This is a genomic window from Desulfonispora thiosulfatigenes DSM 11270, from assembly GCF_900176035.1.
Lineage (GTDB): Bacteria > Bacillota > Peptococcia > Peptococcales > Desulfonisporaceae > Desulfonispora > Desulfonispora thiosulfatigenes.
In genome coordinates this window covers 1-57,671 of the sequence record NZ_FWWT01000006.1, presented here as the reverse complement: position 1 = coordinate 57,671, position 57,671 = coordinate 1, and the positions used below count along the sequence as shown (strand labels likewise).

Genomic DNA, 57,671 nt, shown 5'->3' with positions numbered 1-57,671 from the left:
GTAGTAATTGCTTTACTGCCCGCTCTTATTTTATCTCTTTATTATTTTAAATGGGCAGCTGCAAGTGTCATTATAGTTTCTGTGGCTACAGCAGTTTTTAGTGAGTATCTTTGTCAAAAGGTTATGAAAATAGAAATAACTTTATATGATTACAGTGCAGTTATCACAGGTTTATTATTAGCCTTTACGTTACCACCAGGATTACCTTTATGGATAGTGGCTATAGGATCGGCTTCAGCTATTATTATAGCTAAACAAATCTTTGGGGGGCTAGGAAATAATATTTTTAATCCTGCTTTAGTAGGAAGAGCTATACTTTTAGCTTCTTGGCCAGTAGCAATGACTACTTGGAAAAGTCCTATTGATGGAGTTACCACTGCTACTCCATTAGCAATCATGAAAGAAGCAAGTTTCTTAACTACCTTTGGGGATACGGTGGGAGCAGAAAATTTATTAGTACAGTTGCCTACATTATTAAATTCCTTTATCGGTAATATTGCTGGGAGTATCGGAGAAACAAGTGCTCTTGCACTCATTTTAGGTGGTTTATATCTTATCTATAAAGGTCATGTTGATTGGAGAATTCCTGGATCTTATATTGGAACTGTATTTGTTCTTACAACGATTATTGCTTTTACTACTGGTAGAGGAATAGAGTATCCAATTTTCCATCTAGTGTCAGGTAGTTTATTACTAGGAGCTTTTTTTATGGCAACAGATTGGGTATCAACTCCTATTACAAAAAAAGGGAGAATTATTTTTGGTCTAGGTTGTGGTCTTTTAACCGTTTTAATTAGACTAAAAGGTGGTTATCCTGAAGGAGTTTGTTATTCTATACTTCTTATGAACTGTGTTACTCCATTAATTGATCGTTATACTAAGTCTAGAATATTTGGGAGGTAAAAAACATGCGTGAAGTCATAAAATTAGGCTTATTTCTTTTATCTGTTTGTGTTTTAGTAGGTTTTAGTACTTCTTACGTTAATGAGTTAACAAAACCAATTATTCTAGAAAAGGAAAGAGTAACCCAAGAAGAAGGTTTAAAAGAAGTATTTGTAAATGCTGATGAGATTAAAGATGAAACGGAAAAATATTTAGAATCTACTGAAAATTCTGTAATAAAACAGGTTAATGTGGCCTTAAAAGAAGGAAAGCAATTAGGTGCAATTTACCTAGTGGAACCTCGGGGATATAGCAGTAATTTAAAAATATTAGTAGGATTTGATATCGCAAATAGAGAAATAACAAATATTAAAGTATTAAGTCAAGCAGAAACACCAGGACTGGGAGCTCAAGTAGAAGAAGCTTGGTTTGCGGAGAGATTTAAAGGTAAAAGTGCAAAAGAAGATTTAGAAATAGTTAAAAACCCTGCAAAAGAAGATAATGAAATAGAGGCTATCACAGCATCAACCATTACTTCTAAAGCTGTAGCTCACGGAGTAAACGAGGCAAGAAAGCATTTTGAAGAAAATTTTAAATAATGAGCAAAATAAGAAAGGAGGTTTTTTAGATGAATTATTTAGAGACCTTTACCAAAGGTTTACTAAAAGAAAATCCTGTATTTGTAGCCCTCCTAGGGATGTGTTCGGTACTTGCGATAACAACCTCAATGTCCAATGCAATCGGCATGGGAGCGGCAGTTACAGTTGTTTTAGTGATGTCAAATATCGTAATTTCTTTAATTAGAAAAATAGTTCCTAATGATATTAGGATTCCAGTATTCATTGTTATCATGGCTGCATTTGTTACCATGATTGAACTTACTATGAAAGCATATGTTCCAGCTATTTATGAAAGCCTAGGAATATTCATACCTTTAATCGTTGTTAACTGTGTGATTTTAGCTAGAGCTGAAGCTTTTGCAAGTAGGAATGGGATTATTCCATCTATTTTAGATGGCCTAGGAATGGGGCTAGGTTATACTATTGCTGTGTGTGTAATATCTTTTTTTAGAGAAATAATCGGGACAGGGAAGTTTTTAGGATTTACTCTTTTTGGTCCTGAATTCGAACCAGCTTTAATTATGATTTTACCTCCAGGTGCTTTTATAACATTAGGATTTATTTTAGCTTTTTTAAATAAAATGCAAGATAGAAAAACTTCTTAAGGAGGTAAGATAGATAATGGAGTATTTTATAATTATAGTCAATGCTATTTTGGTAAAAAATATAGTATTTGCTCAGTTTTTAGGGGTATGCCCTTTTCTAGGGGTTTCTAGAAAGATTGAGTCAGCAATAGGAATGAGTATGGCTGTACTCTTTGTTTTAGGTTTAGCATCTGTTATGAGCTGGCTTGCACAAGTGTTTATTTTAGAGGCACTGCATATTGAATATTTGCAGACAATAACTTTTATTTTAATCATTGCTACACTTGTACAATTTGTTGAAATGGTTGTTCGTAAATTTAGCCCAAGTTTATATAAATCATTAGGCGTATATTTACCTTTAATAACTACTAACTGTGCCGTATTAGGTGTTGCAATCCTTAATATTAATCATGATTTTAACTTACCACAATCTATAACTAACGGGGTTGCAAATGCTCTTGGATTTACCTTAGCTTTAGTCCTATTTGCTGGGATAAGAGAAAGATTAGATTATGCTAATGTACCAAAAGCATTTAAAGGAGTACCTATATCTCTTGTGGTTGCAGGAATTTTATCAATATCCTTTTTAGGATTTTCAGGGCTTTTATAAATAATTGTTAAGAATAAATAATCTTATATTAAATATTTAGGAATTGGAGGTGCGAGTATATGCCTGCTGTATTAAGCTTAGCCGCTTTAGGTTTAGTTTTAGGAGTACTTTTAGCAGTAGCTAGCCAAAAATTAAGAGTTGAAGTAAATCAAAAAATAGGTTCAATCACAGAAGTATTACCAGGAGCTAACTGTGGTGCTTGTGGTTTTCCAGGTTGTAGTGGTTTGGCAGAAGCTATTGTGAATGGAGAAGCTAGCGTAGATGCTTGTGTCCCAGGCAAAGAAGCAGTTGCTAAAAAGGTTGCAGAACTTATGGGCGTAGAAGTAACAAATCTAGGCAATGATAGAAAAGTTGCTCAGCTGAGATGTAACGGTGGTTTAGATAATTGTACAGATAGATTTATCTATGAAGGAATTCAAGATTGTAAAGCAGCAGCTAATATTTTTAATGGTCAAAAATCTTGTGAGTTTGCTTGTTTAGGATTTGGTACTTGTGCTAATGTTTGTCCTTTTAATGCAATTACCATGGGTGAGAATAATCTACCGATAGTGGATTATGATAAATGTACCGGTTGTAAAAAGTGTGTGGATAATTGCCCAAAACATGTATTAGAACTTGTAGGAATTAGTCATAAAGTTCATGTAAGATGTAGCAGTACTGAAAAAGCTAAAGATGCAAGATCTAAATGTAAAGTTGCTTGTATTAAGTGTAAAATTTGTGAAAGAAATTGTCCGACAGAGGCTATTAAAGTTCTTCCTATGGAAAAGGGTGGAAGCCTAGCTGTAATTGATTATGATAAATGCACTAACTGTGGTATTTGCGTAGAAAAATGTCCTAATAAAACAATTCATCTTCTTGATTGTCCAATTGCCTTAGAACCAAGCATGAAAGATAAACCTGTAGAAGAAAAAAGCTGTGCTACTTGTCCTGCGGCAGTGGCTTGTGGAAAAACAAAATGAAATTAAAAATCTTACTTTTAAGCTTGTTGATAGTTTTTACTACAACAAGCTGTTCTTTACCCTTGAGGGAATATGAATATACAAGTGAAGAATTTATTATGGACACTTTTATTAAAATTAAAGTATATGCTGATAATGAAAACAAGGCAAAAGAGTCTACTAAAAAGGCATTTCAGGAGTTTAAAAAAATTGAGCTTTTAACTAATCGATTTGCAAAAGAAGAGACACCAGAATATGAAAAAAGCGAAATAATTAAAATAAATAAAGAAGCAGCTTTAAGACCAGTAAAGGTAAGTCAAGATGTTTTTGAAATGATTAGTTTAGCAAAAGAATATAGTACTGAAACTAAAGGAGCCTTTGAGATAACAATTGCTCCTGTTATGGATTTATGGGGTTTTGGCACAGAAAAAAATAATATTCCAGAAGATATGGAGTTAAGAAATAAGCTAGATATAGTAGGTTCGGATAAAATTATTTTAGATAGAGAAAATAATACGGTAGCATTAGCAAAAAATAATATGTCCTTAGATTTAGGTGCAATAGCTAAAGGTTATGCTACCCAAAAGAGTGTAGAAGCATTAAGAAATTCTGGAATAGAAAAAGCAATCGTTAATGCAGGAGGAAATATCTACGTTTTAGGAGAAAAAGAAAAGGGTAACCCCTGGAAAATAGGAATTCAAGACCCACGTAAAGAAGAAAGCATAATTGCTGTTTTAAATTTAAAAGATCAAGTAACCGTAACCTCAGGTGATTACCAACGCTATTTTGAGGTTAACGGAAAGAGATATCATCATATCTTAGATCCACGAACGGCAAAACCGGCTACTGGCCTTTTAAGTGTAACGGTTATTACCGATAATTCTACAAAGGCTGATATATTATCTACCTCATTTTTTGTCTTAGGTCTTGATGAGAGCTTAGTTTATTTAGAAAAGCATCCTGATATATTAGCCTTTTTTGTGACCAAGGACAACAAAATTATCTTTTCACCAGGTTTAAAAGAGATAGTAGAATTAAAAGAAAGTGAGGACTATAGTTATGAAGAGAGGCGATAAAATACTTATTGGGATTCTCTTATTGATAGTCCTTGCTTTTTTTATGCTAGCAGAAGCAAGAAAAGCTAATGAACCAGCAAATAAAATAGCTGTGGTAAGAGTAAAAGGAGAAATAGAGCAAAAGATAGAATTAGTAGAGGACAGAAATAATGAATTTAACTTTATTGGACCAATGGGAATTTCAAGGGCAAGGCTGGAAAATGGTAAAATTAAAATGATTTCTTCGCCTTGTAAAGATAAAATTTGTATCAAACAAGGGCACATTAGCACGGGCGGTCAAAGTATAGTATGCGTGCCTAATCAAGTGAGTATCAGCATTGAAAAAGAGGATGAACTAGATGAAATTACAAGGTAAAATTAAAAAACAAATATTTTTAGCAATTTTAGTTTCTATAGCATTAGTACTACATCTAGTCGAAGCCATGTTACCTAATCCTTTTCCTATTCCAGGTGCAAAGCTCGGGCTTGCTAATATAATTACCCTAATTACCTTGATGTTATATGGACTTAAAGAAGGTTTAATCGTGGCTATTTTACGAGTAATCTTGGGATCCTTAATGAGTGGCACCTTTACAGGTCCTGCTTTTTTGATTAGTTTATCAGCTGCTCTTAGTAGTACTTTTTTAATGAGTATATTTTTGAAATTCAAAAATGTCTTTTCGCCAATTAGTGTGAGCATCATAGGCGCCATTACCCATAATATTACACAATTATTTGTGGTAGCACTTTTAATTAGTACTTTTAATATTTACTTGTATTTACCCTTTTTGCTTTTAGTAGCTATACCCGTAGGGATTTCAACAGGATACATAGCGGGATTAGTTAAAAGTCATTTAGATAAACTTGGCTATAAATAATAAATAATAAATAATAAATAATAAATAATAAATAATAAATAGTTCAGCTTGTTTGTCTGAAAAAGCAAACTATGATAGTATATAAGCCGTGTGAAACATTACCAATAAGGGATGGAGGAAAAATTATGTTTACTTTACCAAATTGCCCAAAATGCAATTCAGAATATACTTACGATAATGGAACTCTTTTAGTTTGTCCAGAATGTGCCCACGAGTGGACAGCAGAATCAGAAATAGAAAATACTAGTGATAAAAAGGTTGTCAAAGATGCAAATGGAAATATCTTAAATGATGGTGATACGATAACAGTAATTAAAGACCTGAAAGTAAAGGGAAGTTCATCATCTGTCAAAATAGGAACAAAAGTAAAAAATATTAAATTAGTTGATGGAGACCATGATATTGATTGTAAAATTGATGGTTTTGGAGCTATGAAATTAAAATCTGAATTTGTCAAAAAAGCATAATTAAGTTTAAAGAAAAAATGAGCACCTCAAAAGTTCGCAAGAATAAAATTGAGGTGCTTTTTTTTAAGCATAATTTTTAGTGATATAATAAACTTAACATATAATAAAGGGGGATATTATGAAAATTAAAGCAGTTATTTTAGATTTAGATGGTACATTATTTGACTCAGTTGGTGGAATCGCCTATTCACTTAATAAAGTATTAAAAGAAAATTCTCTACCTACCCATGAAGTAGATACAGTAAAAACTTTTGTTGGTAATGGAATTAAAAAGTTAGTTTTTCGAGCGTTACCAAGTACTTATAGAGATTATACAACCTTAGAATATTTCTATAGGCAAATGTTAGATACATATAAAACACACTGGGATTATGATTTTAAATTTTATGAAGGTATGGAAGATTTATTAAAAGAGTTAAATGAGAGAAATATTAAAATAGCTGTCAATACTAATAAAGATCATAATATTACTGAAGAAATAGCAAAAAAATACTTATCGAAATGGGATATTAAATATATTATTGGGGATAGAAAAGATATCGCTAAAAAACCAGACCCAAAGGGAGCACAAATTATAATGGAAAAACTTGAAGTTAGTCCTTCTGAATGTCTATTTGTCGGTGATAGTGAAGTAGATGTAGAGACGGCACATAATGCAAATATTAAAGCTATAGCAGTTACCTGGGGCTTTAGAGATAGAGAAATGCTACAAAAAGCAGATGCCCTCATTGAGCATCCAATGGAACTTTTACAATATTTATAAAGGATGATTTTAGTGCTTAATATAACTTTGCTTGGAAGCGGAGGAGGAATGCCCATGCCAAATAGGTATTTATCTTCCCTTCTAATGAATTATAAGGGAAGAAAAATTTTAATAGATTGTGGAGAAGGTACCCAAGTTGCGATGAAAATTATGAAAACAGGCTTTAAAGCTTTAGATATAATATGTATAACGCATGCTCATGGGGATCATCTTTTTGGCCTACCGGGACTTCTTTCAACCCTTGGAAATAGTGGAAGAATAGAACCAATTACGATAATAGGCCCTTCTGGTATAGAAGAAATTATAAACGGACTCATGGTAGCTGTTTCAGGACTTCCGTATGAAATAAATATAATAGAAAATCCTAAAAATTATTTAAGTCTTGATCTATTAGCAAATAGTAAACAATTAAGACAAGTAAATGAGAAGGACTTTTCGACGGAAAACATTATGATTGAGGCCTTAGAACTTGACCATTCCTTGCCATGTTTAGGTTATAATTTTTATGTCTTTAGAAGACCTAAATTTTCTCCTGAAAAGGCTACAAGTAATCAGGTACCTAAAAAAATATGGCAAAAACTACAAACAGGTGAAGCTGTAAATTATCAAAACAAAATGTATGAACCCTACATGGTTTTAGGAGAAAAAAGAAAAGGGATAAAATTAAGCTATATTACAGATACCAGACCCTTAGATACTATTGCTGAATTTATCAAAGATAGTGATTTATTCATTTGCGAAGGAACCTATGGGGATAATAATGACCTACATAAAGCTATTAAAAATAAACATATGACCTTTTCTGAAGCAGCTGAATTAGCGGATAAAGGAAAAGTAGCAGAACTATTACTGACCCATTTTAGCCCAGCTATCAATGAGCCTGAAGAATATAAAGTAAATGCTGAAAGCATTTTTAAAAACACAATTATTGGATACGATGGATTTTTTAAGTCCTTAACCTTTGAAGAAGAGTAGTATAAAATAATTAATTAGTCATAGAGATTATGGAGGTTATTGGAGTTGATGAACGAATTCCAATAGTTAATGATTAAAATAATATTATTTATAATTAAGGATAAAATAGATGTGAGTTTTACTATCTATTTTATTCTTTTTTTATTAAAACATAATTTAATATTTTCCCTAATAAATGGAGGACGAAACTATGAATTTAGTATCAGGTAATATGCTGTGGACGAGTATAGATAAAATACCAAATAAATATTCCTATTTGAGTGAGGACATAGAATGTGATGTATTAGTAATCGGAGCAGGCATAACTGGGGCAATTGCTGCGCATTATCTTAATCAAGCTGGAGTTAAAACGGTTATGGTAGATAAAAATATAATAGGGTATGGAAGTACTAGGGCTTCAACTTCTATTTTACAATATGAAATAGATATAGATTTATATGGACTTAAAAGCATGATAGGGGAAGATAAGGCCGCAAAATGCTTTAAACTTTGTGAAAATGCTGTTTATGAAATTGAAAAAATAATAAATAATTTAGAAGAAGATTGTGATTTTTCCCTAGAAGAAAGTTTGTATTATACCAATAATGCTTCACAAGTTTCATACCTAAAAAAAGAATTTGATTTACGAAAAAAACATGGATTAGATGTAAAATTTTTAGATAAAGAACAAGCAAAAGAAAAATTTTCTTTTCCTATTGAAGCTGGAATTTACTCAAATTCAGGAGCTGCTAGCATTAATCCGTATAGATTTACTCATGCTTTGATTTCTAAAGAGGTTAAAAATGGACTAAAAGTATTTGAAAATACGGAGATAATTAAAATCTCCCCGCAAGATAAGTACGTAAACTTAGAAACTAATAATAATTATAAAATAAAAGCAAAAAAGGTGATTATTGCAGCGGGTTATGAAGGTAAAGATTATATACATGGAAAAATAGCAGATATGTCTCGAACCTTTACAATTGTAACTAAACCTATTAAAAATTTTGCCGGTTGGAATAACAAATGCATAATTAGAGACGATAATGACCCATATATATATTTACGGACTACAGGCGACAATAGAATTATCATAGGTGGTGAAGATGAGGAATTAGGTAAAGATACTAGCAAAATTGCTAATTTATCTAATGATGATATAGCAGCTACCTTAAAATATGATAGTTTACTTAAAAAATTAAAATCTTATTTTCCTCTAATTGATGATATAGAAGTTGAATATAAATTTAGTGGAATATTTGCTGTGACTAAAGATGGATTACCTTATATTGGTGAATATCAGCACATGCCTAATTGTTATTTTTCTTTAGGATATGGCTCTAATGGAATTCTATATGCAATTATTGCAGGGCAATTAATAAGGGATTTATATTCTAATAAAGAGAGATCAGAATATGAATTATTTAGCTTTACGAGGTAGGATAATATAAAGGTGATTAACATTAAGTGGAAACATAAAATTTGTTTAAATGGTTATTCTAATAACGTCGGGCATATAATGATCGAGCCAATTATATATACCAGCATATGGTATATATTTGCCAAAATCCCTATATTAGCTAGCTATGGCTAGTATAGAGATAGAGGGAGATTTTATGTGGTAAAGAAAGGTTTTATTATAGTCGAATTTATTTGATTATAATGAGATCCCAATTTATTATGTAGGGTCGAGCTAAGATTATGCCTAGTTTCGCAGGTTATTATCTTTTAGATAATAATTAATGGTTGTATCTAGCTAAGTGGTTTTATACAGCTGTAAAGAAATTATGTATAGTTGAACGAATCATTATTAGGGGTAATTAACTGCTTTTTCATAGTCTTATGATTATGATCAGGTAATAACTTATCTTTATTAGTGTAAGTTAGATTATTATATGCTCGATATTAGTGGTAGTAAAGAAAAAAATCGTAGTAAAGAAAAAAATCATGGGAGGTAGAGCAAATGAATATGAACATGAATATGGGTGGACAACCTCAAAACAGTGGACAACCTCAAATTAAAGACAAGAATTTAAAAGTAATTAATGACCAATTAAACTATGAATCATTAATGAATAAAAAGTGTAGTCAATATAGTAACTACTGTACAGATCCTCAATTAAAATCATTATGTAGTGAAGCTGCTAATGCTCATAAACAAAACTTTAATCAATTAAAAAGCTATTTAGAATCACATCAATAATATTGCATTAAGTTTTTGTCTATAATTTATTTCAAGGAGGTTTAATAATGAACTTTAATAATAGAAATATGCAATCTATGGGTAACCAACAAAGTAGTCAACAAAACGCTTCTGGCTCTACAGGAAGTTTTTCAGAACAAGAATTAATGAATGATATTTTAGCTACGGAAAAACAAGTAATTTCTGCATATAGTACAGGTATTACGGAAAGCTCTTGCCCAAATTTAAGAAATACCTTAATAAATAATTTTAAGTCTGCCCAAGACATTCAATATAAAGTATTTAATGCTATGGAACAAAAAGGTTGGTACCAGACGGAAGATGCTGCCTCTAACCAAGTTCAACAAGCTAAACAAAAAGCTAATGAAATGTCTAGTAAGTTACAATAACTAGTATAATGTAATTAAATATTTATCTTCTTTAACAACCCTAGATAACTGAATTTTTATCTAGGGTTGTAGTTATTTAATTTATGATTTAGTACATCGAATAAAAACGTCTAAAGCAGGAAAGATAAATTTAAAAGGGAATACTTACATATACTACGAAAAAAGTTTCAAATTTTCGTAGGACGTAAATAAATATTTATTATTAATACAATTTCAAAGAAAATTGAGTGGTACAAGGGGATGAAAAAGTGGATTATAGTAAACTTACTAAGGATCAACTTATTCAAATAATAGAAGAAGTAAAGCTTTTAAATGAAGTTTTACTTAAAGAAAAGGAACAAGAAGTAAAATTAAAATTTCCATGGACAGGTAATTTAGGTCATTGGTACTGGAATGTAAAAGCAAATATTGTAACATGTAATGCTTTGAAAATAACTACTTTAAATTATAGTAAAGATGAAATTCCAGAGAGAATGGGCTATGAATTTTTTACAGATAAAATTCATCCAGATGATTATCAAAACGTAATGAATTGTATGATTTCTCATTTATCAGGTGAAACTGATGTTTATGAAGTAGAATACCGTATAAAAACTAAGCAAGGCTGTTATAAATGGTACTATGATCGAGGAAAGATTACGCGCTATGATGAATTAGGTAAACCTATTTTTCTTTCAGGAATTGTATTTGATGTAACTGAAAAAAAGGAAGCAGAATTCAAATTAATGGAAATAAACAGAATGCTATATACTAAAGTTAATAATGATGGATTAACAAATTTAAATAGGCGTGAAGTTTTGATGGAACATTTAAAGGCAGAAATAGATAAAGTCTTAAAGTGCCCAAAGCCTTTAGCGATAGCTATTTTAGATATTGATAATTTTAAGAAAATTAACGATACCAAAGGACATGTTTTTGGAGATCGGGTTTTAAAAGAAATAGGGAATATTATAAAACAAGAAGTAAGAGATACTGACTTTGTCGGCAGATACGGTGGAGAGGAATTTATTATTGTTTATTCTAATACTTATCTAAAAGATGCTATTACTGTATCAGAGAGAATAAGAAAAAGTATTGAAAATCATTATTTTGAAGATGGTTACAATGTAACTACTAGTGGAGGAGTATATCAGTATCAAGGAGAATCTTTAGAGGAATTTATTAAAAGAGCAGATGAGAATTTATATAAAGCAAAGGTAAATGGGAAAAATAGGATAATATAGCTTAAGAGAAAGTAATATTTTAAAACATAATATAAGAGGAGTTATCAATGATTATTAAAAAAATGACTGTAGGAATCCATGAAGCAAATGCTTATATAATCCATGAGGAAGGTATAAACGAAGCCCTAATAATAGATCCGGGGGATGGAAAAAAAACAATTGTTAAATATCTTGATAAGAATAAATTGCAACTAAAGGGAATAGTCTTAACCCACTATCATTATGATCATACAAGTGTAGCCAATGGGTTAAAAAAGAAATACAATTGTCCCATTTATGCACATAAAAAAGAATTGGAGGGCCTAGGTGACCCTGAAATAAACCAATCAACGACTATGCATAGCAATCTTATTTCTATTACTCCGGATATAGTTTTATCCGATGGAGATATAATTAATTTAGGTAACCTAAAATTATCTGTAATACATACTCCGGGGCATACTCCTGGGGGGATTTGTCTTAAAGTTAATGATACAAATGTAATTTTTACAGGTGATACTATCTTTAGTGATGATTTAGGGAGAACTGATTTAGCGGGAGGTAGTGAAATCTTATTAAAAAAAACAATTTCTAATAAAGTATCTCAATGGACAGATGAAACTATAATCTATCCAGGACATGGAGAAACGGCTACCATGCAAGAAGTGAGAAAAAAGGATGTACCTTTTTTAAACAAGAAAAAATAATTAACAACTTAAATGCACAAACTTAGATAAGTTTGTGCATTTTTTGATGAATTAAATATTAGTATTTAGTATTCGTGATGGTCTGTGACCATAATTATATCTATCATAGCAGCATTATAAAAATTAAAGGAAGTGGCAAGTTTGCTTTTTAGGTCATAAGATATTATATGATAGCTTATAATGAAAGGAGCCAATATGAATAATCATTATTTTATGGCTAATATGATGAATCCTAGCATTGTCGCTTTTGCTAGAGGGGATGTAAATGGTGATAGAATCCCTGATAATGTGTATTTAACCGGTGTAAAGACCCCAAGTAGTCCTTTTATTCAGAATATAATACTTTTAATTCAGGATGGAAGGACAGGAAGATTTGTGAGTGTACCACTTGCAGATAATACAGGATATAATCCAACATTATTTTTGGGGGATTTTACTGGAAATGGTGTAGATGATATTTTGATAAGTATTGCAACAGGTGGTAGCGGGGGAATAATGAACTACTACATTTATTCCTTTATGAACAATATAGCAAAATTATTGTTTGATTTTAATGTATATAACGAGCAATATAAATATGATGTTAATTACAAGAACAACTACAAGGTTGAAGTTATTAGCAAGAACAATAATGAAAAATACATTATAGATATATCCAATAAGGGAGCAGATTATCTAAATGAAATATATAACGAGGACGGTAAACTTAAGAATCCAATTACAGGATTTGTAAATCCATTAAGCGGCTTGTATCCTGTAGATTTTGATTCAAATAAAGCATATGAGCTGTTAGCATATCAAAAAATAGCTGGAAGATACAATGCAGATTCTTTGGGGTATGTTTTGAATACATTAAGCTGGCAAGATAATAGGTTTGTTCTGGTTAATCAGTATGTAGCTATTTTGGGATCTCCAACAAAAAGATAATTATTAAAAGTTAAGAGGTTAAAGAAATTTACTTTAACCTCTTAACTTTTTTAGATGAGTATAAGATAAAGTATCTAACAAAAAAGGGAGATGAAATAAAAGAAATTGAAATTAGTCATGCAGAAATAAATCAAAGAGTTAATGGAGGCTGGCAAGAGTTTTATCTAGTCGTTAACTAAATAGACAAGCAATAGAATCAGTTAATAGAAAAGTTATTGATAATGGCAGTAATGTTCCAGGGACAGATTTAAAGTTATGTTCTTAAGAATTAAGGAATGAATATGAAAATGTCGATTTAATTATTTCTAAAGGGCAAGGTAATTATGAAACTTTAAGTGATGAGAAAAATAAAGATATTTTCTTTTTATTAAAGGCTAAATGTCTCGTAGTAGCAGAGGATTTAGGGTGTGATATTGGGGATATAGTTTTAAAAAGAAACTTATATATATAGGAAAGTAATTTTCTTTAAGAAGAAGCTATATTAATGAAGGTAGACAAAATCATCGATTTTTAGAGACAGAGACCATAATTTGAAGTTAGATTTAAGTGATTTTACACCTTTTAAGCAAACTGTTTTTAATGCTGTTAATAACATTAAGGTAGGTAGTATTTGCACCTATAAAGGTAACAGTTGAGGATATTCTTGCTTCTAACCCGTAAATCGTAAACCCGGACATTTTATTTGTAGGTCATGTTATATGTATATCCAAGGATCGCCTAAACCTATCTGTAATACGTACTCCAGGTCATACCCCTGGGGGGATTTGTCTTAAATTTAATGATGTAAATGTAATTTTTTAGGATATAGATAAACGTCTACCATGCGAGAAGTTAGGAAAAATGATTTACCATATTTAAGTAAGAAAAAATAAAAGATGCACAAACTTAGCTAAGTTTGTGCATCTTTTAAGGAAATAGGAAAGTGAAAACAAACTAGTATGAAATAATTTGCGAAGCAGAATTTTAGTGTTTAGTATTCGTGGTCTTCCATTGCATCCTCTTTAGTTCTATGAACTGTACCGCATGGATGCTCAGGGGGTGCATAGATAGAGTATAATTTAAGTGGCTTAGAACCTGTATTAATTAAGTTATGCCATTTACCAGCAGGAATAATTATTATATAGTCATCATAGACATTCCTCACGTAATCTAAATTATCTTCATTATCTCCTATTTTTACTAGTCCTTGACCTTCTTCAATACGTATGAATTGATCGAGTTCGGGATGAACTTCTAAACCTACAGATTCCCCAACTTTGATACTCATTAAAGTAACTTGTAAATGGGTTCCAGTCCATAAAGCAAGACGAAAATATTCATTTTGCTTAGTAGCTTTATCAATATTAATTACAAAGGGATCTGGTCCATAATCCTTTAATTTAAGAGGTTGCTCAGGTTGAACTGGCTGATATGGAGTGTTATACCAACCTGGGTATGGATACATTGGATATAATCCACAATTATTATTTGGATTACACATTGGTTTGTTAGGACAATAAGGGTTTGGATACATTGGATAATTATTATGCATATTATTCAATCCTTTCTTGGGCTTTTTATTATTCTATTCACTATGTTTAGTAATGACATCAATATTTGCCTTTTCAAAAGAAATAATGGGTGTTATCCTAAGATAGAATTACATTTAAGGAGAACATACTATGCTATCTTTGGTCATACCTTCATATAATGAAGAACTAAATATTTGCGCTGTTGCAAAAGTAATTACCCAGCTTTTAGATCAGCATAAGATCACCTATGAAATTATTTTTGTAGATGATGGTTCTGTAGATCAAACCTTTAAAATGATTGAAACTTTAGCGAAGGAAAACCCTAAAATTAGAGGGATTAAATTTAGTCGTAATTATGGTAAAGAAGCTGCTATCATTGCTGGCTTAAAATCCTCTAAAGGTAAATGCTGCGCTGTAATGGATGGAGACCTACAACATCCACCTGAACATCTTATTACCATGTATGATTTATGGAAACAAGGCTACGTGATTGTGGAAGGTGTTAAAACAAGTAGGGGTAAGGAAAGCTGGATTTACAGTAAATTTTCCAAGTTGTATTATAAAATTATCAATAATTTCATTGATATGGATTTAAGTGGAGCTTCAGACTATAAATTGTTGGATAGAAAAATTGTAGATATCTTGATTAAATTACCAGAAAAGGACACCTTTTTTAGGGGATTGTCCTTATATTTTGGCTTTCCTAGAACAACAGTTGAATTTGAAGTAGCAGAAAGAGCTAGTGGTGAAACTAAATGGACTTTATTTGGTTTATTTCGTTATGCAGTTAATAGTCTATCCTCTTTTACAGCTTTTCCTTTATATTTAATTACAATGGTAGGTTCGTTCCTACTATTAATATTTTTCATATTAGGTATTCAGACTTTATATAATTATTTGGTTAGAGGTGCAGTAGAAGGATTTACAACCGTTATTCTTTTGCTACTCTTGATTGGTAGCACTACATTAATTAGTATGGGAATAATTGGACACTATATTGCTAAAATTTATGAAGAAGTAAAAGGCAGACCACGCTATATTGTTGAAAAAATGTTACCTAATCAAGATTTAAGCCTGGAAGGTGAAATAGAAAATGAATAATGAACTTTTTCGGTTTATCTTAGTAGGTATTTTTAATACAATTTTAGGGGTATCTACGATGTTTTGTTTTTATAATTTCTTTGGTTTAGGTTATTGGGGATCTAGTGCTCTATCTTATACTTTTGGTAGCATTATTTCATTTTTCTTAAATAAAAGTTTTACTTTTAAAAATAATGATAGTTATGTTTCTACTAGCATAAAGTTTGCTGTTAATATAGGTGTTTGCTATTTTGTAGCCTATCTTATTGCTAAGCCTTTTGTTCGCTTTCTTTTATCTTCAATTGGATACAGTTTTAGTAGCAAGATGATTGAACAAATAGCGATGCTTGTGGGAATGGTGATATTTACAGGACTTAATTTCATAGGACAAAAGGTATTTGTGTTTAATAAGGAGGATCATATCTATGAGGAGTAGTTTGGATCAAGAGTCTTGGCAGCAAATGCTACCAGATACTTACATAAAAAATAAGTTTCAAAATATTAGCCATCGCTTTAGGTTGGCATTTTTTTCTGCACTTATTTTTGGTTTTATAACTCATATTTTTATGTTTGTTAATAAACTCCCTAATGGGGATGATTTAGAGAGTATGTATCGAAATTATAGTATGATTACTAGTGGTCGATGGTTTGATAAAGTAGCCATGGCTCTGAGTTCTTATTATAGTATGCCTTGGGTTACAGGGGTAGTGGCTCTTTTCTTTTTGGCCCTTTCGATAGCTATGATTGTTTCTATTTTGGATATAAAAAAACCTAGTAATGTGGTAATGACGGGAGCGCTATTAACTACCTTTCCTATTTTAGCAGCGATGTTTTCTTATATGTTTTATGCAGATCTTTATATGATTTCTATGTTTTTATCTGTTAGTGCGATTTGGTTGACTAAACGGTATTGGTATGGTTTGTTTTTAGGAGCCTTAGGTATTGCTTGTTCGATGGGGTGTTACCAGGCTTATATTGGGTTTGCGATAGTTCTTTGTATTTTATCAATATTACAGATGATTCTTAACAATGAAAAGTCAACTAAAGAGGTAATATTTATTACATTTAGATACCTCTGTGTAGGAATATTAGGTGTAATCTTATATTTTGTAGTTTCAAAGTTTTGTTTATCTTACTTTAATTTAACCTTAACTGATTATCAAGGAATTGACCAAATGGGAAATACAAGCGTTATTCACTTCTTAAATATTATCCCAGAAGCCTATGTGGATTTTTTTGCTTTCTTCTTTAGTGACTTATATCTTAAAAATCCAGTCTATGTTAAATTTTTATATGCTGTGATATTTTTATTGATATCGGTATTTAGCATAATAGCAATAGTGCGTAATCAAGTTTACAAGAAGATCACCATTGTACTAGTACCTGTTCTATTAGGGATTTTGCCACTTGCTTTTCAAGTTATTTTATTTATGGCGCCAAAGGCATTCCTGCATTTTCTCATGTATCCACAGTATGCACTTTTCTTTGTGATGCCACTATTTTTAGGAGAAGCAGCTTTTGTACGAAAAAAGAAAACTTTAATCCAGTGGAGAGCAGACATTTTTTGTAGCTGGATTATATTAATCGTATCATGTGTTATTTCTTATAATTTTTATTTGACTAGTAATATTAGTTATTTAAATCTACATCTAAAATATGAAATAACCTATGCAACAGAACTACGAATATTGGATAGAATTGAGCAACATCCAGAGTATACTAAGGATACGCCAATTCTCTTTGTCGGAGCTTTTCCTAATAATAATCACTCGATATATCCTCAGGCAACAAATAATTTTGTAAGTGGGTTAGTTGGCATTAATGGAAACCTTGTACATCATGATTTGAATTATGAAGGGTTTTATAGCAATTACTTAGGGGTGCAAGTAAATCTTGCTACAGAAGATCAGAGGGATAGTGTTCTAAATAAGTTAAAAGAACTTGATATGCCAATCTGGCCAGAAATTGGATCAGTGGATATGGTTGATGGCATAATGGTAGTAAATATTAACCCTAGTTAAGATAAAAGCAAGCAAAGGAGCTTAATTAAATATACTAAGTGAGTGGAATAAATAAAAAAGCTAAGTAGTTAGAGTAAAAGACTTTAACTTCTTAGCTTTTTTGAGTTTTAAACAAAATATGTAACAAAAAACGGGGTAATAAAAGAAGTAAATATTGCTGATAGGGCCATCGCAATTCCCGACATAGCTCCTTGAACTTCTCCTTCTTGAATGGCAATAGCTGTACCTTGTCCATGAGCAGTAGTTCCGATAGCTAATCCTCTACATATAGGATTGGTTATTTTAAATTTATCAAGTAGCCAAAAAGCAATCATAGAACCACCTGTACCTGTAGCTACCACAAAGGCCGCTGTTAAGGCAGGATCACCACCAATAATTTTAGTGATTTCAACGGCAATAGGCACAGTTACTGATTTAGTTAAGAGGGAAAGTTTAATAATTTCACTAAAATTAAGCAAATTACTTAAAAATGCCATAGAAGTAACAGTTGATAAGACACCAACACCAATACCTGTTAAAATAGGAAAAAAATATTTTTTTAAAGTAGTGATATTTTTATATAAAGGGACAGCTAAGGCAACCGTTGCAGGACCCAATAAAAAGGTCATAATATTTTTACCTGGTGTATAATCTTCAAAAGATAATCCTGAAAGTAAGAGGGTAATAATTATAATTGCAGTACTTAAAAAGACAATATTAGTAAATGGTGAGGGGTATTTTTGATTTAATTTACGGCTAAACCAATAACTAAGTATTGTAATTACAATAGAATAAAGTATTATTAATATTTTCATATCTATTTATAACCTTTCTTGTCTAAAGATTTTGATAAAAATAATGTTGTAAAAGCAGTGGATAGAATAGTAATCACAGCTCCAATCATAATTATAGAGATTAACTGGATTCCTTGACTTAAAAATAGTTCGCCCCAAGCCATTAAGCCAACTGCTATCGGAATAAAAAAGAAAGCCATATGTTTAAGTAAAAAACTTGCTCCATCTTCAATCCAACTAATAGGTACTATTTTAAGTGTTAAAAGTAGTAATAATAGTAACATACCAAAAACATTACCTGGAATAGGTATATGTAAATAGGAAACAGCTATATCTCCAATTTTATAAATTCCCCACAAGATACTAAAATGGAATAGAACCTTTAGCCAATGTAACATAGAAAAACACCTCCTTTAACGATTTTAACCTTACTTTTTAAAATCAAGCCATTAATAATATTAAACTAAATTTGAGATAAAATATATATATAGGTCGAAAATACAGTAAATATGAGAAATTATGAAGCAAAGTAAAGGAGTAATCTAAATTGTGAAGAATATTTAGAATACGAGATAATAGGCTATTAAAGATGGCTAAGTTATCACTATTATAGATTAATATAAAGTTTGATGTAAGGAGAATTTATGTATGACTCAAAATATAAATCAGCAAGCAAAAATTAAGATACTAAAGGGAAAAATCTTAGCTTTCTATGAATATCTATTAGCACAGGGTGATCAAGATAATGCGCAAAAGGTTAAACAATTAGCCGGTAAGCTAGTGAAAGAAGAATTTGCGATTGCTTTTTGTGGTCATTTTTCAGCCGGAAAATCCAGTATGATTAATCGTTTAGTGGGAGAAAATATCTTGCCGTCTAGCCCCATACCAACTAGTGCAAATCTGGTCAAGGTAAAAGAGGGAGATGAATACGCAAAGGTCTTTTTTAAAAATGAAAAACCACGCTTATATCGTGCTCCCTATGATTATAAAATGGTAAAAAATTATTGTAAAGATGGAGATCTAATCAAAGAAATTGAAATAAGTTATACAGATATAAATTTGCCAAGCAAAACTGTGATTATGGATACTCCTGGTATAGATTCAGTAGATGATGCGCATCGTATTGCCACAGAGTCTGCGCTTTATCTTGCTGATTTAGTTTTTTATGTGATGGATTATAATCATGTGCAATCAGAGGTAAACTTTATGTTTATCAAAGAGTTAACTGAGGCTGGTAAAGAAGTTTATCTTGTCATTAATCAAGTAGACAAGCATTCTGATAAGGAACTTTCTTTTACTGACTTTAAAATAAGCGTAGCTGAATCTTTTGCCTCATGGGGCGTAAATCCTGCGGATATTTTTTATACTTCTTTAAAAGAAGAGAAGCATGAACATAATCAATTTCAGAGGTTGCAGGATTTTTTAGCAGAACGGCTAGAAGAAAAAGATACTTTACTCGTTAAGTCTATCTTTCATTCTCTGCAAAAATTGCTTAAAGACCATTTTGATTTAATAAATAAAAAGAATGAGCTAATGCTGAAGCCTTTTAGGGATATTTTAAATAAATTGTCGTCCAAGGAGTATGAAGATTTAGAAAATAGTTATAATGGCTTATGGCAGGAAAAAAACGATTTAATTGGTGCTGTAGAAAAGGCAGAACAGGAATTTAATTCTGAAGTGAAAAGACTCTTAGATAGTGCCTATTTAATGTCATTTCAAACTAGAGAATTAGCCCAGTCTTATCTTGAGTCGTGCCAACCAGGATTTAAGGCTGGATTTTTATTTAGAAAACAAAAAACAGAGGAAGAGCGGCAAAAAAGGTTGGATATTTTTTATCAAGATACCCTTATTAAAACTAAATCACAAGTAGAGTGGCATCTGCGGAACTTTCTCGTAAACTTTTTAAAAGATAAGCGGATTGAAAATAAAGAATTATTAGCTAAGATTCAAGATTTCCATGTAAATTTTTCAAGCCAATTATTAACCTCATTGGTAAAAGGAGGAGCCGTTTTATCAAATACCACTGTTATGAATTATACAACTGATGTAGTAAGTGAGATTAAAAGCTTTGCGAAAAATAGTTTAGAAGAGCTAAAAGATGAAATATTGACCTCTTTACAAGAGAAAAATGAGGCTGTTGAAGCTAGGATATCTGAAAAGTTAGCTGGATTTAAGCAGTATATTACTGCCTTTGAACAGGTAAAAAAGCAGGAGTCAACTGAGCAAGCTCATAGAAAAAAGATCGAAATGTTAATTAGTAATGCAGAGGCTCTGGAGGATGAGAGATGTCATTTATTTAATATAGTGGAAGAAGAATATGAAGTAGTCGATGGAAAAACTATGATAGTGCAAAAGATTCTGGAAAAAAGTAACCTGCCATTAAAAAATTCAAAGAATAAAGAGTTAACTAGCAAAGTTGTAAGCACCCCAAATAAATTAGCCCTAGATGAATCATCTGACAGGATGAAGCAGACATCAGAAAAATTAAACAAAACGGCCCAAATAATAAAAGATTTACCTGGTTTTAAAAAGCTGGCAAGTGAGTTAGAGGAAAAAGGGAATAGATTAGAAAATAAGGGCTTTACGGTTGCATTGTTTGGGGCTTTTAGTGCAGGTAAATCCTCCTTTGCAAATGCATTAATTGGTGAGAGGGTTTTACCTGTATCGCCAAATCCGATGACAGCAGCTATTAATAAAATTAAACCAGTAAATAATAAATATCAGCATGGTACTGTTATTATTAAAGTAAAAGAAGAAGTGGCAATGCTGGAGGATATAAATCATGCGTTAAAATTATTTGAATTTCATGCAGAAAGCTTAAATAATGCATTAGAAATTGTAGAAAACATTGATAGTAAATCTGGTCAACAAGGAGCATCTGAAAAAGCTAATTTTACCTTTTTACAAGCCTTTAAACGTGGGTTTAAAACGTTTAAAGGACAGTTTGGAAGTGTAATAGAAACAACAATGGATGAGTTTGGTGATTACGTTGCTAAGGAAGAAAAGTCTTGTTTTGTGGAATGGATTGATCTTTATTATGATTGTTCGCTAACACAGAGGGGTATTACACTCGTTGATACACCAGGAGCAGATTCTATTAATGCTCGTCACACCAGCGTAGCTTTTGATTATATCAAAAATTCAGACGCTATATTATTTGTGACGTATTATAATCATGCGTTTTCAAAACCTGATCGAGAATTCTTGATTCAACTAGGCCGTGTAAAGGATTCATTTCAGTTAGATAAGATGTTTTTCATAATAAATGCTATTGATTTAGCAAATAATGAGGAAGAAAAAGAAGAAGTAATCGAATATGTTCACGAGCATTTAATAAAATATGGTGTTAGAAAACCTAATTTATATTCATTATCAAGCTTACATGCACTAAAAGAAAAAAGGAAAAAGTAGATCCTCCTATTTCGGGGATGCCAGTTTTTGAGGAATCTTTTTATTATTTTATTACACATGATTTAGCAAATATGGCGGCAAGGGCATCTGAAAATGAACTAAGACGAGTATATAGTTTAGTAGAAAAACTAATTGAGAGTACGAATGAAGATGCTGTAGTTAAACAAAAGAAAAGAGAAAATATTAAAGCTGAAAAAATAAATATAACCGAAATTATTACACAGCAAACAGCAAAAAAATTAAAAAATCAAATAGATCAAGAAACAGAAGAGTTAATTTATTACATAAAGCAAAGAGTATTTTTGCGATTTAGTGATTTATTTAAAGAATCATTTAATCCGATGGTCTTACGCGATGATGGTCATAATTTAAAGCAAGTTTTGCGAAATTGTCTTAATGAACTACTCGAGCAAATTGGGTTTGATTTTGCCCAAGAAATGAGAGCAACAACGGTAAGATTGGATCGCTTTGCAGAAAAAATAACAGCAGAATATCAGATAATGCTGGGGGAAAAAATTCGTGATGTCAATCAAGATGTATCTTTTTCTACTTTTGAATTTAAAAATGAAAGAGAAATTGATTTTGAAGTGGCTTTTAAAGATATATCATCTGGATTATTTGCAAAGGCTATGGATTATTTTAAAAATCCCAAAGCATTTTTTGAAAAAGGTGAAAACAAATTAATGAGCGAAGAAATTAGTCGCGTGCTCACAGTTGAGGCAGATGAATATTTACAAAATGAACAAAAAAGGATTCAAACATTATATGAAAGTGTCCTGGAAGATGAATTTGAAAAGCTCATTAAGCAAATAAAAGAGCAGGTAGAAGACTTCTATTTAAGTTTACTGTCAGCTTTAGATGGTGGAGTATCAGCAAAACAGCTAAATGAAATCAAGGAAAGCTTAACAGAATTTATCTAGAAAATTTTTTTAAAGGATAGAGGTTAAACATAGGTGAAGAATATTGAAAATATCTTTAAAATTGATTTATTAAATGAATCTAATTTACAAGAAGTCATGTTTCTCCAAAATGAAATTATAAATAGTTTAAATAATCCTGATATTTATGCCTTTACATCAGAAGGAGAATTTTTAGAAATTTTAACAGGTCAAGGGATTATGGTAGGAACATTTTTTGAGGGAAATTTATGCGGTTATTTTGCTACTATGGTTCCGGGAGACAAAGAAGATAACTTAGGTCTAGATCTTAATTTAGACAAAAAAGAATTAAAAAAGGTAATTCATTATGAGGTAGCAGCTGTCCATCCAGATTTTAGAGGTAATAATTTGCAGAAACAAATGGCTAATAAATTACAAGAAATAGTTATGGAAAGAGACCAGTGGCATTATACCATGGCTACAGTTTCCCCTTTCAATTATCCAAGCTTAAATGTGTTTTTGACTGGACTTAATATGGTAGCTAAAAAAATATCTAAAAAATATGGAAATAAACTAAGATATATATTATATCAAGATTTACAAAATCCCCTTTCTTTAAAGAAAGAAGAGACAATTATTGTTTTAAATACTGACTATGAAAAACAAAAAGAACTATTTAACTCAGGATATTGTGCGTATAATATTAAAAAAGTAGGCAATTTTAATAAAGTTTATTTTGCGAAAGAAGTAGGCCTTTAAGCTGTTCTATAAACGGAAAAATAAAAATAGAATATACTTTGTTTTGGTATTATGGATAAGCCTATGGCAAATTAGGTTGATATTACTTATTAGAAGAAGTATACTTAATTAAAAGAAAAATCAATATATTTTATATCGGGAGCTTGAAAAGGCTGAGAGTATGATGTTTTCGTAGACCGATTGAACCTGTTGGGTAATGCCAGCGTAGGGAATGTGATTAAATTATTACACTTTGCTTACGCAAAGTGTTTATTTTTTTTAGGGGGAAATATATATATGAGTGAACAAGAAGTAATTAATTATGTCAGTAAATTTATTGTTCAAGGACATGCTTCAGATGAGCAATTTAATGAGCTTGCTTTGTATCTATATGCTTATCATTATAAGCATAATCTACCTTATCAAAAATATTGTCGTCTAAAGGGAATTACCCCAAGAACAGTGAAAACATGGAGACAGATTCCTCCGGTGCCAGTTGATGCTTTTAAAGATTTTTCCTTAAGTTGTATCAATCCTGATAAAGCTGAAAGGATTTTTATGACTAGTGGCACAACGCAAGGGATTCGTGGAAAACATTATCATCCTAACTTGTATTTATATGATTTGTCCATGAAATATAATTTTAGAGAACGCTTTATGGGAAAAAATGAAAAAATTCACATGGGAATTCTTTTTCCGACAGAAGAAGAGATGCCAAATTCATCTCTAGCTCATTATCTGGCTTTTGCTCTACAGGAATTTGGAACAGAGCATAGTTCCTATTTTATTGATGATAATGGTTTAAAGATAGAATATCTTATAGAAAAATTAGAACATTTTGAAAAGTCAGGAGAGCCTTGTGCGTTATTAGGTGCAAGCTATAGTTTCGTACATATATTAGATGAATTAGAAAAGATGGGAAAAGTATTTAATCTGCCTAAAGAGAGTAGAATTCTCGATACAGGAGGATTTAAAAATCAATCAAGAGAGATGAATTTGGATAACTTTTATAACCGTCTTTCGAGTTGCTTTGGAGTTGATAGGAAAAATTGTATCAACATGTATGGTATGACGGAGCTGAGTACCCAGTTTTATGATAATGGAAACATGGTAATTCCTTCAATAAAGTCTGGACCTCATTGGATAAAAACTAGGGTCATTAACCCTATAACAGGACAAGATGTACCTAAAGGGGAAAAAGGTTTACTTGTTCATTGTGATTTAGCTAATTTTAACTCGGTGACCACCATTCTTACTGAAGATATAGGGGTAGAAGTAGAAAATGGTTTTCTTCTGTTGGGCAGGTCAGAAGGTGCAGAAGCCAAAGGTTGCTCTATTGCAGTTGAGGAATTTATTCAGGCAAAGAAAGGAGTATCTCTATGATAGAAAAGGCCGGCTATTTACCCCTTAGCTTCCAAGAAAAGCTGGAATGGCAGACTTTGACTTTTAAAAGGGAAAGGGAAATATTGGAAATAGAAATACCTATACTTTCAGAGGAGCAGCTTTCTGCCGTGGCAGAGATGATTAAAAAGAATAGCAGAACTGTACTTAAATCATTTACTGTAAACCAAATTATCAACATTTTAGATCAAACTATAGCAAAGTTTCTCGATAAAAGTTCATATTATAGGCAGAAGGCAGAAAAACTGCTGCCTATTATTACTGGGTATAATGAGGAAATTATTCGTTTAGGTCTTACGTCATATTTAAAAACCTTTCGCAAACCGCAGCTCTATCGATTCTTGACGGAAGATTTTGAAAATCCTATGCTTTTAGATGATTTTCAACCTAGGCCAAAAGGTGGTTTTTCAAAGGCAGTAGGACAAGATCTTGTAGTTCATATCTGGGCGGGAAATGTACCGGCTCTTCCTATATGGAGTCTTATATCTAGTCTTATGGTGAAATCAGGAAATATCGGTAAGGTTTCAAGTAATGAACCTTTATTTGCGGGGTTATTTGTTCAAGCATTGGTAGAAATAGAACCTAGATTAGCTGATTGTGTCGCAATTGTTTGGTGGAAAGGGGGAGACAAAGTTCGTGAGAGTAGGATTTTCAGTAAGGCTGACCTAGTAGTTGGTTATGGGAGTAATCAATCATTAGCTTCACTTAGAGAACAAATTCCTATTACAACTAGGTTTCTCCCATTTGGTCATAAAATTAGTTTTGGGATGGTCTCAAATGCGGCTTTAGATGCACGAAAAGCCGTTCAAGCTGCTCATGATGCGGCAAATGATATTATTCGATATGATCAACAAGGATGCTATTCACCTCATTTTTTCTTTGTTGAAAAGGGTGGAAGCGTTTCTCCGAAGGAATTTGCCAGATATGTTGCTTACGAACTGGCATGTTTTGAGGAAAGGTATCCTAAAAGAGAATTATCCATAGAAGAGATGACAGCTAATGCTGCTTGGCAAAACAGAGAAGAGCTCAGCATTCTTCACGAACCAATGAAAGAAATAATTAGTAATTCATCAAATGACTGGACTGTTGTCTATGAAGAAGATTGTAGTCAACTAATACCTAGTTGTTTAAATAGAGTTATTAAAATTATTGCTGTAGATCAACTTGATGAAATTATTGAATATATTGAACCGTTTCGTTCTCTTTTACAAACAGTAGGTATTGCAGCAACGCCAGAAGAACTTTTCTCCATTTCAGACTTATTAGCTAAAGCAGGGGTTACTCGTATAACCGCGCTTGGAAACATGACTTCTCCTGAATCAGGTTGGCATCATGATGGACGGTTTAATTTAAGTGATTTAGTCAACATAGTAGACATCGAACATAGTGCAGAGGATTATTCTGAGAAATTTGCTCTATACGTTGATTAGGAGGTAAGCCCTTGAGTTTTTTGACACTGAGTAATATTCATTATTGTTACAAAGAGTTTGATTTTGCAATTAAAGATGTTAGCTGGCAAGTTAATGAAGGGGAATTTCACTCTCTATTGGGTAAAAGCGGATGCGGAAAAACTACTTTACTAAAGCTGGCAGCAGGTCTTTTGAAACCTGACGAGGGTAAAATATATCTTAAGAGGGAAGAAGTTTTTAAGCCTTCATCTCAGATTGGTTATGTTTTTCAATCACCGACCCTTTTAGAATGGAAAACCGTTATTGATAATGTACTGTTGCCAATTTCACTTCAAAGAAAGCCAAGCAAGGAAGAATTAAACTATGCAGAGGAGCTGCTCCAGTTAGTAGGTATTATTTCCCATAAGGATAAATATCCCACAGAGTTATCTGGTGGACAGCAAAGTAGAGTAGCCATTGCAAGGGCTCTCATTCAAAAACCTATCATGTTATTTTTAGATGAGCCCTTTGCTGCCCTAGATGCAATTACAAGAGAAGAAATACAGGATGATTTATTAAAGCTTTGTAAAATGGAGAAAACGACTGTACTTTTTATCACTCATGATATTACTGAAGCTGTTTACTTATCTGACCATATAGCAATAATATCAGAAGGTGAGATTATCCGTAGCCTAAGAGTGAATCTTCCAAAAGAACGCAGTTTTCAGATGAGATATGAGCCGTATTTCAATGATTTATGCTTGGATATTCGCAAGTCCCTAGGTGGAGGTTGAAAATGAAAAAGGTTGAATACTATTCTTTTTTACTTTTTGTAATTTTATTAATTAGCTGGGAAATTATAGCCAGACCTATGTCGGATCTTGTTCTTCCGACTCCAACAGTTATACTTTCAGTTTTATGGGATGGTTTAAAAAGTGGCTATTTTATGTCTCATTTTCTACATACAAGTATTGAAGTAATATTAGGATTATTGATTGGTTGTACTACGGGGTTTGTTTTTGGGGTATTAATGGGAGAAATTGATTTTTTAAGAAGGCTTTTATATCCTTATGTTATTGCGAGCCAAGCAGTGCCTAAATTAGCCTTAGCTCCACTATTTATTGTATGGTTTGGTTTTGGAATGACTTCTAAGGTAGTTATCACTGCTTTAATATGTTTCTTTCCGCTTTTAGAAAATACAGTAACTGCAATCCAGTATACTGATTCGAATAAGAAAGATTTGTTTTACATCTTGGGAGCCACACGGCTACAAACTCTTATTCGTTTAAAGATACCTGCTGGATTGCCTGCAATTATGTCAGGGCTTAGGGTGGCAGTTGTATTAGCGGTAGTTGGAGCCGTTATTGGTGAGTTTATAGGGGGAAATGTAGGGCTAGGCGCAATGATTATAGCTTCTCAAAGTATGATGGATACTCCTCTTATGTTTTCCATTCTAATACTACTTACAATTATGGGGATGTTTCTCTATCAAGGAGTAAGCCTCATTGAGCGATTATTATTAAAACCATATTTGAAAGGGAGAAGGAAATGAAAATTATAAAAATTAAATCTTTAATAGCAATTTTATTATTCACGATGATCATTTTTTTGTGTGGCTGTTCAGCAAATGATGGGGAAAATAACTCACAACAAGAATCACAAAAGATTGAAGAGGTAAGGGTTGCAAGTTGGAGTAAATCTATCACTGAACAAATAAATCTTTTAGTTGATGAAGAAAAAGGTTTTTACAAAGATAAAGGAATAAATGTCACCTTAATCCCAGGTGCAGGCGGTGGAGATGCAATCAAAAACATTCTTACCAATCAAGCAGATATTGCTTTTACAGATCCAGGTTCTTTGTATGCGGCCTTGGATAAAGGAGAAAAATTAGTAGCTATATATAATATTTATCCTCAGAATGTTTTTAATGTTATATCTTTAAAAGAAAAAATATTACTAGACCAGAAGATCTAAAAGGAAAAAAGATAGGTGTATATAGTCTCTCAAGTGGAACTAGACAGAATTTACTTATTCTCTTACATCAGGTGGGTCTAACAGAAAAGGATGTAACCATTGTTGAAACCGGGCTTTTAAATTTTGCTCCTCTAATTCAAGGACAAGTAGATGCAACTGCAGCCACAGATACTGGCTTAGAGCTGGGTAGACAAAAAGGGTTAGGAGAAGTAAATGTTATGGAAGTAAAAGAATATTTAAATCTTCCAAGTGACCTTTATGTTATGACAGAAAAAACATATCAAGAAAAAAAAGAAGTTATTAATAGGTTTTTGGAAGGATATCAGAATAGTACACAATGGATGATTGATAACCCTGAGGAAGCAGCTTCTTTAGCAGTAAAATATGCAATTGATGGAAAGGATGAAAATATTAATTTAAAAGTTATTAACTTAAGAAATGTTTCCAGTCTTTCTTCTAATCCAAAGGAAGAGATGCTAGGTGAGCTTAACTTAGAGATCTTGCAAAAGGGAGCAGATGTTTATCAAAGACTAGGGTTAATTAACAATAAACTAGATATGTCTAAAGTAGTAGTTGATGACTTTATTCTTAAAAAGTAAAGGAGAAAAAAATGAAATTAAAGGATAAGATTGTTCTTATTACTGGATCAAGTAGAGGCATAGGGGCTGAAATTGCTCAGTCTTTCGCAAAAGAAGGCGCGATTGTGGTAGTTAATTATCTTAAAAATAAAGAAGCAGCAGAAAAGGTTGTTAAAGCATGTAAGGACTTTGGGGGTGATGCATGGTCTATTCAAGCAGATGTAACCTGTGAAAGTTCTGTTAGGGAAATGGTCGATGAGATTATTTTAGAGGTAGGAAAAATTGATGTTTTAGTAAACAACGCTTTTAAATCATATGTATTTAGTCCTGAAAATCGCAAACTTGCTTGGGAACTAAGCTGGGAGGATTATCAATCTCAAATAGACGGTTCTTTGCGCTCAACCCACAATGTCTGTCAGGCTGTTTTTAGAAATATGAAAATGAAAAATCAGGGTAGTATTATAAATATTGTTTCAGACTTAGTAGCACGACCTACTATTCCTTATCATGAATATACAACAGCAAAAGCAGCCCTTGTTGGGTACAGTCGTAATCTGGCGGCAGAGTTAGGTCAATTTGGTATTCGTGTTAATTGTGTTGCACCAGGGTTAGTATATCCGACAGATGCTAGTCGAGACACTAAAGAAGAAGTAAAAGAAATGCTGATTGCCCAAACACCTCTTAAAAGAATTGCATCACCTAAGGATATAGCAGGACCTGTCCTATTTTTAGCTTCTGACTGGAGCCGTTTTATGACGGGGCAAACATTATATGTTGATGGTGGATTGGTCATGTCATAGTTCAAGATCTTTTTTGAGCAATTTAAAAAATAAATAACAAAGTGAAATGATCTCCTTTAATAGCAAGATTAAAAATATAAATCTTGCTATTAAAAGGAGATTTTTTTTCTAAAAGAGTGTAAGATTATAAGTAAAGAAACAAACTTGAGTATTTTACTAGGAGTGAAGACAATGAATTGGTTAAGAAAGTTTATGATTGGAAGATATGGAGGGGATCAGCTTTCTATCTTTTTAGTTATATTATCAGTAGTTTTGACATTTATACCTCGGATTACAGAAATTTCAGCATTAATTATTATAAGTTATATTCCTTCATTTATTGCGATATACAGAGTATTTTCAAAAGATATTCAAAAGCGAAGTATGGAGAATTATAAGTTTGCCATAATTGTCAGTCCCATTTACTCTAAGTTGAAAAAGACTCAAAATCGTATTAAAGATTCAAAGACACATAAATATTATACATGCACCAAGTGTAAGACGACATTACGGGTTCCAAAAGGCAAAGGAAAAATCATGGTTACATGTCCTAAGTGTAAAGAAAATTTTACTAGAAAGACATAACAAGAGAGGTTGTACAAAACTTAAAGGCAGAAATAAGGAGAGGTCAACTATAAATGAGTTTAATCAAGAAAATAATAGGTAAAGCTATATATGTAATAGCTAAGGCACTAGATGTTTTAATGGATAGTTTAATACAAATAATAGAGACCATGGTTTCATTTATAATAAGTCTTACTAAAAGTATAACTAAAGGCTGTTTTGCTTTATTGAGTATGGGTGGCTGTTTAATAGTTTTACTATTTGCTAGTTCATTGACGATTAGAGTATTAATGGATCCTTTTGCGCTATTTATTGTAGTTTTCTTACTAGCATTTCCCGTGCTAGGCACAAGATTAGTATCTTATTTGAAGTATTTGAAATATATTACAACAGAGTTTTTATTTAATCTTGCTAATTACTTGATGGATCAGAAAAAATATCAGTATAAAGCTTTTAATGAATATAAAGTTGCATATAAAAAGGCAGAAGAGGAACGAAGAAGAGAGGAACAACGCCATTTTTATGAGCAACAAAGAAAAAGAGAAGAACAATTTAAACAACAATGGTATCAACAAAATTCTCAAAGATGGCAGGGTAGCTATGGTAATTATAGCGGTTATGGAGATAGTTATATAAATCCTTCAGTCGATTTGAAGACAAAATATAAAAAAAGCTGTGATATTTTAGGTGTACCTTATGATGCAGATAAAGAACAATTTAAAATGGCATATAGAAAAAAGGCAAAAGAGTATCATCCAGATTTGAATAAAGATCCAGATGCAGCCAAGAAGTTTCAAGAAATCAAAGATGCATATGAGTTTTTAAATGATAATATGAAGGAAGTATGAGGAGGAAAAGAATGAAAATATATTATGACTGTTTACCTTGTTTATTAAGACAGGCAATAGACACGGTTAAATTAGTTACTAATAATAAAAGCGTTCAAGAAAAGGTAATTAAAGAAATAATGAATGATATGGCAAGTTTTAATTTTAATGAAACTCCGCCATTTATGGCAAGTTTAATTCAGTCTAAAATTAAAAAAATGTTAAATATAGATGATCCTTATAAAGAAATAAAAGATAAATTCAATCATTCAGCTTTAAAATTATCGGCTGATTCAAGGAAATTAATTGATAACAGTTCCGACAAACTAGAAACAGCTATTAGAATTTCTATTGCCGGAAATATTATAGATTTTGGTGTATATTCTGATTTAACAGAAGAGGATGTTAAAAAAACTATAAATGATTGTCTAAATCGCAAAATAATTTTTAATAAAGTAGAGGAGTTAAAAGAAAGAATAGACAGAGCAGAGAAGATACTATTTCTAGGGGACAATGCAGGAGAAATTGTATTTGATAAACTTTTAATAGAAAATTTGCCTATAGAGAAAATAACCTATGTTGTAAAGAAAGAACCAGCACTAAATGACTCCACAATGTTTGATGCAGCACAGATAGGAATGAATAAATTAGTGAAGGTTATAGATAATGGTAGTAATGTTCCTGGGACAGATTTAAAGCAATGTTCTGCAGAATTTCTTATTGAATATGAAAAATCTGATTTAATTATATCTAAAGGCCAAGGGAATTATGAAACTTTAAGTGATGATAAAAATAAAGAGATCTTCTTTTTATTAAAAGCAAAATGTCCTGTAATCGCAGATAATTTAGGTTGTAAGGTTGGAGATATAGTCTTAAAAAGAAATAGGTGAGTTCTTATATAATATATAATATCTAATAACATATAAGCAAAGGATTTTAATTATTGAGTTAAAGTGATATAGTTAAAACAAAGTTGTAAAAATCATGGATAGTAACTGATTTAATAAAAATGTATTATCTATATTTTACAATTTGCTTAAAATAAATTTTATTTCAATTAATTGGAGGTTTATTTATGGAAAAGAAAACATTTGAAGAATGGCTAAGTTATATTGAAAATAAAGGAATTGAAATAAGTAAACAAGTTACTGATAGAATGGTACAAAAAAATGGTAGCTGGCAGTCTTTGATTATTCTAGCAAGACTTTTATCTTCAGAGAATTATGAGGAATATGAAGGTTCTTCAGAAATTTCTTTAGAAATAATGGAAGAAACTTTAAATAATTATATGGAAGGTTATTTTGATAAAGATAACTTAGTTCCAGAAGAAAAGTATTTAGAACAAAAGGTATGGGTATTACAGGATATTGGTTTATTACAGTGGAAAGTAAATCAAGATGCACAAAAGGCATTAGAGTATCTAAATAAAGCATGGGCATTATTAGAAGCAACAGAATTTGATTTTGTGTTTTTAGTAAAAGGTTATGTATGGAAACATAGATTAGATTTTCTAAAAATAGTGGGCCAAAAAGATAAAGCGCTTGAAGAAACAGCCAAGGTAATTAGTTATTACGAAAATATAACTAAATTTGAAAACAATAGCTATTTATATAATGCTTATCTTTTTAAAGCAGAAATAGAAAAGGAAGATAATAATTTAGAACAGTCGTTAGATTATTTAAAACAGGCTTTAAACTTCTTCCCATTAGCAGAGGATCAGGAGAAGGATTTAGAAGAAATTTGGCCTAAGAGAAAAGAAGATTATTTAGGTACCTTTGAGAAAATGGAGAAATTAACTCATCGTAGAGTAGAGTGGGATATTTAATAAAATAGAAAGTTAAATTTCCAGGTCATCAATCATATAATTCATACGATTGGTGACCTTATTTGATTCGGCACGGAAATTTCACTAATAGAATAATGTTATATGTAAAAGATTTATCTCTCGCTTTATAATGATAAAATATGATATAAATAAGTTATTAAGAATTTTTAAAGGTGGTAATATAGATGCTGGAATTAATAAATGTGGGTTTGACTCTAGAGGGTGATAATGGAGAGGTCCAAATTCTAAAGGAAATTAACTTAAAGTTAGAACAAAAAAAGATTTATGTAGTGACTGGCCCTAATGGGGGCGGTAAATCTTCCATTGCTAAAGTTATTATGGGTATATATCCAGCAACCTCAGGAGAAATTTTAATAGATTCTGCAAATATTACGAAAGAGAGTATTACCGAAAGAGCTAGACTAGGAATAGGTTATGCTTTTCAGCAGCCTCCCCGGTTTAAAGGGATGAAGGTCAGAGATATGCTAGAATTAGCAGCAGGTGATAACAATGTTAATCCTTGTGATCTTCTTTTTGATGTGGGCTTATGTGCACAGGATTATTTAGATCGCGAGATTAATGCTAGCTTTTCTGGTGGTGAATTAAAGCGTTTGGAGATTGCTAGTGTTTTGGCACGCAAATTAAAAGTTGCTTTATTTGATGAACCTGAAGCAGGAATCGACCTGTGGAGCTTTCAGAAATTAACAGAAACCTTTGAAAGATTAAATGAAAAGTATGACACTACGATTGTTATTATATCTCACCAAGAACGTATCCTTAAGTTGGCTGATCAAGTTATTGTAGTCGCTAATGGAAAAATTAGTGAAATTACAGATAAAGATAAGATACTAGGTGAAATTGAACATCTAGATACGGCCTGTCGTTGCCGCAATGCTTGTGAAATAGGAGGTAAAGCAAATGCCGTTAAGTGTGATCGATAAGAAGATTTTAAAAGAAGTCGCTGATTTGCACGAAGTACCAAGTGGTGCCTATAATATTCGAAAGAACGGAGAAGCGGCAGGGCGCAATACTACAGCAAACATTGATATTGTGCCTAAAAAGGATAAACCCGGGATTGACATTATTATTAAGCCAGGAACTAAGGGAGAAAGCGTGCATATTCCTGTTATTCTTTCGGAAGATTTAAATGATATGGTTTATAATACGTTTGAAATTGGTGCGAATTCTGATGTAACTATAGTAGCAGGTTGTGGGATTCATAATGGAAGTAGTAAAAAAGCACAGCATGATGGCATTCATGAATTATTTATTCGCAAAGGCGCAAGGATGAAGTATGTGGAAAAACACTATGGTGAAGGGGATGGCAGTGGAGAACGCGTTTTAAATCCCAAAACTTTCATAGAAGTAGAAGAGGGTGGCGTTGCCGAATTGGAGATGGTCCAGATCAAGGGTGTGGACAAAACAAAACGGGATACAGAAGTTATTCTGCACAAAGATGCCCGCTTAATTGTTTCTGAAAGATTGCTCACAGCGGACAAGCAAAGTGCTGAATCTAATATTTTGGTGGAACTAAAGGGTAAAGATGCTACAGCTCAAATCCTTTCCCGTTCAGTAGCGCAGGATGATTCTAAACAGATTTTCCATTTAAACATGCGGGGCTATGAGGAGTGCCGCGGACATATACAGTGTGATTCTATTATTATGGGTCAGGCTCAAGTGTCTTCAATTCCTGAAATTACTGCCTTTCATTCCGATGCTCAATTAATTCACGAAGCTGCCATAGGCAAAATTGCCTCTGAGCAATTGATTAAGCTGATGACTTTAGGACTTACAGAAAAAGAAGCAGAAGATACGATTTTACAAGGATTTTTGAAGTAGATATAATTTAAGAAAACCTAGTCACAGGAGACCCTCCCCGTAGGAAACAATCTTTTTACCAAACATATACTGAAAATATGGGGGGGATAAAAGATGAAACCATGGCTTACTAGCTTAAAAACTAACACACCGCAAGAAGGCTTTGAATTAGCGATTAAACTTTCGCAAATGGCTGTTGTATATACACAACCATCTGAAGAGATTCGAAAAAAATTGCGTCCAAAGTACTCAAAAAATGCTAATAGCTTGATATCTGTTTCGCAAGTAGTCGCAACTAATTTTCAAACCGTAGCTGCTGCTAACAATTATTGGAATAAAAATGATGGTTTATAGATTAATACGGAAAAAAAAGAGGTTAGCGCCTCTTTTTTTATTGTTTGCAAAAACTTTTCAACGCTTCCATGTCCTTTATCCTAAATGTAGACAAGTGAAAGTCGATTATACCTTCATCACGCATACCACCCATCTCCCTTGAAAGGGATGGTCTAGAAACATTTAGAAAATCAGCAAGTTCGTTGCGCTTTAAGGGTAGAAATATGTTAGTGTTAGGATTGTTTTGATACTGATCCAGCAGATATGTAGCTATTTTACCACGAATACTTTTTATTGAAAGGTATTCAACCTTCTTATTTAACAACAATGCTTTATCTGATATTATTTTAATAAAATTTTGGAGCATTTTATTGTGCCACGGACACATCTTTCCACATCTAGCTATAAGGTCTGAATTTGTAAGAAATAAAACCTTACAGGAGCTTTGTACTCTTACTGTAACTGGAAATACTTTACGACTTGAGAATACCAGCATTTCCCCAAACAAATCCCCTTTTTTTACTACAGAAATAATGACATTATTTCCTTCAGAGGTTTCTTTAAGAATAGTTGCTTCTCCCTCTAATATTATACCAAATCTGTTAACTGTTTCACCTGAATTTACTATGCACTCATTTTTATTAAAACTGTGTATTTGGGGAGTTAAGCATTGTAACATGAAAATAATTTCTTCCTCTTTTATGTCATAAAATAATGGAGATTCTTTAATTATATGAATATATTTTTCTATCATTTAAACATCATCCTTTTTGTATCCTAAGATACCGAATTATTTCAATAGACATAATATAATAAGCACATAGAAATAACAAGTACCAAATAAAAAAGCACTAAATAATAAAGTAATAAATAATAAAGCAATAAATAATAAAGCACCAAATAATAAAATAATAAATCGGGGGTATATATATTATGTCAAATATGTTTTGTTTTCAATGTCAAGAAGCTGCAGGTGGAAAAGGATGTACTGTAAATGGTGTATGTGGTAAAACGGCAGATGTAGCAAAGGCACAGGACTTATTAATTTATGTAACTAAAGGATTAGCAATTGTAAGTAATGAAGGAAGAAAAGTTGGGGTAGTTGATGATAATGTAGACAAATATATATCTGAAAACTTATTTTCAACCATTACTAATGCTAACTTTCACAGAGAAGCACTTTTAGATAGAGTAAAAGAAACTTTAAAATTAAGGGAAGAATTAAAAATCAAAGTTTTAGAAGCTGGTGGACAGGTAGGTGAAATTAAAGAAAATAGCGGTTTCTTTAAGAAATTATTTAGAATAGCATCAAAAGATATCGTTATACCTGGAGCAGCAGTATGGTCAGCTGATACCATAGGAGAGTTTGACGCTAAAGCTGAAAAGGTTGGAGTACTAGCAACAGAAAATGAAGATGTAAGAAGCTTGAGAGAACTTATAATCTATGGTTTAAAAGGTTTAGCAGCATATATGAAGCATTCAATGAACTTAGGATATAATGATGCTCTAATTCATGGATTTATGGCTAAAGCTCTAGCTGCTACATTAGATGATTCATTATCAGCCGAAGATTTAGTTGCTCTTTCTTTAGAAGCAGGAAAATTTGGTGTTGATGCAATGGCTTTACTTGATAAAGCAAATACAGAAACTTATGGAAATCCTGAAATTACAAAAGTAAATATTGGAGTTAGAAATAATCCTGGAATATTAATTTCTGGTCACGATTTAAAAGATCTACAAATGTTATTAGAGCAAACAGAAGGAACAGGAGTAGATGTTTATACTCATAGTGAAATGCTTGCAGGGCAATACTATCCTGCCTTTAAGAAATATCCTCACTTTGCAGGAAACTATGGAAATGCATGGTGGAAACAAGGAGATGAGTTTGAAAAGTTCAATGGAGTAATTTTAATGACTACAAACTGTATAGTACCTCCAAAGAATTCTTACAAAAATAGATTATTTACAACAGGAACAACAGGAGAACCATCTTGTAAGCATATTCCAGCAGATAAAAATGGAAATAAAGATTTCTCAGAATTAATTAAAATGGCTAAGAAGTGCAAGGCTCCAACAGAAATAGAAAAGGGAGAAATCATTGGAGGATTTGCTCATAATCAGGTATTAGCTCTTGCTGATAAGGTTGTAGATGCTGTTAAAACTGGTGCCATAAAGAGATTCTTTGTTATGGCTGGCTGCGATGGTAGAGCAAAATCAAGAAACTACTATACTGAATTTGCAGAAAAACTTCCAAAGGATACAGTTATCTTAACTGCCGGATGTGCAAAATACAAATATAACAAATTAAACCTTGGTGATATCGGTGGAATACCACGAGTATTAGATGCAGGTCAGTGTAATGATTCATATTCATTAGTCGTTATTGCATTAAAGCTTCAAGAAGTATTTGGACTTGATGATGTAAATAAACTCCCAATTTCGTATAATATTTCATGGTATGAGCAAAAAGCCGTAATAGTATTATTATCATTATTACACCTTGGAGTTAAAAATATTCACTTAGGACCAACTTTACCAGCATTTCTTTCACCAAATGTGGCCAAAGTATTAGTAGATAACTTTGGAATTGCAGGAATTGGAACTGTAGATGAAGATATAAAAATGTTTTTAGGATAATTTATAATTGAGTCTTTTAATATTTCAATATAGATAATAAAGTTGCAGCCGAAGACGCCTGATTTTGAAGCGATGACTACATTTAGGAATATTAAATTATCAGAGTTTCGAGGAAAATGGGTTGTACTATTTTCTCATACCGGAGATTTTCCCCAGTATGCACGACTGAATCTATGCATTTGCAAGATCAAAGATAGACAAGAAAAAACTAGGACTTTCAGGTCACTTTAAAGTTTTTTTATAAAACTAAAAGCCTGAAAGTCCTTTTTATATAGGTCACAAATTCTGATTTTAATGGTAAAATACAAAGCTACTATGGATTAAAGAATAAGTTAAAAAGTGATTATTTAACTTGAAACTGACTTATAAGTTTTGCCAGTTCACTTGACATTTGACTAAGCTTTTCTATGCTTGATACAACTTCATCCAAAGCAGCAGTTTGTTCTTCTGTAGAAGAACTGATTTCTTCTGTAGCTGCAGCAGATTCTTCTATAATAGAAGATATATTTTCAATAGAAACTAAGGTGTTATTCTTAGTTTCATTTATATCTGAAATTTCTTTATTTAAACTATCTATTTGATCGATAGATTTTTCTACAGAATCCTTTAACATTAAGAATACTTCTTCGGTTTTCATTAATGTCGTACTAGCATTAGCTATAGATTCTTTTGTTAAATTAGAATTTTCGGAAGTTTCTTCTATAACGGATTGTATCTCTTCAATAATATTTTGGATTTCTTCTGCAGATTTATTAGTATCATCTGATAGTTTTCTTATCTCATCTGCAATTACAGCAAATCCACGCCCATGTTCTCCAGCACGAGAAGCCTCTATAGCAGCATTTAAAGAAAGTAGATTTATCTGTTCTGATATTTTTTGTATTGTTTCTAATATTAATCCTATTACCGAAGATTTTTCTGAAAGATTTTCAACACTTGTAGATACTTTTTCAGATGCGATTTCATTTTCGCCTAATTTTTCTTTAAGCTCAACTAAAGTTGTAAGTCCAAACTCGTTTTTCTCACCCATTTCATTGGAACTAGTCATTACACTGTTTAAACTAGTAGTCATGGATTCTACCTTACTAGATAGAAGGTTGGTAAGTTCTAAAGCCTTATTTGCATCTGAAGCTTGGTCACTAGCTCCTTTAGCCATCTCTTGAATGGTTCTCGCAACTTCTTCACTAGCTACTCCTACCCCTCTTGCATTATCACTCATACTAGAAAAAGATTCATCTAAAGTTCCAGAAACATTAATAATATTAAGAACTAACTCTTTTATCTTTACTATCATATTATTAAAACTTACGGCTAAAGCTCCAAATTCATCTTTGGATCCTTCGGTGATTTTAATATTTAAGTTTCCATTTTCCATTTCCTTTACTGCTCCCATAACTTCTTTTACGGGGTTTAATGCAAATCTAGTAACAAGTAAGTATAAAGCTCCAATTGCAAGCGCCAAACACAGTAGCGTTATACTGCTTATTAAAAGTAAAATCGTGCTTTTAAGTTGCGATAAAGCAGCAAGTGACTCGGTTACTGCGACTATATTTTCACCAATTGTTTCAAAGACCACTATTTTTTCTAAGTTATTAGAAGTGTATTTTAACTGCCCATTTCCTTTTTGAATCATTTCATCTATAAAGGCTTCTTCTATTTTAGTTCCTTCTAGTTCAGATTTAGGGTGTACTATCGTTTTTCCAGTATCTTTTTCCAACATAAATGCAAATCCATCTTCTCCAAAGTTCATATTTCTTATAGAGTGATCTATTTTTAGAATTTCATCTATATTTTGTACTTTTTTAGGATCTAGTCCTATTTGAATAAAGCCTGGAGCATCCGTTCTTTTTACAGCAATATATTGATAAAGTATTCCATCTGCCCCCCTAAACTCAGGCTGTTGAATAAGTTGTTTTTCAGTACCGTCTATTAACTTTAAAAAAGGTTTAGACTGCTCCTCACTACCCATATCATAACCTATAAAACTTTCATTATTAGAATGGGTTATAATTCCATCACCGTTTATAATATTTACTTCATCCAACTCTAGTTGACTTACTAAACTTTTTAAATTTAATCCTTCTAGGTTTCCATTAATAGACATTGTTATACTAGTAGCTACCGGCAAGTAAGATTCACCTATTTGATATTTAATATTTTTACTTAAATCCGTTTGTGTATCTATCGTTGACTTTAGAACTTGAAGTTGATCTTTTGACTTTTCGATAATTTGATCTTCAAAGGTTGATTCAACATTTATATATACAATTGAACCTAAAACAACCATTGAAAGAAAGATTACAAAACTTATAGGTATAATTAATTTATTTCTGAAACTCATATAAATCCTCCTTACTATTTAAAATAAAGGTATAATTCTTTTAAGATTTTAAATTATTAAAATCTTAAATATAGCAATACCGTTTGTAAGCTGATTTTTGTATATATAATTTGACTTGTAATATAATATGTGAAATTTGTTTAAAAGTGTTAATTATATTTCTTTTATGTAAGAGTTTTGTCGTATAGTAAAAATATATAATAAAACATGACGATAATTTTAGGAGGTACTCATGTCCAAAAGTAAAAATAATAGATTGTAACAAATATCCTGTGAACAGATATCTTATTCATGAGTATAATATTATGAAGTTTATTCTAAAAGGAGAGAGGTTCATGAATGAAGATATGAGTGTTCCAAGGACTTGTTTGCCTCAGATTGGTGCGAAGGCGCCTGATTTTGAAGCGATTACTACATTTGGGAATATTAAATTATCAGAGTTTCGAGGAAAATGGGTTGTACTATTTTCTCATCCTGGAGATTTTACACCAGTATGTACGACTGAGTTTATAGCATTTGCAAGATATTTTCCTTATTTTGTTCAAAGAAATACCCAACTTATAGGATTAAGTGTAGATAGTAATTCTTCACACCTAGCATGGGTATATAATATTTATTGTCATACGGGTATCGAGATACCTTTCCCAGTTATTGATGATAGGAACCTTAAGGTATCTAATCTTTACGGTATGATATCCCCAGCAATGAGTGAAACAGCTACAGTGAGGACTGTATATATTATTGATCCTAAAGGAATCCTAAGAACGATACTATATTATCCATTAACTACAGGAAGGAATATACCAGAAATACTAAGAATTTTAGATGCATTACAAACCGCGGATGTAGAAAAAGTAGCGACGCCTGCTAATTGGGTGCCAGGTATGCCAGTAATTATGCCACCACCAAATACCTATGAAGAATTAAAACAACGAATAAGATGTCAGAATGGTTATTCATGTATGGATTGGTATTTATGTTTTAAGGATATCAATAATCAAATAGGAGATGGACGTTAAAGATAGAAAAAAGCCTAATATAGAGGGCATACAAGCAGATTTTCATGTCTGTTTGTATGCCCTTTTATTTTCAGTTATTTTTATAATTTGTTTACCTTATTGATTAATAGTTTAATCAGTACATTCTCGAATATCATAAACTCTGCTGTAATCTTTAGTTTCTGGATTTTTAATAACTTCTGATCTTTGTTGATCTAAGAGCCGAATGATTTGATATACATCAATCCAAATTTCGTTATCGCTTTCCTTTTGTGATTCATCAAAAATGAGCTGCATACCAAAATGAAGGTGCGCTTGTTGAATATTATTGACATTTTCCTCATTACTGTAACCTGTTCTGCCCAGATATCCAATAACATCACCTGCCTTAACTTCAGAGCCCACTTTCAAATCTTTTCGGTATGGAAAGTTTTTTCTCAGATGTGCGTAGTAATAATATCTTTTAGAATCTAGAGAGCGAATTCCAATACGCCAACCACCATACTTGTTCCAGCCGAGCGCTTCTACAATTCCGCCTTCCATAGCAACAATAGGTGTTCCTACCTGGCCCATTAAATCATTCCCAAGATGCGTCCTTTTAAACCCATAAGAACGACTGTTACCGAAATCATCATAATGATTATAGGGAAAGGTTTTTGCAATGGGTGAAAAAACTTTGAGTCCATAGCGTCTCTCCCAACGATTTCCTTCTCCATTTTCATCCTTAACTTCAATTTCATATTCTCCCAAGAAACCGGACAACACAGCACTATAAGCTTCATAATAGTAGGGATAATATTTCATGTTTTCTGTCAACTCTTGAATAGTTTTACCTGATTCCAGCATTTTTGCGATGGCATCTAATTGTTTTTCTTTAAAACCTTTGAAATTATTACCATTTTCTGCAGTTAAGTATGCAAGCAGCTCTATCCAGTTTAGTTTGACTTCCTTTTCTTGCGAATCTATATCAAGTTTTAATGCTTTGTTCATAGCCTCATAGGGTACATTAAAATCAACCCATTTTATATAATCTTTATTATTTTCTTCGTTTGATAAAACATTGATAGATTTATTGTTTGATAAGAATAGTAAACTACCCCCGAATATAATAGTTCCAAACAGTGCAACTAGACATAAGCATATAAATGTTCTTTTTTTGAAAATGAGTAGCATGTTTTAATCTACCTCCATGACTATAAAATAAGCCGTTATATTTGTTTAAAAAAAGTAGCAGCTTTTATAATATATATATTAATACTGAGCATTAATAATTACCTTTAATTGGAGGTTATAAAAGTGCAAGAAAGAATGCTTATTCCAAGTGAAGACAATATTAAAGGATGAAGAACTTTAAGTTAAGTTCTTCATCCTTTATAGGAGACGAGACTGTAATTTTTGAAATTGGTGCAAAATTAATTACACCTTAATTAAAGTAGTTTAATCAGAGATTCTAACTCTTCAGATAAAATTTTTGCAAGCATGAAATTATTATCTTTTAAAGCCAAAGCTATTTTTGTTTCAACAGCCTTTTTCTTTTGTTCAATTTCTAAATAGTCTCTATCAAAATGTTTAGCATAAATCATTTTCCTGAATTTTTTCATACTCATTTTTCTAATTGTCTTATTTTCAATGATTAAAACAAAATCCATACAGTTTACCATAGAATAAAAGTCGTGAGAAATCATAAGAATGCAACCATTATAATTTTCTATGGCTTTTTCTAAAGCAATTTGTGAATAGGTATCTAAATGACTTGTGGGTTCATCCAGAAGCAACATGTTTGCTCTACAAGAAGAAATTTTAGCTAATTGAAGCATATTTTTTTCTCCACCAGATAAAGATCCTATCTTTTGATTAATGACTTCTTCCTCAAAACCATAGTTTGAAATCCATGATATAATTTCTTGTGAATTTTTAAACCCAATCTCGAAAAATTCTTCGAGTATAGTATTAGAATCATTTAGCATTTCGCCTTGAAGTTGAGATAAATAAGCTACTTCAATGTCTTCATTGAAATTAATAGAATTATGATTATTTTTAAAGATTTCGCGGAGTAGAGTCGTTTTTCCAGTGCCATTTGGACCGATGAGGGCCACTTTATCGGTAGATTTTATCTCAAAGTTAACATTTTCTAGGAGAATATCATCAAAGGCAAGATTGTAATCATTCACTTTTAAAGCAATGGTTTCTTCGATTATATTATCTGCAAATAAACGGATATCTGGTTGTTTAATATATACAAATGGTTCCTTAATTCTACGTGCTTCTAATCGTTCTTGAATTTTAACTCTAGCCTTTAGAGATTTCCCTTTAGCTGGTTCGGAATGGTTAGTTGCAGCCCATCTTAGCTTATCAACTAAAACTTCAGTTCTCTTAATTTCTTCAGTATCAGCAAAAGCTAGCTCTTGTAACTCAATTTTACGTTGAATTAGAGAGAAGTTATAATCGATATATCTTCCATCAAATTCTTGGAGCTCCATGTTTTCAAGGTGCAGAATTTTATTAAAACAATTATTCAGTAGAAATCTGTTGTGCGTAATAATTAGCAGTGTTCCTTTATGTGAATTAATTAGATTTTTAAGGGAATTTAGATTTTCAAAATCTAAAAATACATCGGGTTCATCCATAATCAGTAAATCTGGGCTGCTTAACATTTCTTTAATTACTTGAATAAGCTTAAATTCGCCACCACTAAGTTCAGATATCATTAGATTTTTATGCTTCATTAGATTTGCTAAATTTAATTTCTTATTAATTATGCTTTCAAAATCATTGCCACCAAGCGAGTCAAATGCGTCTAAAGTTTGTTGGTACTTTTCCAGTAAGGGATCAATATCCAAAGATGTTTCCATTTCAGCACAAATTGATATTAATTCATTTTGCAGTTTAATACATTCTTCACCTATATATTCGAATACTGTAAGTTTTTTGTTTTGTCTAATTGAGAGGACTGACTTACATACCCAATTATGCAACCAGGGCTTATTTCTAATGTTCCCTCAAACATATATTTTTCTGGATCCATAATTAAATCTATTAAGGTACTTTTTCCACTGCCACCTACTCCAATAAAAGCACAGTGTTGTCCATATTCTAATGTGAATGAAATTTTATTATATAGATTCTTTTGCGGAAACGAGTAGGATAAGTTATCGATTTTTATCATATTATCACCTTTCCTTATCATTGAAAAAGAGCCTATAAAAATAAGCTCTTAGACACATTGTTTTTTAAATTAAATTTTATAATCTAATTTAGATAGTAAAGATATTTTTTAAAAGTTAATATCAATAGTATACCACTTTTACTGATCCGAAAAAGGTAAAAGTACAAGTTTATAATTAATAGACAAGGTTAATTTTATCATTATATGATTAAGCCTGATGTTGCTAGGCTTTTATTGTTAAAACAAGACAAGCTACTTGCTTAATTAATCCCTTTATTGATCCAAAGGGTACAGGAAAGAATAATATTATTGGTGCACTGCCTAATATAATGAATTATTCAAGATACTTTATCACTTTTTCTTGTGCTATTATACCTAGAGGATTTAAATCGTTTATTACCTTCAGTTCTTTCTATAGAATTTTCTATATGAGCTAATAACTTTTCTAAAAGATAATTCTCATTTATATCATTATCCTTTTTTTCCAGGTCAACGTAATATCCTTCCTTTGCTATAGTAATTATTTCTGCATTATTTACTAAATAATTAAAAACGGACATATCTACGGGATTAATAGCTTTTTTAGTATGGAAACAATCTAAATCAATATCTAAAATAAATTTCTTGTTTATTCTATCTGAAATAAAAAAACCAGGAATAAATTGATTTATCTGTTTTAATTTAAAGAATAATTCCTCTCCTTCGATTACCTTATCATATACATCAATTTGACACTCATCGCCATGAGAATTTTTGTTATATTTACTAGTGCAGTAAGGATCTATATAGCATATTTTATTATTGGCAAAATCTCTGCAAATACCTACATCCATTAGGCTAAATACTATTGCATCTGATATTATCCCTGTTTGTAATGCAAAATCTATGTGCTCATCATTACAAAGTCTTTTTAATGCTGCCTCAATAGAATTTGAGTCATTTATATCAACATTAGCAATTAACTGATCTCTTACGGGTCTCCATTCGAGTCCAGCAACCTTACGGGAATATCTATAAAATGCACTTCGGGTATCTATATGATGATCAAAAGTTAATAATACAGGTGCAGTTTCATTATTAGAAGCATATTCTGACCATGAAATTATAACTTCGTGATGATTCTCTACAATATAAGTTTTCTTTCCACCTACTACTTTCGCTATTACGTTATTTGCTTTCAACGATATTCACTCCTTTAAAAAGACAACTGACAGATTTCGACAATATTCAAAATACCATATCTTAAATAAAAGGAAAAGACTTTTTTTATGTGCGCCCAGCATGGGCGTAAACTAGTCGGTGAAAGTCCGATACGGGGGTTGATAGTGCCAACCGTTATCTTAAGACAAGGGTGTCCACCGTGAGGTGGAATCTGAAGGAAGTCGGAGGCAAAGTTCTGGTTTGAGGTACACGAACTACATTAGAGGCTTGACCCTATGGATGAGGTTGCATAACAAGCCAAAATCCTGAATTATCCGAAATAGGGAAAGTATATGTAGCAGATACATGGAATGAAAGTTTACGCTCTTACCTGGGGAGATCTAATAGTCATATAACAAATAAAACCATAACTAATCAAAAATTGATTAATCGTGGTTTTAAAAGAGTATGAGAAATTAATGCTGTCTTAATGAACCGCCGTATACCGAACGGTACGTACGGTGGTGTGAGAGGACGGTAAATAAAATAATTATTTACCTCCTACTCGATCGAACGAGGAAGGGGAATTTTGGGAGGGAGGTGGGTGTTTACAAAGAATATTTATATATATTGTGTTTTTTGATGATTGTAAAATTAGTTTTTTTAAAACTTAATTATTTAAAGGTAGTATTCCTGACATTCTTGTCGTGAATCCAAACAAAACTAGAGGAATTAATGAAATAATGTGTCGGGAAGTTAATGGTTAGCAAATATGTTATATCTTATTTTAAATTTTCAATAAATGTTATTAAATAGGATGAATTTATCCTAAATATGATATAATAATTATAGGAGGTGTTTATTAATGTTGGTAAATACTAAAAATATGATTTCTATATCTGAAGCAAATCAAAACTTTTCAAAAATTGCTAAGATTGTAGATGATAGTAAGTCAGTAGTTATAATGAAAAACAATAAACCTAAATATATTCTTTTAGATTTTGAAGAGTTTAGTAAAGAAGCTATTTTTGAAGAAGAAAAATTAGATGCAATCGCTGATAAAATTTTATCTGAGAATATTGAAGCATTCAACGAATTAGCTAAATGAAATATATTACTGTAGACTATATAATAAAGCTTCATAAGAAAATGATTGCAACCACAGGTGGCTCAGACGGAATAAGAGACATACAACTTTTACATTCAGCAATTGAAAATTCACGAGCAACTTTTGATGGCGTAGAATTGTATTTAACAGTTAAAGAAAAATGTGCCAGTATTTGTTATAGCATTATTAATAATCATTCATTTGTTGATGGAAATAAAAGAATGGGTATTTATGTAATGCTTATTTTATTAGAATATAATGGGATAAAGTTATCTTTCAAACAAGAAGAATTAGTGAATTTAGGATTAAATATAGCAAAAGGAAAATTTACTAAAGATGAGATATTAAATTGGATTAATGAACATGAGTAGTTATGTAAACGTCTGCTAACAATATATTTCCAAAATGAGCTAGCCTAAGATAAAACCTATCTAAGGCTGGCTCGCTTTGGAAATACGAACCGTTAAATATAATGGATTTCCTCATTAATCAGTTGAATGACAGATATCGATCGTTTTGGAAAATAAGTTTTGATTGGAAAAATGGATGAAAATAGCATCTATATCTGGATTAAGGTGGTTGTAAGCTCCACTTTCATTGCTTGGATATCACAGTTTGGAAGTAAAGTAAAGATACTATTTCCGGAGCCGGTGATTGAGCAGTATAAACTACATTTGAGTGGAATTCTTGATCAATATCTGCTAGAAATTTAGAAATGCTCGAGTATAAACCATTGGAGGCAATGTTGATGATAAATATTCTGAAAAATTATAGTAAGAAAACAATAGATATATATGATCTAGCTTTTGAATATCGAAAGCAGCCGGTATTACAATGGTCTCGTGAAGAAATCAATGAATATATTCAGCAGCTTCAAGATTTAAATGATCAGAGAATTATCCAAATAAAGAGAAGTGCCAAAGGTGAAGCAAATTTGGGTTCTATCCAGAGAAAAATAACTATTAATAAATGGAATTTAGAAGGTCAATCTGAAGGCGTAAATCTTGATTTTTTTTGTCACGATTTAGGGATGGACGCTTCATACTATCTGAAGAATTTAGAGCAGTATCATATTGATAGCCCTCACATTGAGAGACTAAAAGACTTTCTATATAGAAATTCCGGAGAATTGACGCTCAATGAAATTTCATATGTGGTTTTCAAAGACGAAAAAGCATTATTACAGCCCGAAAAGGCTTCAGTGAATGGGAAACGTATTCTTAATAATTTGGGATTAGAAATTAGCGATATTTCGTATGTGGATACAATATCGCCTTTTTATTATCCGACATCTTCTGATGGGGATACCGTTCTAGTTGTCGAGAATAAGGATACCTGCTTTTCACTACTAAGACTATTAACCGGGAGAGTGTCCAACATCAAAGGAGTTCTCTTTGGAGAAGGAAGAGCGGTTATTAAGATCTTTAAATTTTTGTATGTATATGGTCTCGGAAATAAAGATCTGTTTTTATACTATGGCGACATTGATCAAGAAGGTTTTGATATTGCAAGGTCGCTTATTGAAAAGTATCCGCAGCATAATATCAAGCTCTCAAGGGTGCTTTATCATAGCTTACTTTGCTACGAAGGACGGCCTCTTAATAATAAAAGAACGATTGATAACTCAAAAGCTGAAGAAATACTGACAAATCTATTTGAGGAAGATAGAAACACAATAATGTCAATATTGAAATCTGCGGGATGTATTCCGCAGGAAGCATTAAACTATGATGATATGAAGGTGACAATGGATGAACTACAATATAGACTATTCTGATGCCAGTAACCGCCAAGAAATAATAGGGATATATTCGCTGTATTATTATATTGTGTCGGGAGCTTCCTATGCGTTCGATATTGGCAATTTAGTCATATTGCTACTCATTTACATGGTTGAAGAAGGCAGACTGAATGCATATGCGATGAAAGTCTATGAAATTAAAACTTTTATTAATGAGTACTTAATTGGTATTGAGTGTGTCGATGAATACAACCTTGATGAGATTGCCGAAAACTTAGTTTCCAAGCTTCAAGGAGCTAAACCGAATGGAGATCCAATCAAATTTGAATATTATGATCATGAAATTCGGAGTGTAAAATCGGTTAAGGTTGCTTATGTAGATTACAGCCTAAAAGATGAAGGATTCAAGATAACAGATAAAGGTTTGGAGTTTCTTATTTCATCAAAAGAGATTCCACAGGAAGCTAAGCTGACTGTGGCGATGTACCTTTTCAAATTACAACTGGAAAAGAAAAAGTATAAAGCGGCTTTAAATACAATTAAGAGCATTAATTTGGAAACCTTGAGACAATTGGATATTAAGAATGAAATCTTATCCATGAACAGGTTTGGGCGTGACGAAGCAAGTAGACTATACAAAAAATATTGGGGCGATTTTTTTGATCTTCGCAGCGAAGAAACAAGTCACTATGAAGATGCAAAGGAACGCTTACAGCTCTACAAAGAGAGTAAATACTTGGAAAAGAACAATATTACACTCACACCAGAAGATATCGAGGTGTTAAGAGTTATTGAAATTGAACTCAGTAAGAGCTCAAACCTTCAAGCTGTGTATACAAATGAAATCTCAAAAATGCCAGTTGAAATGCTTGAAATTGATAAATCATCAATGATTAATATCTTTCTAAGCCTTTTCAATTTGAAAGAGCATTTTGATGAATTGACAAAACTCGATACACCTATCGATAGATTCATAAATTCAGTTCAGCCATTACTATTGCCGAAACGAAATAAGCGATTTGGGGTTGCGGTCGCGTTATCGGGGCAAAAGGTTACAAGGCAAATGGAAAACATAGCAGCTGAAGAAATTGACGTTAAACCGCAAAAGCATGAAGACTTTGAAAAAATCTATGATGGCCGAATGAAGAACAATTATTTAAAACTGTTCGAAATGTTGGTTGAATACCTGATTAAGCTAAATTCTACGATAGAGAATATTTCAGACTTTATAAGCTATGTTGAACAAGAAAAGGGCTCTGCTGCAATAGGTTCAATAGACTTTTTAAGCTTTTTATTAAGCTTAAGTTATTTGCCAGATGTACAAAGAGAAAATAAATACGGCTCTGATAACGTACAGGTAATACAACTGAATGAAAGAAACTTGATAATAGATAAACCTATTGAATTATTCCAAGTACAAGAACTATTAACTTACTTTTGGTTTCAGAAAATGAAAATAACTTATAATGCTGAGATCCACATTGCAACTGAACCGGATCAGAAAGTACAAATTAATGGTGAAGACGATAGAACGATCGGGAATTTAAAAATTAGCCTGATTGAGAAAGGAAACTTGAAAAATGGCCAAGAATATTGATGCCGTAGGGAATGCTCTTAAAGTACTGATTGAGAAAGGAAATCTTTCAAGAGATGAATTTCCCATAATCCATGAAAGTATTATTAACGATGGAGATACTCTAAATGACTTAGAAAATATATGCCAAACAATGGGATTGTTTTTAAATGAAAAGGCTGGAACCTTCTACGTCTCGCCGATACCTGGAGTGAAAACATTTGGCTATACGAATGAAGAGATGAGGAAAGAGTTCGGATATTCCTTTAATAATGAAGATTTGTATACGTCCCTATTTATCATTGCAAATGTTATTATGGAATTTTTCCCAGAAGCAAGCCCCTCACCAATGAAGCCATTCATGAAAAGTAATGATCTGATGGATATTGTTGATAAAAAGGTGGAAATCCTAAGAGAACAAGCTAATCTCGATGAAATCTCATACGAGAAATCATACAATTTTGAAGTTGTTGTAAAGAAATGGACTGATCTGCCCAGGGTAAGGCTGGATAAAGGCGAAGGAGATAGTAGGAAAGAATACGGTAAATCATCAAAAATCCAACTACTCAATACAACGCTTCGCTTTATGGAAAATCAAGAACTGATTAAGCTGGTTGACTTGAATGGCGACAAAGTGATTTACATTACAGACCGCTTCAAGGCTACAATTTTGAACGCTTACAATGCAGATGAGATTCAAGCTGAAATATACAATTACCTTGATAACTTACTTGTTGAATAAATCGAATATAATGCTTTTATAGAGAAAGGAGGGAAAAAATGGCAAAATTAGAGGGTTTTAGGTTGGTAAACGTTCATGCTAATTATAACTCGATTGTTTATCCAAACGAGTATTTCTTTGTTGATGGGAAAAATGTTCTGCTCGATATGAAAAATGGTGGAGGTAAAACACTTGCAGCACAGATGTTGTTTCAAACAGTTTTGCCTAATTCGTTTTTCTCTGATAAAAATCAAGTTCTTAATTTGTTTTCAGGAGTTACACTGGGCTCAACAGTACATTCGATATCTCATTTTAGTATTGAAGGGCACCAGTTTAAGAATATTTATCTGGGGTTTGCCGCAATGGCTGAGCCAAGAAATAGTGATGAAGCCTCGGATGCAGTAGATAATTCCGAATTGGGACTCAAGTATATGAATTACATCATTGCCGGTAATAATTTAGCGACAGATTCGTTGTCAATTGAAACATTGCCATTGTGCAAAGAGGACGGTGAAAGGATAACCCCTTCAAACTATAAAAGCATAAAGGACTTTTTACAAGCAAAAATGAGGAGCGATAAGCACGGTCGCTATTTTGTCATACAAATATTTGAAAATGAAAAGAGTCGGTACTATCAGGAGTTAAAGAAATTCGGAATCAACTCAGAAGTATTTGAATTCTTGAGAGAAATCAACAAAGACGAAAACTACATTAAGCAGTTCTTTGAGGAAAAATGCAAGCGCCCCAAGGACTTGCTAATGAATTTTATTGTGCCAAATACAGAAAAAGCACTTGATGCAAGAGCTTTCGTAATGAATCTGGAAAAAATGGACCGCTCATCTCAACTTGCAGAATCTCTGTTTGAAAAATCACAAAGTCTGAATGAACTTAATAAATTTCAAGCTGAAAAAGCTGAGTATGAGCGATTAAGAGAGGGAATTGCTGCCTTTATTGAATTTGTGAATGGGAGAGTAAATGCTCTTGAGGAGTATGATACTCATTTGAAAGAATACCCTAAGCAAGTAGCTGCATATGTTTTTTCTCTCAGGCAAATGGAAGAACGCTTGAGGGGATTGGATGCTGAATATGTTGCACTTAATGTGCAGAAAAGTATTTTTGAGAAAGACATTGAAAATATAGAAATTCGTAAGCTTCAGATAGAACTTGAAAAACTAAACAAGGTTCTTGCTAATAAAGTAGAGATCGTAAATCAACTAAATGCTGAAATAGAAGAAAAGCAGCAAGAAAAGACCGAACTTGAGACTATTAATTTAGCTATTGATTACAAACAGCATGAGTCTGAGAAAAATGGAATCGACGAAAGACTGGAAAAATTAACAAGCGCGCACTATGACGAAAAAAAGACCACGGCAGAGTTTGCCAATACAATTTGTCTGATTGCAGAAAAAGAAGTCATCAATTTAGAGACTCAGCTTGAGTTGGATAATAAACGTTTGTTTCAAGCAAATGAGAAACTAGGTGAGCTGAAAAAGGCAGAAGGTGAACTTGGAGTAAGATTTAGACAACACATAGAAAATATCAAAAGTGCAAATGATCAAAAGTACAGCTTGGAACGTTCTTTATCGGATATCGAAAAAGAACTTAAAGAATACTCCAATTACAGTAATTCGCTGTTGGATGAAGAAGAGCTTAAATGCCTTGAAGAGCTTAAAATAAGTACTGCATCTGAATTGAAAGGAACAACTGATGCAATCAATCAGAACAAAGAAGATCAAATAAAAGAAAACGGTGATGTAAATAATACGGAGACAATCATCGGTGAACGTAAAAGGCAGCTATCAGAAAAGAATGAATGGGTGGAAGCATATAGAAACTCTCTCAAAGAAATTAGGACGAAGACTTCCGCTCAAGAGAGTGATATCGAAGAAACTTGTAGCCAGTTTAAAAAACAGGTTGAAAGTCATACAGCAAAAATGATTGAAATTAGCAAATCTATGGATCAGTTAAATGATGAGATTAAAATACTCGAAGACTATGGGTTCCTAAGAGCGAGATCAAAGTATGATGCTTTAAATGCCATTAAAGGTGACTGGAAATATGCAAAATTTGGATCGGATATTTTAAAAGAACTGGGTGAAGAGAAATCCGGAAAAATACTTAATAGATTTCCGGGCTTTGCCGAGGTCTTGATAGTTGCAGATGATGACTATAAACGTGTTTCAGAAGGTAAGAAAACCGTAAGTATAACGGTAGCTCAAGAAAATCTGGTTTTAATGCCCTGGTCCGCTATAAAAAAAATTGAGGAAGAAATCCAGTTTGATTCGCTGTTTCTGCTTACCCGAGATGGAGAGTATTATAGAAATCTACTCAATCCAGCAGTAGCAATTGAATTAAGAAGTAAGGAAATCAATAAATTGTCAGAAAAGCAAACTGCTCTGACTTTGGAAAAGGAAATGATTGAAGCACAGATAGAATTGTTAAGTGCTCATATTCATAAGTATCCCTTAGAGGCAGTCGGAAAATATTTAGAATCTGTAGATGAATTGGGAAAAGAAATCTCTATACTAACTGCGAGAAAGCTGCAGCAAGAGCAGCAGCTTCGAACATTAGAGCTAAAAGCTGAAGAATTGAAGGATAAGCTTCAGAGACTTGAGAAGGAAAATATAGAGGTAAATGAAAAGCAGCAATTTCTCATTTCTAAAATGAAAATAGCAAGCGAGATTAATGAAATTGTTGATCGGATTAAAGATTTCATTGAAGAAAAATCAAGTTTAGAATATGAAATTGACAACAACCAAGCTGATCTTAATCTTGCACAAAAGGATAAGGAACAGCTCGAAAAGGCCATTGAGAGAATTAAAGAAAATATTCGCCTATATCGTGGCTATGTAGATGGTTCTAAAGGTTATAAGGATGAAAACTTTGGCATATTATCGGAAGAAGATATTGCTAATCTCTACAGCAAATTTTTAGCAGCAAAGCAAGCATTTGATGAAAAGGCACAGAATTATGATGAGCTGGTTGAAAGACAAGCCAAACTGAATAAATTGATGCGAGATATTCGAGAAGACCATAGGTTTGGGCAGATTGATTTTTCGGAAGTCTACGTACTTAATTATGTAGAAAAGGTCGCTCCAGAAGAGTTTAGAGTTCTTGATCTGAGAATTGAGGACTTGAATAAGAAGAAATCCGTATTAGAAAAAGAAAAGAGCTATGCTGAAGCAGAACTAATCGCCTGCAAAAAGAATTATGAGAAACAAGAAAATAAGATTACCGTGTACTTTGAAAAATTTAAAGCTCTTGATGGGCAGCAATTATTTAGCTTGGAGAGAGAAGTTCATACAGGGTTATTGAAGGTTAATGATCTAATTGAAACAATTAAAAAAGATATGAATGACATTACTGAGATGCGTAATCAGTATACGAATGAGCTTGGTCAGTACAAGGTTTTTTGTGATACGAATGTTTTGAACTGGCAAACCGCTGTAAAATCAGATATCATGCTTTCTTATAGTGAAATGCAAAAAAGCTACGCAAAAGTGAAAGCTGAGTACGACAAGGCAATAAATCGAATCAATGTGGAGATAAAAAAACTAGACTCAACGCTTCATAAACTCATCATTAACGAGCAGCTTAAGATTAAACTCAAAGAATACCTCACCAATAAGCGGACGGTTGAAGAAACGATCTTGCTTGTAAACCTCCTTATACAGACTTCTGATGGCATCAATACTACTATTAGAAATCTAGAAACATCGATTGGAAACATCGGACGTCTTGACGAAGAGATTGCTGAACAAGTATTCAGAATGCTTAAGATGATATTGGATGAGATTGCAAAAATTCCGGAGTATTCTAAGTTTAAGTATGGTGATTACACAAAAGAATCATTCAAAATCAACTTAAGTGATGAGAACAGCTGTAGGATTGAAAATGATATTGCTCTAAGCAGACTTAAGGTTTATGTCTATCAATTGGCATATTCAGTCCAAAATGATGGGATGACTAAGAAAGAAATCAAAAACCGTATGAGTATTAACAATATCATCCAGTATGGAATTGATTTTGATAAGTTGAATATCCAGATACTAAAGATTGAGCAAGAAAAGCCTAAATACTATAGTTGGGGAAGGCTTTCAGCATCATCAGGTCAAAGCTATGTAACATATGTTATGTTTGCCATTACGATGGTTAAGTATTTTAATAACGTGACGGTAATTAGCGACAAGATGAAAGCACCGATTTTTATTTTCTTGGATAATCCATTTGCATCTGCATCCTCAATTGAGCTTTGGGAACCAGTAAGACGATTCCTCGATAAAAGCAATGCTCAATTACTTTGTGTTGCGCATAACGTGCCAAGTTCAGCGCAGATTTTATTTGATAAACACATGATTATTGAACAGACAAAGAATTCGAAAGGTCAGTTTATCAATACTATTCGTAATGAGAAAACGGAATCAAAGGAAATCATTCAAATAAGGCTATTAGATCATTTAGAGATTGAATAGCAATAATAAATCAGTAAGCGTCGTTGACGCTTACTGAAGAATTACAAGAAAAATTTTCTGATTTAATTTATAAAGTGAAAATAAACAACCAGGAAAGTTACATTAGTTTTTTATTGGAGCATAAATCGTATAAAGATAAATTAACCATATTTCAAGTACATAAATATATATTAGAATTTTGAATGACAAAAGTTCAAAAAGAGAATAAAAAAGAATTACCTATAATCATCCCTATTGTTATATATCATGGGCAGATAAATGGAGCTTAAAGATAGATCTAAAAGAAATGATTACTGGGTTTGATGATTTACCAAAATATTTTCAGGAAAGAATACCAGTATTTAAGCATGACTTTATTAATTTAAAAGAGTACGAAGAAAATGATTTTGAAAAGTACACAAAATTAACAGCAATGATGTTAAAAGCATTTAAATATGCTTTTGAGGAAAATCTAGAAGTTGTTTTACGAGTGTTTTTATTAGCATTAGAAGAAGCAAAAAAAGAAGTAGAATTAGATACATTAATCTATTACGGAGAAATATATTTAAAATATATAGAACTGACAAATAGTGAAATAAAAGAAGCTGATATCAAAGAAGAAATAAAAAGTTTAGATGGAAAGGGCGATCTTATTATGAGTATCTTAGAACAAAGAGAAAAAAGGAATAGAAAAAGGCAAAAAAGAAGTAGCAAAAAAACTATTAGTAAAAGGTATGCCTATTACTGAGATTATTGATATTACAGGTCTAAGCAAAGTAGAAATTGAGAAATTAGAAAGATAATAATTAAGAGTAAATCTTTAAGCTGTTCATTTATGAGCAACCTTTTTGTTGAATTATAAGGGAAAACTGTAAAGGAAGTTACAACAATTATTTGTGAAAAAGAAGATAGGTATCTGCCTAATAAAGAAGTATACATTTCAAAAGGTAAAGGACATTACAACAAAGCAGAAGAAGCCCTAATTAAACTTGTAGAAAATAAATATAATATAGATTTTGCTGAGCAGGCTGGTAGTGGATATATTTTTCAATCACAAGGTCAAACGATTATTATGACTACCGAAGTTTATTTGAAATATTATAATGTTTGGGAAATATCAACGGAGAAAAAAGAATTATCTGATTTAATCCCCATGGTAAAATTAAGGGAAAGTTGTACCTAGATACTGGACGAGAAAGTAATATGGGCCCAAGATGCGTTGAGGTGAAATAAAATGGCAAATCATGAATTTGGAATTATGGAAACTGACCCAAAAAAGAATCAGAGATTTGATGAATATGATCCTGAAAAATATAAATTAATTAAAATAAACGATGATTTTATTGAACCCTTATTGCCTGAATTTAAGAATATACCTTGTTATTGGCATACGTTAAAACGCCCAGAAATGAATCTTGCATATTGTGGCATAACGCTTATACCACCAGATTCCATGGAAGATTTTATATCTATTTTTAATCGTCATTATGTGGAAGAATACAAGGATATAATTATATTGTTTACGGAAGCTAGAATAAAAAATAAATATATTATCCACTATGGGATATAAACAAAGGAATATGAACTAATAAAGACACATCAGAAGAATATTGTTCATTAAGGGGGATAATTTATGATAATGATTTGGAACAGAAAAGAAGTTTTTGTAGGAAACTCCTCACAAAGATTTGATGAAGTCCGTTACAGCCTTTCATCAAATAAAATTAAATATGATTATAAGATAGTCGATCTTACCAGTCCAAGTTATTTTGGTTCATCTAATCGAGCAAGAACGGGTACTTATGGTGTAAATATGGATTATACCAAAACTTATTATATCTACGTACATAAAAATGATTATGATAAGGTTCAAGCATTATTAAGAAACTTATGAATTAATACAAATAACCCCCCAAATCCCATCGAACTATTAATCAACATTTCCTTTTTTGTGCATACTATGTACCTATGAGAAGCAAAAAGGTTTTTTATTATTAGAATTATGGACAAGTTACCTGCTTAATTGTACTAATATTTAATAAGCATCATCTATAAATTTTTATAGATGATGCTTATTTCTAACAGAAGGATTTATTGCTCTAAGAAAGTATATCTTTAAGAATAAGATACAACACTTTAAGCAATGGAACGCATTAGAGAATTTATGTCAAGAGAGAGGGCAGATGATAATTTGTTATCACTATCTGATGAAGATCTTTTAAAATCTATTGGTGGTATAAAAAATGGATATTTTACAAAAGGTTCTCTTTTATTAGTAGGAAAGCCAGAAGCAATTGAAAGGCTAATTCTGACATGATAAACTAAAGTTGTAACACCACATAGAAATAATATATTATTATATTTAAGAAAGTGGTGATACAAAAATGGGTAAGAAAATATATGAAAAATCATTTAAAGAAAAACTAGTAAAATTACATCTTGAAGAAGGCAGATCTGTTGCCAGTTTAACTAAAGAATATGGCCTTGGACAAGGCTCTTTAAATATATGGATTAAAAACTATCGCAAAGAATGCAGCCAAACAGAAACAGGAACAAAAGATTTAGAATTACTTGATAAAATCAGAAAATTAGAACGTGAAAATAAAGAACTAGAAAAGGAAAATAACTTTTTAAAAAAAGGACAGCAGCATTCTTTGCCAAGGAAATAGAAGATTAATCTATATATTTATTGATGAAAACAAAGAATGAATTTAGGG

55 protein-coding genes, 5 pseudogenes and 1 riboswitch (1 of these 61 running past the window's edge) are annotated in these 57,671 nt (G+C 31.9%); of the genes and pseudogenes, 52 read left to right on the top strand and 8 right to left on the bottom strand.

Features of this window, described 5'->3' with window-relative positions:
• The 18 genes and pseudogenes from B8965_RS01280 to B8965_RS13060 form a co-directional block, all read left to right on the top strand.
• Nucleotides 1-903, top strand: partial view of an RnfABCDGE type electron transport complex subunit D gene (locus B8965_RS01280; RefSeq protein WP_084052059.1) — the 3' portion only. 84 nt of this gene lie to the left of the window's left edge; the window shows 903 of its 987 coding nt (coding positions 85-987); its start codon lies off the left edge, out of view; the stop codon is at nt 901-903.
• A gap of 5 nt (nt 904-908) precedes the next feature.
• Nucleotides 909-1,481 (top strand): RnfABCDGE type electron transport complex subunit G, encoded by a 573-nt coding sequence (locus B8965_RS01275; RefSeq protein ID WP_084052058.1) that lies wholly within the window; start codon nt 909-911, stop codon nt 1,479-1,481.
• Between the two features lie 29 nt (nt 1,482-1,510).
• Nucleotides 1,511-2,107, top strand: coding sequence for an electron transport complex subunit RsxE (gene rsxE, locus B8965_RS01270; protein ID WP_084052057.1), 597 nt, complete (start codon nt 1,511-1,513; stop codon nt 2,105-2,107).
• 16 nt (nt 2,108-2,123) lie between these two features.
• Nucleotides 2,124-2,696: an electron transport complex subunit RsxA gene (rsxA, locus tag B8965_RS01265; RefSeq protein WP_084052056.1), complete on the top strand. Its 573-nt coding sequence runs from the start codon at nt 2,124-2,126 to the stop codon at nt 2,694-2,696.
• A gap of 59 nt (nt 2,697-2,755) precedes the next feature.
• Nucleotides 2,756-3,655 carry an RnfABCDGE type electron transport complex subunit B gene (locus tag B8965_RS01260; protein WP_084052055.1) on the top strand — a complete coding sequence of 300 codons (900 nt, stop codon included), beginning with the start codon at nt 2,756-2,758 and terminating at the stop codon, nt 3,653-3,655.
• Nucleotides 3,652-4,710 carry an FAD:protein FMN transferase gene (locus tag B8965_RS01255; protein WP_084052054.1) on the top strand — a complete coding sequence of 353 codons (1,059 nt, stop codon included), beginning with the start codon at nt 3,652-3,654 and terminating at the stop codon, nt 4,708-4,710. Before B8965_RS01260 ends, B8965_RS01255 begins: the two co-directional genes overlap by 4 nt.
• Nucleotides 4,694-5,065, top strand: coding sequence for a NusG domain II-containing protein (locus B8965_RS01250; protein ID WP_084052053.1), 372 nt, complete (start codon nt 4,694-4,696; stop codon nt 5,063-5,065). Before B8965_RS01255 ends, B8965_RS01250 begins: the two co-directional genes overlap by 17 nt.
• Nucleotides 5,049-5,567: a Gx transporter family protein gene (locus B8965_RS01245; protein WP_084052052.1), complete on the top strand. Its 519-nt coding sequence runs from the start codon at nt 5,049-5,051 to the stop codon at nt 5,565-5,567. Before B8965_RS01250 ends, B8965_RS01245 begins: the two co-directional genes overlap by 17 nt.
• 125 nt (nt 5,568-5,692) lie before the next feature.
• Nucleotides 5,693-6,034: a zinc ribbon domain-containing protein YjdM gene (locus B8965_RS01240; RefSeq protein ID WP_084052051.1), complete on the top strand. Its 342-nt coding sequence runs from the start codon at nt 5,693-5,695 to the stop codon at nt 6,032-6,034.
• 118 nt (nt 6,035-6,152) lie between these two features.
• Complete coding sequence (locus tag B8965_RS01235) at nt 6,153-6,797, top strand: HAD family hydrolase (RefSeq protein WP_084052050.1); 645 nt, start codon at nt 6,153-6,155, stop codon at nt 6,795-6,797.
• A 12-nt stretch (nt 6,798-6,809) separates the two neighbouring features.
• Nucleotides 6,810-7,772 carry a ribonuclease Z gene (locus B8965_RS01230; protein ID WP_084052049.1) on the top strand — a complete coding sequence of 321 codons (963 nt, stop codon included), beginning with the start codon at nt 6,810-6,812 and terminating at the stop codon, nt 7,770-7,772.
• Between the two features lie 190 nt (nt 7,773-7,962).
• Entirely contained in the window at nt 7,963-9,192 is a 1,230-nt protein-coding gene (locus tag B8965_RS01225) for an NAD(P)/FAD-dependent oxidoreductase (protein WP_084052048.1), read from the top strand.
• A gap of 522 nt (nt 9,193-9,714) precedes the next feature.
• Nucleotides 9,715-9,954: a hypothetical protein gene (locus B8965_RS01220; RefSeq protein ID WP_242941902.1), complete on the top strand. Its 240-nt coding sequence runs from the start codon at nt 9,715-9,717 to the stop codon at nt 9,952-9,954.
• A gap of 47 nt (nt 9,955-10,001) precedes the next feature.
• Nucleotides 10,002-10,343 carry a spore coat protein gene (locus tag B8965_RS01215; RefSeq protein ID WP_341451537.1) on the top strand — a complete coding sequence of 114 codons (342 nt, stop codon included), beginning with the start codon at nt 10,002-10,004 and terminating at the stop codon, nt 10,341-10,343.
• A 248-nt stretch (nt 10,344-10,591) separates the two neighbouring features.
• Nucleotides 10,592-11,566, top strand: coding sequence for a sensor domain-containing diguanylate cyclase (locus B8965_RS01210; RefSeq protein WP_159446233.1), 975 nt, complete (start codon nt 10,592-10,594; stop codon nt 11,564-11,566).
• 47 nt (nt 11,567-11,613) lie between these two features.
• Nucleotides 11,614-12,252, top strand: coding sequence for an MBL fold metallo-hydrolase (locus B8965_RS01205; protein WP_084052046.1), 639 nt, complete (start codon nt 11,614-11,616; stop codon nt 12,250-12,252).
• 195 nt (nt 12,253-12,447) lie between these two features.
• Nucleotides 12,448-13,179 carry a spore coat protein gene (locus B8965_RS01200; protein ID WP_084052045.1) on the top strand — a complete coding sequence of 244 codons (732 nt, stop codon included), beginning with the start codon at nt 12,448-12,450 and terminating at the stop codon, nt 13,177-13,179.
• 277 nt (nt 13,180-13,456) lie between these two features.
• Nucleotides 13,457-13,630: pseudogene (locus B8965_RS13060) on the top strand (ARMT1-like domain-containing protein); the annotation flags it as partial.
• A gap of 519 nt (nt 13,631-14,149) precedes the next feature.
• On the opposite strand, the gene B8965_RS01190 reads toward B8965_RS13060, so the two are convergent.
• A complete protein-coding gene (locus B8965_RS01190) occupies nt 14,150-14,710 on the bottom strand; it encodes a cupin domain-containing protein (protein ID WP_084052044.1) in 561 nt (186 codons plus the stop codon).
• Nucleotides 14,711-14,840: 130 nt separating this feature from the next.
• On the opposite strand from B8965_RS01190, the gene B8965_RS01185 reads away from it, so the two are divergent.
• Genes B8965_RS01185 through B8965_RS01175 form a run of 3 tightly spaced genes read left to right on the top strand, consistent with a single transcriptional unit; the run spans nt 14,841 to nt 17,791 of the window.
• Nucleotides 14,841-15,791, top strand: a complete 951-nt coding sequence (locus B8965_RS01185) for a glycosyltransferase family 2 protein (RefSeq protein ID WP_084052043.1) — start codon at nt 14,841-14,843, stop codon at nt 15,789-15,791.
• Complete coding sequence (locus B8965_RS01180; protein ID WP_084052042.1) at nt 15,784-16,206, top strand: GtrA family protein; 423 nt, start codon at nt 15,784-15,786, stop codon at nt 16,204-16,206. Before B8965_RS01185 ends, B8965_RS01180 begins: the two co-directional genes overlap by 8 nt.
• Complete coding sequence (locus tag B8965_RS01175) at nt 16,196-17,791, top strand: glucosyltransferase domain-containing protein (RefSeq protein WP_084052041.1); 1,596 nt, start codon at nt 16,196-16,198, stop codon at nt 17,789-17,791. Before B8965_RS01180 ends, B8965_RS01175 begins: the two co-directional genes overlap by 11 nt.
• Before the next feature lie 107 nt (nt 17,792-17,898).
• Here the strand turns inward: B8965_RS01175 and B8965_RS01170 are convergent, their stop codons facing one another.
• Nucleotides 17,899-18,585, bottom strand: coding sequence for an LrgB family protein (locus B8965_RS01170; RefSeq protein ID WP_084052040.1), 687 nt, complete (start codon nt 18,583-18,585; stop codon nt 17,899-17,901).
• Nucleotides 18,586-18,587: 2 nt separating this feature from the next.
• On the bottom strand, nt 18,588-18,962 hold the full coding sequence (locus tag B8965_RS01165; protein ID WP_084052039.1) for a CidA/LrgA family protein: 375 nt from the start codon (nt 18,960-18,962) through the stop codon (nt 18,588-18,590).
• A 250-nt stretch (nt 18,963-19,212) separates the two neighbouring features.
• Here B8965_RS01165 and B8965_RS01160 point away from each other — a divergent pair, with 250 nt between their 5' ends.
• The 16 genes and pseudogenes from B8965_RS01160 to B8965_RS01090 all read left to right on the top strand — a co-directional run bounded on the left by B8965_RS01160 (nt 19,213) and on the right by B8965_RS01090 (nt 35,099).
• Nucleotides 19,213-21,975, top strand: a complete 2,763-nt coding sequence (locus B8965_RS01160) for a dynamin family protein (protein WP_200805853.1) — start codon at nt 19,213-19,215, stop codon at nt 21,973-21,975.
• 17 nt (nt 21,976-21,992) lie between these two features.
• Entirely contained in the window at nt 21,993-22,895 is a 903-nt protein-coding gene (locus B8965_RS12570; protein WP_200805852.1) for a hypothetical protein, read from the top strand.
• Between the two features lie 33 nt (nt 22,896-22,928).
• Nucleotides 22,929-23,612, top strand: coding sequence for a hypothetical protein (locus tag B8965_RS01155; protein WP_084052038.1), 684 nt, complete (start codon nt 22,929-22,931; stop codon nt 23,610-23,612).
• Between the two features lie 125 nt (nt 23,613-23,737).
• Nucleotides 23,738-23,841, top strand: a riboswitch (TPP riboswitch).
• Between the two features lie 47 nt (nt 23,842-23,888).
• Entirely contained in the window at nt 23,889-24,974 is a 1,086-nt protein-coding gene (locus B8965_RS01150) for a LuxE/PaaK family acyltransferase (RefSeq protein ID WP_084052037.1), read from the top strand.
• Nucleotides 24,971-26,422, top strand: coding sequence for an acyl-CoA reductase (locus tag B8965_RS01145; protein WP_084052036.1), 1,452 nt, complete (start codon nt 24,971-24,973; stop codon nt 26,420-26,422). Before B8965_RS01150 ends, B8965_RS01145 begins: the two co-directional genes overlap by 4 nt.
• An 11-nt stretch (nt 26,423-26,433) precedes the next feature.
• Nucleotides 26,434-27,174: an ABC transporter ATP-binding protein gene (locus B8965_RS01140; RefSeq protein ID WP_084052035.1), complete on the top strand. Its 741-nt coding sequence runs from the start codon at nt 26,434-26,436 to the stop codon at nt 27,172-27,174.
• Nucleotides 27,175-27,176: 2 nt separating this feature from the next.
• Complete coding sequence (locus B8965_RS01135; RefSeq protein WP_084052034.1) at nt 27,177-27,932, top strand: ABC transporter permease; 756 nt, start codon at nt 27,177-27,179, stop codon at nt 27,930-27,932.
• A pseudogene (locus B8965_RS13055) lies at nt 27,929-28,953 on the top strand (ABC transporter substrate-binding protein). The gene B8965_RS01135 and the pseudogene B8965_RS13055 overlap by 4 nt, the downstream one beginning before the upstream one ends.
• An 11-nt stretch (nt 28,954-28,964) precedes the next feature.
• Nucleotides 28,965-29,732, top strand: coding sequence for an SDR family oxidoreductase (locus tag B8965_RS01125; protein ID WP_084052033.1), 768 nt, complete (start codon nt 28,965-28,967; stop codon nt 29,730-29,732).
• Between the two features lie 171 nt (nt 29,733-29,903).
• The gene (locus B8965_RS01120) at nt 29,904-30,296 is read left to right on the top strand and encodes a hypothetical protein (RefSeq protein WP_084052032.1); all 393 of its coding nucleotides are present in this window, start codon (nt 29,904-29,906) and stop codon (nt 30,294-30,296) included.
• A 53-nt stretch (nt 30,297-30,349) separates the two neighbouring features.
• On the top strand, nt 30,350-31,123 hold the full coding sequence (locus B8965_RS12875) for a DnaJ domain-containing protein (RefSeq protein WP_084052031.1): 774 nt from the start codon (nt 30,350-30,352) through the stop codon (nt 31,121-31,123).
• An 11-nt stretch (nt 31,124-31,134) separates the two neighbouring features.
• Nucleotides 31,135-31,992: a damage-control phosphatase ARMT1 family protein gene (locus B8965_RS01110; protein WP_159446232.1), complete on the top strand. Its 858-nt coding sequence runs from the start codon at nt 31,135-31,137 to the stop codon at nt 31,990-31,992.
• Between the two features lie 185 nt (nt 31,993-32,177).
• Nucleotides 32,178-32,927, top strand: coding sequence for a hypothetical protein (locus B8965_RS01105; RefSeq protein WP_084052029.1), 750 nt, complete (start codon nt 32,178-32,180; stop codon nt 32,925-32,927).
• A 185-nt stretch (nt 32,928-33,112) separates the two neighbouring features.
• On the top strand, nt 33,113-33,868 hold the full coding sequence (locus B8965_RS01100) for an ABC transporter ATP-binding protein (protein ID WP_084052028.1): 756 nt from the start codon (nt 33,113-33,115) through the stop codon (nt 33,866-33,868).
• Nucleotides 33,846-34,766 carry a SufB/SufD family protein gene (locus B8965_RS01095; RefSeq protein ID WP_084052027.1) on the top strand — a complete coding sequence of 307 codons (921 nt, stop codon included), beginning with the start codon at nt 33,846-33,848 and terminating at the stop codon, nt 34,764-34,766. Before B8965_RS01100 ends, B8965_RS01095 begins: the two co-directional genes overlap by 23 nt.
• 93 nt (nt 34,767-34,859) lie before the next feature.
• Complete coding sequence (locus tag B8965_RS01090) at nt 34,860-35,099, top strand: hexameric tyrosine-coordinated heme protein (RefSeq protein WP_084052026.1); 240 nt, start codon at nt 34,860-34,862, stop codon at nt 35,097-35,099.
• 37 nt (nt 35,100-35,136) lie between these two features.
• Here the strand turns inward: B8965_RS01090 and B8965_RS01085 are convergent, their stop codons facing one another.
• Nucleotides 35,137-35,832 (bottom strand): Crp/Fnr family transcriptional regulator, encoded by a 696-nt coding sequence (locus tag B8965_RS01085; RefSeq protein WP_084052025.1) that lies wholly within the window; start codon nt 35,830-35,832, stop codon nt 35,137-35,139.
• Nucleotides 35,833-36,011: 179 nt separating this feature from the next.
• On the opposite strand from B8965_RS01085, the gene hcp reads away from it, so the two are divergent.
• Both hcp and B8965_RS13000 read left to right on the top strand, forming a co-directional pair.
• Complete coding sequence (gene hcp, locus B8965_RS01080; protein ID WP_084052024.1) at nt 36,012-37,715, top strand: hydroxylamine reductase; 1,704 nt, start codon at nt 36,012-36,014, stop codon at nt 37,713-37,715.
• 72 nt (nt 37,716-37,787) lie between these two features.
• On the top strand, nt 37,788-37,946 hold the full coding sequence (locus B8965_RS13000; RefSeq protein WP_143334183.1) for a redoxin domain-containing protein: 159 nt from the start codon (nt 37,788-37,790) through the stop codon (nt 37,944-37,946).
• A 112-nt stretch (nt 37,947-38,058) separates the two neighbouring features.
• On the opposite strand, the gene B8965_RS01070 is transcribed toward B8965_RS13000, so the two are convergent.
• The gene (locus B8965_RS01070) at nt 38,059-40,056 is read right to left on the bottom strand and encodes a methyl-accepting chemotaxis protein (RefSeq protein WP_084052023.1); all 1,998 of its coding nucleotides are present in this window, start codon (nt 40,054-40,056) and stop codon (nt 38,059-38,061) included.
• 335 nt (nt 40,057-40,391) lie between these two features.
• Here B8965_RS01070 and B8965_RS01065 point away from each other — a divergent pair, with 335 nt between their 5' ends.
• Complete coding sequence (locus B8965_RS01065) at nt 40,392-41,075, top strand: peroxiredoxin (protein WP_084052022.1); 684 nt, start codon at nt 40,392-40,394, stop codon at nt 41,073-41,075.
• A 111-nt stretch (nt 41,076-41,186) separates the two neighbouring features.
• Here B8965_RS01065 and B8965_RS01060 read toward each other — a convergent pair whose 3' ends face one another.
• The 3 genes and pseudogenes from B8965_RS01060 to B8965_RS01050 form a co-directional block, all read right to left on the bottom strand.
• Nucleotides 41,187-42,227 (bottom strand): M23 family metallopeptidase, encoded by a 1,041-nt coding sequence (locus B8965_RS01060; RefSeq protein WP_084052021.1) that lies wholly within the window; start codon nt 42,225-42,227, stop codon nt 41,187-41,189.
• 254 nt (nt 42,228-42,481) lie between these two features.
• Nucleotides 42,482-44,220 (bottom strand): annotated as a pseudogene (locus tag B8965_RS01055) (ABC-F family ATP-binding cassette domain-containing protein).
• Between the two features lie 338 nt (nt 44,221-44,558).
• Nucleotides 44,559-45,401 (bottom strand): peptide arginase family protein, encoded by an 843-nt coding sequence (locus tag B8965_RS01050; protein WP_084052020.1) that lies wholly within the window; start codon nt 45,399-45,401, stop codon nt 44,559-44,561.
• An 824-nt stretch (nt 45,402-46,225) separates the two neighbouring features.
• Between B8965_RS01050 and B8965_RS01045 the strand changes: the two genes are divergently transcribed.
• The 12 genes and pseudogenes from B8965_RS01045 to B8965_RS13045 all read left to right on the top strand — a co-directional run.
• Nucleotides 46,226-46,468: a type II toxin-antitoxin system prevent-host-death family antitoxin gene (locus B8965_RS01045; RefSeq protein ID WP_084052019.1), complete on the top strand. Its 243-nt coding sequence runs from the start codon at nt 46,226-46,228 to the stop codon at nt 46,466-46,468.
• Entirely contained in the window at nt 46,465-46,839 is a 375-nt protein-coding gene (locus B8965_RS01040) for a type II toxin-antitoxin system death-on-curing family toxin (RefSeq protein ID WP_084052018.1), read from the top strand. The genes B8965_RS01045 and B8965_RS01040 overlap by 4 nt, the downstream gene beginning before the upstream one ends.
• Before the next feature lie 377 nt (nt 46,840-47,216).
• On the top strand, nt 47,217-48,245 hold the full coding sequence (locus B8965_RS01030) for a Wadjet anti-phage system protein JetD domain-containing protein (protein WP_159446231.1): 1,029 nt from the start codon (nt 47,217-47,219) through the stop codon (nt 48,243-48,245).
• Nucleotides 48,220-49,806: a hypothetical protein gene (locus tag B8965_RS01025; protein ID WP_084052015.1), complete on the top strand. Its 1,587-nt coding sequence runs from the start codon at nt 48,220-48,222 to the stop codon at nt 49,804-49,806. Before B8965_RS01030 ends, B8965_RS01025 begins: the two co-directional genes overlap by 26 nt.
• The gene (locus B8965_RS01020) at nt 49,790-50,524 is read left to right on the top strand and encodes a DUF6063 family protein (RefSeq protein ID WP_084052014.1); all 735 of its coding nucleotides are present in this window, start codon (nt 49,790-49,792) and stop codon (nt 50,522-50,524) included. The genes B8965_RS01025 and B8965_RS01020 overlap by 17 nt, the downstream gene beginning before the upstream one ends.
• Before the next feature lie 38 nt (nt 50,525-50,562).
• Complete coding sequence (locus B8965_RS01015) at nt 50,563-54,975, top strand: hypothetical protein (RefSeq protein WP_084052013.1); 4,413 nt, start codon at nt 50,563-50,565, stop codon at nt 54,973-54,975.
• A 23-nt stretch (nt 54,976-54,998) separates the two neighbouring features.
• Nucleotides 54,999-55,244 (top strand): annotated as a pseudogene (locus tag B8965_RS13050) (Rpn family recombination-promoting nuclease/putative transposase).
• 17 nt (nt 55,245-55,261) lie between these two features.
• Nucleotides 55,262-55,702 (top strand): hypothetical protein, encoded by a 441-nt coding sequence (locus B8965_RS01005; protein ID WP_084052011.1) that lies wholly within the window; start codon nt 55,262-55,264, stop codon nt 55,700-55,702.
• A 486-nt stretch (nt 55,703-56,188) separates the two neighbouring features.
• On the top strand, nt 56,189-56,524 hold the full coding sequence (locus B8965_RS01000; protein WP_084052010.1) for a hypothetical protein: 336 nt from the start codon (nt 56,189-56,191) through the stop codon (nt 56,522-56,524).
• Between the two features lie 63 nt (nt 56,525-56,587).
• Complete coding sequence (locus B8965_RS00995; RefSeq protein WP_084052009.1) at nt 56,588-56,848, top strand: hypothetical protein; 261 nt, start codon at nt 56,588-56,590, stop codon at nt 56,846-56,848.
• Nucleotides 56,849-57,097: 249 nt separating this feature from the next.
• Complete coding sequence (locus tag B8965_RS12245) at nt 57,098-57,271, top strand: hypothetical protein (protein WP_200805850.1); 174 nt, start codon at nt 57,098-57,100, stop codon at nt 57,269-57,271.
• 67 nt (nt 57,272-57,338) lie between these two features.
• A pseudogene (locus B8965_RS13045) lies at nt 57,339-57,521 on the top strand (transposase); the annotation flags it as partial.
• Nucleotides 57,522-57,671: the final 150 nt, after the last annotated feature.

Excerpts from the sequence above, each read along its gene's own strand:
- B8965_RS01275 (WP_084052058.1), top strand. The coding sequence starts at position 909 with ATGCGTGAAGTCATAAAATTAGGCTTATTTCTTTTATCTGTTTGTGTT.
- rsxE (WP_084052057.1), top strand. The coding sequence starts at position 1,511 with ATGAATTATTTAGAGACCTTTACCAAAGGTTTACTAAAAGAAAATCCT.
- rsxA (WP_084052056.1), top strand. The coding sequence starts at position 2,124 with ATGGAGTATTTTATAATTATAGTCAATGCTATTTTGGTAAAAAATATA.
- B8965_RS01260 (WP_084052055.1), top strand. The coding sequence starts at position 2,756 with ATGCCTGCTGTATTAAGCTTAGCCGCTTTAGGTTTAGTTTTAGGAGTA.
- B8965_RS01255 (WP_084052054.1), top strand. The coding sequence starts at position 3,652 with ATGAAATTAAAAATCTTACTTTTAAGCTTGTTGATAGTTTTTACTACA.
- B8965_RS01250 (WP_084052053.1), top strand. The coding sequence starts at position 4,694 with ATGAAGAGAGGCGATAAAATACTTATTGGGATTCTCTTATTGATAGTC.
- B8965_RS01245 (WP_084052052.1), top strand. The coding sequence starts at position 5,049 with ATGAAATTACAAGGTAAAATTAAAAAACAAATATTTTTAGCAATTTTA.
- B8965_RS01240 (WP_084052051.1), top strand. The coding sequence starts at position 5,693 with ATGTTTACTTTACCAAATTGCCCAAAATGCAATTCAGAATATACTTAC.
- B8965_RS01235 (WP_084052050.1), top strand. The coding sequence starts at position 6,153 with ATGAAAATTAAAGCAGTTATTTTAGATTTAGATGGTACATTATTTGAC.
- B8965_RS01225 (WP_084052048.1), top strand. The coding sequence starts at position 7,963 with ATGAATTTAGTATCAGGTAATATGCTGTGGACGAGTATAGATAAAATA.
- B8965_RS01220 (WP_242941902.1), top strand. The coding sequence starts at position 9,715 with ATGAATATGAACATGAATATGGGTGGACAACCTCAAAACAGTGGACAA.
- B8965_RS01215 (WP_341451537.1), top strand. The coding sequence starts at position 10,002 with ATGAACTTTAATAATAGAAATATGCAATCTATGGGTAACCAACAAAGT.
- B8965_RS01205 (WP_084052046.1), top strand. The coding sequence starts at position 11,614 with ATGATTATTAAAAAAATGACTGTAGGAATCCATGAAGCAAATGCTTAT.
- B8965_RS01200 (WP_084052045.1), top strand. The coding sequence starts at position 12,448 with ATGAATAATCATTATTTTATGGCTAATATGATGAATCCTAGCATTGTC.
- B8965_RS01190 (WP_084052044.1), bottom strand. The coding sequence starts at position 14,710 with ATGCATAATAATTATCCAATGTATCCAAACCCTTATTGTCCTAACAAA.
- B8965_RS01185 (WP_084052043.1), top strand. The coding sequence starts at position 14,841 with ATGCTATCTTTGGTCATACCTTCATATAATGAAGAACTAAATATTTGC.
- B8965_RS01180 (WP_084052042.1), top strand. The coding sequence starts at position 15,784 with ATGAATAATGAACTTTTTCGGTTTATCTTAGTAGGTATTTTTAATACA.
- B8965_RS01175 (WP_084052041.1), top strand. The coding sequence starts at position 16,196 with ATGAGGAGTAGTTTGGATCAAGAGTCTTGGCAGCAAATGCTACCAGAT.
- B8965_RS01170 (WP_084052040.1), bottom strand. The coding sequence starts at position 18,585 with ATGAAAATATTAATAATACTTTATTCTATTGTAATTACAATACTTAGT.
- B8965_RS01165 (WP_084052039.1), bottom strand. The coding sequence starts at position 18,962 with ATGTTACATTGGCTAAAGGTTCTATTCCATTTTAGTATCTTGTGGGGA.
- B8965_RS01160 (WP_200805853.1), top strand. The coding sequence starts at position 19,213 with ATGACTCAAAATATAAATCAGCAAGCAAAAATTAAGATACTAAAGGGA.
- B8965_RS12570 (WP_200805852.1), top strand. The coding sequence starts at position 21,993 with ATGCCAGTTTTTGAGGAATCTTTTTATTATTTTATTACACATGATTTA.
- B8965_RS01150 (WP_084052037.1), top strand. The coding sequence starts at position 23,889 with ATGAGTGAACAAGAAGTAATTAATTATGTCAGTAAATTTATTGTTCAA.
- B8965_RS01145 (WP_084052036.1), top strand. The coding sequence starts at position 24,971 with ATGATAGAAAAGGCCGGCTATTTACCCCTTAGCTTCCAAGAAAAGCTG.
- B8965_RS01135 (WP_084052034.1), top strand. The coding sequence starts at position 27,177 with ATGAAAAAGGTTGAATACTATTCTTTTTTACTTTTTGTAATTTTATTA.
- B8965_RS01125 (WP_084052033.1), top strand. The coding sequence starts at position 28,965 with ATGAAATTAAAGGATAAGATTGTTCTTATTACTGGATCAAGTAGAGGC.
- B8965_RS01120 (WP_084052032.1), top strand. The coding sequence starts at position 29,904 with ATGAATTGGTTAAGAAAGTTTATGATTGGAAGATATGGAGGGGATCAG.
- B8965_RS12875 (WP_084052031.1), top strand. The coding sequence starts at position 30,350 with ATGAGTTTAATCAAGAAAATAATAGGTAAAGCTATATATGTAATAGCT.
- B8965_RS01110 (WP_159446232.1), top strand. The coding sequence starts at position 31,135 with ATGAAAATATATTATGACTGTTTACCTTGTTTATTAAGACAGGCAATA.
- B8965_RS01105 (WP_084052029.1), top strand. The coding sequence starts at position 32,178 with ATGGAAAAGAAAACATTTGAAGAATGGCTAAGTTATATTGAAAATAAA.
- B8965_RS01100 (WP_084052028.1), top strand. The coding sequence starts at position 33,113 with ATGCTGGAATTAATAAATGTGGGTTTGACTCTAGAGGGTGATAATGGA.
- B8965_RS01095 (WP_084052027.1), top strand. The coding sequence starts at position 33,846 with ATGCCGTTAAGTGTGATCGATAAGAAGATTTTAAAAGAAGTCGCTGAT.
- B8965_RS01090 (WP_084052026.1), top strand. The coding sequence starts at position 34,860 with ATGAAACCATGGCTTACTAGCTTAAAAACTAACACACCGCAAGAAGGC.
- B8965_RS01085 (WP_084052025.1), bottom strand. The coding sequence starts at position 35,832 with ATGATAGAAAAATATATTCATATAATTAAAGAATCTCCATTATTTTAT.
- hcp (WP_084052024.1), top strand. The coding sequence starts at position 36,012 with ATGTCAAATATGTTTTGTTTTCAATGTCAAGAAGCTGCAGGTGGAAAA.
- B8965_RS13000 (WP_143334183.1), top strand. The coding sequence starts at position 37,788 with ATGACTACATTTAGGAATATTAAATTATCAGAGTTTCGAGGAAAATGG.
- B8965_RS01070 (WP_084052023.1), bottom strand. The coding sequence starts at position 40,056 with ATGAGTTTCAGAAATAAATTAATTATACCTATAAGTTTTGTAATCTTT.
- B8965_RS01065 (WP_084052022.1), top strand. The coding sequence starts at position 40,392 with ATGAATGAAGATATGAGTGTTCCAAGGACTTGTTTGCCTCAGATTGGT.
- B8965_RS01060 (WP_084052021.1), bottom strand. The coding sequence starts at position 42,227 with ATGCTACTCATTTTCAAAAAAAGAACATTTATATGCTTATGTCTAGTT.
- B8965_RS01045 (WP_084052019.1), top strand. The coding sequence starts at position 46,226 with ATGTTGGTAAATACTAAAAATATGATTTCTATATCTGAAGCAAATCAA.
- B8965_RS01040 (WP_084052018.1), top strand. The coding sequence starts at position 46,465 with ATGAAATATATTACTGTAGACTATATAATAAAGCTTCATAAGAAAATG.
- B8965_RS01030 (WP_159446231.1), top strand. The coding sequence starts at position 47,217 with ATGATAAATATTCTGAAAAATTATAGTAAGAAAACAATAGATATATAT.
- B8965_RS01025 (WP_084052015.1), top strand. The coding sequence starts at position 48,220 with ATGAACTACAATATAGACTATTCTGATGCCAGTAACCGCCAAGAAATA.
- B8965_RS01020 (WP_084052014.1), top strand. The coding sequence starts at position 49,790 with ATGGCCAAGAATATTGATGCCGTAGGGAATGCTCTTAAAGTACTGATT.
- B8965_RS01015 (WP_084052013.1), top strand. The coding sequence starts at position 50,563 with ATGGCAAAATTAGAGGGTTTTAGGTTGGTAAACGTTCATGCTAATTAT.
- B8965_RS01005 (WP_084052011.1), top strand. The coding sequence starts at position 55,262 with ATGATTACTGGGTTTGATGATTTACCAAAATATTTTCAGGAAAGAATA.
- B8965_RS01000 (WP_084052010.1), top strand. The coding sequence starts at position 56,189 with ATGGCAAATCATGAATTTGGAATTATGGAAACTGACCCAAAAAAGAAT.
- B8965_RS00995 (WP_084052009.1), top strand. The coding sequence starts at position 56,588 with ATGATAATGATTTGGAACAGAAAAGAAGTTTTTGTAGGAAACTCCTCA.
- B8965_RS12245 (WP_200805850.1), top strand. The coding sequence starts at position 57,098 with ATGGAACGCATTAGAGAATTTATGTCAAGAGAGAGGGCAGATGATAAT.